Here is a 56,527-nt window from a genome sequence, read left to right as displayed (position 1 = left end):
CACCTGCGTATGGTTTGATACCAGGTGTTTTGTCACCGTTTCATTCCCGCACGCCGTTACGGTTTCATACCGGGGCTCCTGGTAGTTAATGGGAGTGTAAAACACATAAATAACACTGTGGCACCACCAGCTAGACCCCGGCCCGTGGACCGTGGCATCAATCTCAGTTCGCGGCGGAACGAGACTTGACGTGCTGGATGCAGCATTCGCCGGAATAGCGGCACCGGCCGCAAGAACCGCGCCTGCAACCCCGGCCACCAGGGTTCGTTTGAGTGACTTTTTCATAGCGTATCGCCTCATTTCTTTCTTAATCCTGACAGTTTTGGGTATTTTTTATCCACGATTCATCAAGGTATGTGCACCACCTCCTCGCATTTAATAATGCAGAAAACCTTAAAAAATAGATATGTAAGATACTTCCTCATGATCACTTATCCGTGAATTCATGAGGTATTTTTAATGTAATTCCAGAACATTCGTCAAAACAACCTTTTTTAGATTTTTGTCAGCCTACTCTCATTCAATTCTGAGGAATTTCCCCGGATTTATTAATAAAACCCCTTCACTCCCATAATGTATTTAAAAATTTACAACAGCATTCACGAATTTATTATTAAAGCGGATACTAAAGAATAAGATTTTTTATTTATTGCTGCACCGATCAAGTCCATGCCAACCAAAAGCCCATCTGCCAGCGCCCCACCCTCCCTGCCCCACGGCATCAGGAGGCAAGAGTCAGAACAAAAGGATGTAAGATCACCCTTCACGCTAAGGGTGATGTAAAACACTTATAGAACGCGTGAGGATTTGCGCACTCATGGCGTCTTCATATCAGCGCCGTAGGCTTGAGAGACGACAGGCAATAACAGCCCCGTCGAATCACGCAATATGTGACAGGAAAGGCAGCTGAAATCCCGGCTGCTGCTGAACTTTCAGGCGGAACCTCACCGATTTGCGCACTTAAGACCCCATATCATCATCCGTTCAGGCGCGCCCGCGCTATGACGGATACTCACAAAGGAAGAACCATTATGCTTGGACTCATCGGAATGATCATTGCCGGCGCTATCATCGGCGCTCTGGCCCGCCTCATCATGCGAGGTCACCAGAACATCTCGGCACTGTGGACCGTTATCTTGGGTGCTGTTGGCGCATTTGTTGGCGGAGGGATCGCGAGCTTCTTCGGCGTTGCAGATACCGCTGGTATCGACTGGATCCGCTGGATCCTCTCCATTATTGCCGCCATTGTCGCAATCTCCATATACCTAAGCGTAACCGGCAAAAAGAACTAGTAACCCATATTTTTGCGTCGCTTCAGCATCGCAGAAATAAAGCTAAGCGGGTTATGCAGAAACTATTCCCAGCTTCCGCATAGCCCGCTTTGGCACGTCTGAGAACTACCCGCACGATAGGCAGCTGAGCCGAGCAAACATGGGCAACAGTCGTTTTTGTACACGCTCATCAAAGCAAAGTGTTATATATCACCATTTTGATTCGTGAGGAATTCAGCGCCTCAAGCGTCTTTATAGTAGCGTCACCATCGACCGCAAGAACGGATAAAGGGCGTGGGTAGCGCCCGAACTCCCCCAGCCGTCGATGCGTGCCGCAAATATCAAACATCATAATCCGCGCAGCGGAAAACACATGAAATGAGGCTCCCATGAGCGATAACTCCATTCCCCAAACCGGTCAGCAGCGCGAGCGCGAAAACAACAAGGAAACCCAGCAGGATAAGACTCCTCGCGGTCCCCTACAGACTTCGCATGGTGTAACCACCATTGAAGAGAACGTTGTTGCCAAAATCGCTGGCATGGCAACCCGCGAAGTTCCTGGTGTGTACGATATGGGCAATGCCGTACGCCGCGCCTTCAGCGCCGTGACCGACCGCATCCCCAACGCCCAGACCAATGTTGCTGGCGGTATTAGCGTCCAGAAGGGCGAGACCCAGGCAGCCGTAGATGTTACCGTCGTGGTCGAATATGGAGTCTCCATTGTGGAAGTCGCCAATGCTATCCGCCGCAACATTATCGAACAGATTGAGGGGACCACGGGTCTAGAGGTAGTAGAGGTTAATATCGACGTCACCGACGTTCACCTGCCCGACGACGATTCCACTTCCGCTGACTCTGCCGATCTCAAGTAATCTACTCCGACGCCCCCGATCTGAGGATCTTTTATGAAGACAACACACCTGGCCCTTTTGGTGGGCCTATTCCTGGGAACAATTCTTGCTTTCGGTTCCTTCGCCGACTTCATCCTGGTGGCGCTGTGCGGCCTGGTTGGAACGGTGGTGGGTCTTTACCTGGAGGGCCGGGTCGATGTCCAAAGCATCCTTAATCGATGGAGGAAGTAATGACGGAGACCAATACACAGCCCGCTGCTGTCAGTGCCGAGGGCTCTCTGTCTGAGGTCCCTCGGCAGGAGCAGCGCGGCGTCACCGTCATTCCCGCCCAGGTTGTTGCGCAGATCGCGGCTCAAGCTGCCTACGAGAGTGCAAATGTGGGCTCGAATGCTGGGGGGCTGCTCGGGATCGGGGCACGTCGAAATTTCCATTCACGCCCCGAGGCAAAGTGTGATCTCTACGGTCAGGTTGCTGTCCTTCACTTAGATCTCGGCCTGACCTTCCCCACAGCACTGGTTTCAACCCTGCAACAGCTGCGTGAGCATGTGAGCCAGCGCGTCGAGCACTTCACCGGGCTGAGGGTTGAGAAGATCAACATTGAGATCTCCTGGCTCAATCCGAACAACCAGGTAAGGAGGGCTCTGCGATGAAAACCCCCGTACAAAATCTCATCCGGCGCCCGTCGCGGAGTTTGCCCGTCATTATCCTGGCGTTACTACTCCTCATCGTAGGAGGGCTGGGAATCTGGGCGCTGGGAAACCGGCTCCTGAACGGGGCGTGGCCGAATGGAACGTCCTCAGTAGTCAACGGGCTCGGCTCCACGATCATCGGGTCGCCAGCGGTACTCGCGGCAGCCTGCTTTGTGATCGTATGCAGTCTGTTCATGATTCTCCTGGCTCTGTGGCCGGGGGCACCTGAACGCACTGAAGTTCTTGCAGATAACATACCCGGTCAGACAGCTATTTCACGCCGTGACCTAGCAAAGCTGGTACAAGCCCATGTCGAGCGGGTCGATGGTGTTCACAGCGCTAGGGTTCGAGTCCGTCGAACTCGCGTGAATGTGACCGTGTTCAGCGTTCTGGATGACCTCGAACCTGTGCGTCAGGCCGCACAGAAGGCAGCTGAGCAGGCTATACAGACCTTGAAACCCGTCGGAACCGCACACAGCCGAGTGCGTATCCAGCACACGAGCTGAAAGAGAGAAAACCATGCGTTCGGTATCTGGAATTCTCAATAGGACAGTCCTTGCGGTAAGCGGTTTGCTCATCGCGGCGATAGCCCTCTGGGTTATGGCTTCCGGCATGGGTGTGGGCCAGTCATGGCCCGCGCTTAGCTCGGTTCTCGCCAAAGCTGATACCCGGGTCGATACCTGGGTCGGACCCCAGGCACACTGGCTGTTGCCAGCCGCCGTTATTGGGTCGGTTCTTCTTCTCGCGATTGGCTTAGTCCTACTCATTAAGCAGGTGCCCCGTAAGGCTGCCGCGTCCCCCTTGCGCCTGACAGGCTCCGATGGCACACTTCTGGCCACACTCAGTCCCGATGTCATAGCCCAAGCGCTGTCTGAGCGAGCCGAAGACGTTCCTGGCGTTCAGCGGTGCTCAGTATGGGTCACCGGTTCACCCAGCAACCTGTGGGTGCAGGCAACCGTCACCGTAGCAAAGAACAGCGAGGTTGCATGGACCGTGAGCGAGCTCAGGAACCGACTTGACCACGACGTTAGTTCCTCTCTGGGAAAGCACGCTCGTCAGATCGACGTACTACTGCACCTAGAACAAGCCACCAAACCCCAGAGTGCAGCCCACACTGTGGCAGGACAACACTCATTAGAGAGCGGCGGTTCTGATAACCATGACCGATGAACAGCGCAGCAATGCAGGGCAGTCCACCGGTCCGCCCACCAAGCATGTTCCTCATCCAAACGCTGCGTCTCAGGGCAAAGACAGGTACCTGGTGCTGCGAGCCCAGGACGGCGACATTGACGCCTTCGGAAAGCTCGTCGAACGTTATCAGGGACGCCTGTTTCGCACCGCCTACATGATCGTGCGTAACCGCCACGATAGTGAGGACATCGTCCAAGAGACCCTTGTCCAGGCGTGGCGGAGTCTTCATCTGCTTCGGGATCCTGATGCCTTCCGAAGCTGGCTCATGCGCATCTGCACTAATAAGGCCACCAGTACTATTCGTCAACTTCAGCGCCGAGCCACTGACCCTTACGATTCAGAGGGTCTTGAGGGCGCGAGCGTCCTCCCTAACACAACGTCGACAGCGACCGACGATCCGGCACAGTCCAGTGAGGTCAACGCCCAGATAGAAGCATTAGCCAAGCTGTTGGCATCCGCTCCTGAAGAGCTGCGTATCGTCTGGGTGCTTCGAGAGGTTGATGACATGTCCTACGAGGAGATATCCCAAACCCTGAACCTAACCGAATCCACAGTCCGGGGGAGGCTGGCACGCGCCCGTTCCCTCGTCATGCGCCATATGAAGGAGTGGGAATGAGTTCCACCACCCGCATCCCACACGCAGAACCGCGGCACGCACAGTCGGCTCAGTCTTATGAGCTTGACGAAGCCTCCACACGGGAGTACCTGCGGCTAATCGCTTCACTCCACAAGACCTGGGACACATTAGAATCACAGTCGAGCGCATCGGTGATGCCTCAGCGCCATATAATGGATGCGGTAATCGCCGAAACACGCCACGGTGCCCAGGTAGAGATGCCGCCGACCGACTTAGGTCCATATAGTATGTCCGAATTCTCCCTACGCGCCCTAGTGCGACGCAGTGTAGACTCCGTACCCGGAGCTCGCGCACTCAAGTCTTCCTTCAAACATGCCCCAGCCCCCGAAGGTCAGCGAGAGCTGGGAATACCGGACACGATCTTCTGCCGTATCTCTGCACACGTTACAACCAGTAGCCTCCCCCAACTTGCTCAACAGGTTCGTGATGCGGTGCGTCGGGCGTGTTATGAGAACCTAGAATTGTCCCCAACCGTCAATATCCACATTGAGGATCTGCACGATGACGATTAACCTCTCAGCAGCCGAATTGACTCATGTAGTCACTGCCGTTCCCGGAGTGCGCGGCATTGAACCGGGGATCGGCTCCACGCTGAAAGCCATCGGCAGCCGTATGAGCGGCGACCCTGCGACCGCCCGATTCGGAATCATCATCGAATCGGGCGCGCAGAAGGTCATTATCGAGATTGGAATCGACGACTCTCGTACGGTCAAAGAAATTGTCCGCGATGTTCAAGAGGCGGTTCTGCGCTCACTATCGCAAGCAAATCGAGAGAGTGGCGTTTCGGGGTCAGACTCCAAAACCCAGCTTCAGGTGAGGGTGCGAATACAGTCCCTTCTCTGAACACTGCGTATCGCAGAACCGTCTCCGCTTCAGGGAGCACACATACCGCTAAGGGTATAGTCCGTTCGCGCATAGATGCCGTGGGGGGTCACCAGTCGATGCCTCAACGCTATGCGTAAGCTAGAAGACCGTGAAAACACTTGTCCTCAACACCTGAATTCTGCGTAAACCCCGGAAAAAAATTAAGCTTTAATCCACACGTCCGAGGCGGCGCGGCGGCCAAAGATGAACGCCCGCACGCCCTGGTACCACAGGATGTATGCTGCCCAGAGCCCCAGGTACCCCACCGTGGCGCTCAGCAGACCACCGGAAACCGCCCAGTGGATCCCGAAAATAACGGGTGCATAAACAACCAGCATCACAAATGAGCCAATTGCCAGGTATTTCACATCCTGAGCACCCATGAGGATACCATCAAGAACGAATACATATGCGGCTATTGGCTGCCCCACACCAATCACGAGGGTAGCCCAGGCGAAGAGGGTGGCGACGGGCGCATCCTGCGTGAAAATCCAGTTCCCGAAGAAACCGATCACAGGTGCAACAACGCCGGTAACAACCCCGTATACCAGGCTCATACGCACCAGTCGATTCTTGAGCTCACGCACTTTCGCACGCCCGGATTCAGCCGTCAGATCGCGTTCCCCAAGCTCCTTGCCCAACAGCGCCTGCGCCGCAATTGCAAGGGAATCCAGGGCGAAGAGCAACAGGTTGAACACACTCATACCCAGCTGATACGCCGCCGTCTGCTCGTCGCCCAGGCGAGCCACCACAAATACGGTAGACAGCAGCGCCAGGCGCATCGAGAGGGTGCGCAGCATTAGCCAGGACCCGAGGGATAGCACGCCGCGCATCCCCGCAATATCGGGTCGCCAAGTCACACCCTGCGGGCGCATCTTAAGATGAATAAATATACCAAGAGCAAGTGCCATACCCCACTGCGTGAGCGATGTGCCTGTCGCCGAACCGGCCACGCCCCAACCGACCGGGTATATCAGCACCCAGTTCAGCGCCACATTCACCACGGTGCCCACGCCCGCAACTTTGAGCGGGGTCACGGTGTCTTGCAGCCCGCGCAGGGTGCCCATGAGTGCCAAAATCATCATCATGGGCGGAATACCCCACAGCGAATGGTGCAGGTAGTCGCGCGCATAGCCGATGGTTGCGTCGTTGGCGCCCATGCCGCGCAGCGCAGGATCGGCAAAGATATAACCCACTCCCATAATGAGCAGGCCGAGCCCAAGCGCAACCCACACGCCGTCCACGCCGATGCGGTAGGCATGCGCCAGCCGATGCGCCCCGAACGCGCGCGCAACCGCCGGGGTCACCGAGTACGCAAGGAAGTTCATGAGCCCCACCACGGTTGTGATGAGGGTTGCCGCAATGCTCATACCCGCCAGGGTTTCGGTGCCCAGCTGCCCCACGAGTGCGGAATCGGCAAGCACGAACAGCGGCTCGGCAATCAGCGCGCCGAAGGCGGGTACGGCGAGCGCCAGAATACGCCTGTTGAGCGATTTTTCGGGTTGAGTTTTCCCGGAGTCCGCGTCGCCTTCCCCTAGGTGAAGGGGGATGCTGCCGGTACGCGGGGTCGCATCCAGCAGGTTTTGGGGTTCGTGTGTGTTGGCAGTGCCGTCGGATGTGTTCGCGGCGCCTGATGCGTTGGGTTCTGAGGCCTTGTTGCTCATAGGTACAGCCTACTCCCGCAAGTATGGCACGTCAGCGATGCGTTTATCTGTCTCACGCTATGACCGCTTCTTATTCCACGAGCAGGTGGTTTTTGGTTCGAGCAGGTAGGAAAATCTTACCTGTTCGGCCAAATCCTACCTGCTCGCGGGTCTTAACGACGCCCGCGGGTTGAGAGAAGCGGAACTGGGTTAGCCTTTTCGCCCCCGCAGTTCGTCTAGGGCACGGCGTTCTTTCTTGGTGGGTCGTCCGGTTCCGCGTTCGCGTTTGGCGACCGGCGGCATCGACAGGTGCGCGGGGCGCGGCCCCGAGAGGTCTTCGTAACAGGTGACGGCAATCGGCGCGCCCACCCGTTTGGTGATGAGTTTTTCGACCTTAAACACGCGCTCCCAGCCGGGGTAGCGCACCCGCACGATGTCGCCCCGTTTGAGTTTTTGCGAGGGTTTTGCGGATGCGTCGTTCACGCGCACGTGCCCGCCTTTGCATTCGTCGGCTGCGAGCGCGCGGGTTTTGAAGATGCGCACCGACCACAGCCAGACGTCGATGCGGGCGCTGGTGATCTCTTCGCTCATACTTCCCATTCTAGGAATCTCCCCCATGCAGCGCGAGCAGATAGTATTTTCAAAATACTATCTGCTCGCGGATTTACTCGCAGGCGGTGTCGCTATGTGTTTGCCGTTTTCCAGGGAATCTCCACGTTGTCCGGCACGTCCGCATTCTGCTCGGTCTTCGCCTCGGTTTTCGCGCGAACGCTCGCGGTATCATCCTCTGCGCTCATGCGAGTTGCGCGGCGTTCCTTCCACGCCCATCCGATCGCCCCGGCGAGAAGACCAAACCCTGCCCAGCCCAACAGCACAGCCCATTGCAGGGAGTTTGAGGCATCCGGGAAGTAGGCGATATTCCGCAGCAGCGTGTTGGATGCGCCCGGCACCATCAACTGCCCGAGGGCACCCCAGGGTGCGGGGATAAACTGCCACGGCATGCTTGCCCCGGAGAGCGGGTTACCCACGAACATGGAGAGCACAGCGCCAAGGCCGATACCGGCGGCATCAACAAACAGCGCGGAAATCCCGATCATAAAGGAGGCCGTCGCGAAGACGGTCACGCCGAAAGTCGCCCAAAGCGCCCCGAAATCGCCGGGAACGAACCCGAACCAGGTGCCCAAAATAAGGGTCATGAAGAGCCCGCCGATAATCCCGTAGAGCCCTGCGGTCACGAAGCGGCGCAAGGTTCCTTTGATGAGGGAGATGCTGAGGATCCCACCGAGCATACCACCCATCACAAGCGGGAACGCGGCAACCGCCAGGCCCATACCGTTGGGATCACCCTCGCCGAGCGGCACGACTGCGGTGGTTTTGACCTGTGCCTGCTGCAGTTTTTCCTGTTCGGTTTTCAGTTGTTCGAGCTGCTGGGTGGCGATGGCACCTTGTTCACCGCCCGCCTGTACGGCCTGCTGCAGCGCCTGAGTTTTGGCTGCGGTGGCTTTCTGCTGTACCTGAGCGTTCATCTGCTGGGCTACGCCGGTGAGCATCTGGTTTGCGGATGCGTTTGCGGCGGGCGCAGTCATGACCTCGGGTGCCGCGCCTTCGGTGAAGACGATCGCCCCATAGGTTTCACGTTCTTTAATCTGCCGTTCGGCGTCTTCGCGGGAGGACGCCTGTTTAAACTCGAAGGTTTCCACGCCCCGGTCTTTAAGCCCTTGCTCGAATTGGCTGACGGCTGCTTCCGGTCCCGCGATGGAGACGGGCAGGTTTTTCGCCTCCATGGCTTTAGTGGGCCAGGTGAAGGCAAGAATCACGATGCTGACAATGACGGATGTCAGCGTGGCGATGGCGATAACCTTGCGCCAGGATGAGGGCGTGATCGCCTCGGTTGTGCGTGCCATGAAACTCTCCAAACAAAATATATGTTTTGTTTATCAACACGTAAGACTCTACCCTGCATAAAGACCAGATGCAAACACAATAATCATTTTGCTTATAATGTCACAACAGAGAATATTCATTCTATTTTTATCTAGCGCAAACTCCTCGGAAAGGTATAGTCTTAAGGCATGCCACGTCTGACCGAAGCCACTAAACAGGCACGTCGACGCCAAATTATCGACGCCGCCTTCACGTGTTTTACCGCCAAGGGGTACACCCATACCTCCATGACGGACATCATCAGAGAATCCGGACTTTCTTCGGGTTCCATTTACTCGCACTTCAGCGGCAAAGGCGACATTCTTTACGCCACTGTTCAACAGCGTATCGATATGATCGCCGCAGCTTACGGGGAACTCAAAGACCCCTCCCCGCGCGACATTATGCGCATGATCTTCGCCACCTCAACCGTCGAAGCGAACTTCACCTCGATGCTGCGCATCCGTCTGGAATCGTTTACCGTTCCCGAGGTGCAAGAATCCACCAACACGCTTTTTACCACCCTGCACGATATCGTTGCCCAATCGCTCATCCCCTGGGGCCAGCGGTATCTTGCGGCAGAGAATAAACGCAAACCTTCTGCCGACGAACTTCAAGCCTTCGTCAACGACACAGCGGATGCGCTCATCCTCACTTTCCAGGGGTTCATGGTGCGCTCAACCCTGTCACCTTCGACCAACCGTGAGCACCTCTTCCAGATTGCACTGAGCCTGCTGCCCGAATAGCTTCCCGCGAGCACCAGTAAGAGAATACAAAAAAGCTAGGGGCGCATCCCGTATAACATACAGGATGCGCCCCTCAACTCACGCGCGACTCCCACGGCGGACCGCACGCACGGTTTTATAGCTTACGGAATCTCATAGACCTCAACGTTATCGAGGCGCGGGCGAGTATCGTAGCTGCCGTTCCAGGTCACCTTAACGCCGTAACGTTCCAGCGTGGGGATCACGGTGTCAAGCATCAGCGCGAGTGATAGTTCCTCATGTTTGCGGGTGACGGCCGCGCGCTGCTCATCGCTGAGTTTCTTCCACGCCTCTTCATCGGAGGGGTACGCCTCAAACGAGCCGAAGCCAATGTAAGTGCTCCCGCTTTCCGCCAGATTCTCGGCATCCTGCTGGTGATAGTAGATATAGCCCTTCCATCGGTCAGAGCCCTCGCGCTCCTCCCAGATGTCGGCACTGGCGCAGGTTCCGCAGCACGCAAACTTACCGCGCGCAAGCACGCCGTGCGCCTCCAAATCAGCGAAAGCCGCAGCCAAGTTGCCAGAATCGCCCGTAACGCCCAAACGCTCGGCGAGCGCACGACGTTCCTTCACGACTTTCTGCGCGTATTGTTCAATATCGTGGTAGAAGTCGCCTTTGACCTGCGATTCGCCTAGAAATTCTTCAAGGCAGTCGTTGAGGTAATCCGCATATTCGCTGGCATCCTCGCCGGTGAGGAGCAGGAGCATAATTGCATCTTCAAAGTCTTCTCGTGCTTCTTCGGGCAATTCCCAGGAGGTGGGAACGGGTGGAGTGAGTTGCCATTTAAACCATGCGTCCCGAACTTCGGGGCTCACAGGCGTTACAGCTTTTTTATCGGTGAATGAAGTTGTCATGCCCCTAGAGTAGCACCTAGATCAGCATCGCCTTAACCCCGTCCGAATTGCTACGGAAACCTGTACCTGACGTCGAACGGCTCTTGTGCACTGACCAGCTTCTTCTTGGCGAACCCGCGGCGGCTTATCCACACAATTTTCTCGGGTGGATAAGCCGCCCGGGCAGCCTGGTTCAAAGGCTTATGCCCAAGACTCACGGGCGAGTGCGCGGGTGAGCACAAGCGGACCACCGGTTGCGTTGCCGTGGTAGCGGCCGAAATGCACGTAGGGGCCGCGGTAGGCGGCATCGTGAATCTGCGCGGAATACTGGCCGTTGATCACAAAGTAGAAGTACTTGCCCTTCACCACAATTTTGCCTTCGATGCTCTCGTTGGGCTTGATAGGCTTTTTCAAGTTCATGGTGTGCAGAACCTTACCTTCGCGAGACGCACCCGGTCCGCCGTCAAGACGAATCAGCTGTGCAAGATCGCCCGTCCGGTATTTGCCGTGCTCGTCCCGCACCTTCGCGCCGGGGCGAAGAGCGAGCACATAGCAGCCGTCCTCGGATGCACCCCGGAATTTCCCGGCGATACCGAGCGGACCGTCGTGGCGGCGACCGAACGCCATGTACCCGTAATTCCAGGTGGTGGTGGGCAGTTTCTTATCCCAGTGCATAGCGAATTCGAGGGTGTACTGTTCCCTATCAGTGGCAGCAGCGAGCGGCCCCAGCAGCAAGGATTCGTCGTAATTCTGCTGGTGCACGATTGCCCCGCGGGTGAAGTCGGGGTAATCCTGGGCGTTGGTGATGCTGGAGGGCAGCATGCCGTGCTCCCGACGACCGCTCTCAACGTTGATCGTGGCCTGTTTTTTCCACCCGTACAACCAGGACGGGTCGGGGCTCATAAACCCGCGCACGCCCAGGCTCTTGTAGTGTTCGTAGGCGCTTCGGCGATGCACCTCCCAAACAATCACAGGCTTGCCGAAGCCGACAATGGCGCGCACCTTATCGTCCGCCATAGATCCGTACCCGGGGCCGCGCACGGATTCAAAGTAGGGCACGCCGAGCGCATCCACATTGTTGGAGCCCGCCAGCTGACGGATTCCTTCAAGGCTGTCGTTGGCGTCGAAGTAGCACCAGGTCTGGCAGCCCGCAGCTTTCGCTTGGGTCAGATACTTTGAGTTGGGGTTGAAACCGCCGTGGCCGTCGCGGTACATCTTGATCACTACACGATGCGCCAGCCCGCGTTCTTTGATAGCTTTCAGCAGATGGCCCTGTGCGCGCCAGTCTTTTGCTTCGATGAAGAGGGGAAGGCGCTTGCCGGTGGGGGCGTCGTTGATCGCATCTACGGCCTCTTCAAATGTGGGAATCTGCTCCAGCGGTGTACCTTCACCGAGGGTCTTGCGCATATTGACGTAAACGCCGCGCAGTTTTTGCAGGGTAAGATCACGTACTTTGCGATTAAGCCCGGTAACGCGCATCAGCGATTCATCATGAATGCAGACGGGAATATTATCAGCCGTGGTTCGCAAAGAAATTTCGATAGCATCGGCATTTCTTGCAGTTTGAGTATATGCGTATGCGGTATGTTCGGGATTAATATCGCCCGAACCACGATGTGCTACAAAGAATTCTTTTTGTCTAAGAAAGGTCCAGGCCGCACGTTCCGGGTCAAATTCAATATCTTCGTCGAGGATAGGCTGCTGTTCATCATTGACAGGCTGTTCCTTCTCGCCGGGAAGACTCCCTTGAATTCTCACCTCTGCTGCGGATGCGCCCACCACGGGCATCATAGCGGCGGCAGCGCCAAGCGTGGTGGCGCCAAGAACGGTACGTCGGTTGAGTTTCTGCGAAGAAAGGCTCATGGGTATAAACCCCCAAATACTATATGTTGCTGAGTGAATGAATAGGCGGACACATCAAAAAACATTTTCTTGACGCGTCACATAAATAGCATAACTATTTTTTACCTGTAAATCACTTTTGCTTGAGCGAGAAAATTTATCTTTGTCAAATATTTTCCCACGCCTATTTCTTCGAGACAATATCTTTTGCCCGTTAAAAAGTTTTTGTTAAAAAATATGGTTCCACCGAAAATCGGTGAAACCATATGAGAAAGCCTCCTTCGTGAGGTCTGTGCGTCGGCAACTGCGGCACAAGACCTCACATAAGCGAGGCTGCGTAAAGCCAAAGCATCGTACCAGGCAGAGCGAGAAAACCAGTGCCTTCTGCCCTGTCGAAGCATCACAAGGCTCTACGCGTCTTCTACTTCTTGGTCGCTTCCGCCACGTGATCGCCCGCGTTGACGGTGCGGCGCTCTTCGGAGTCCTTCACAATATTGAATTTGGGGGTGTTGGTAACCATCACCATCGTCTCCTTGGAGGGAATACGATCCTTAATAGCCTCCCAATCAACCTCAATAATGGGGGCACCCGCCTCAACCTTATCGCCCACCTTAGCGTGCGAGGTAAAGCCTTCGCCATTGAGATCTACCGTATCGATACCGATGTGCACCAGCACCTCGCCGCCGTTATCGGTGCGCAGCATAAAGGCATGCATGGTGTCTTGAATCAGGGCGATCGTACCTGCCGCAGGGGCAACAATCAGATTCGACGTAGGATTAACGGCGTAGCCATCCCCCATGACACCCTGCGAAAATACGGGGTCAGAAACTTCAGACAGTGGAAGATACTCCCCCGTCACCGGTGCCACATAAATATCAGCGGTTGCGGTCGATTCCGTCGGTGCCGCTGCTTTTTTCTTCCCGAAGCCAAACATAAGATCTCCTTTGATGTAGTAAACACCCGAAAGATGTCGTTTGTGTAACGACACAGGCAAATACATGTATTTGCCCTTTAGAATACCGTACTCGTCAGGTTTTTGTTACCGTGTACGCCACAGGTCGAGGGATTTTGAAAAAATATTCCCAGCCTGCATAATATGCCGAATTTCCAGAGTATATTTCATGATGCAGCCGCTCAATCAGGCGGCAGACACAGCACCAGAGCGCCGGGGGATTTCGCCGATCGCTCAGTATTTTTGTAAGCCCTCCCTGCATCGGGTAAACACGAGTACACTTAGAGCATATTGAAGGATTGAACCCTAACGACGAGAAAGTGTTCCCGCATGAGTGAGCAAACCGAAGAACTAACCGGCACCATCCTTGAGGTTTTCATTCCGGGCCCGGGCGAGAACCCTGAGGACCCTAACGATATGGAACGAACCCTCTTTTTGGGCGCCGCGCAGGAAGCACTCGATTCGGGGGTCGATATTGAGGTTTACTCAACCGATAGTTACCCTTCAGCATTTGAGGAATGCGAACCCGTCGCTGAGCAGATTGCAATGAGCGGTGCCGACGTTCTGCCGATTATGCTCGTCAATGGCGAGGTCAAGGTCTCGTTTATGTACCCGACCGCCGAGCAGATTACGCGCTTCTCGAAGGCGCACAAAGTCAAAAAACCGAAGGCGAATGCGGCTGCGGCGGCATGCGGCCCGAGCGGTTCCTCAGGCTTTAACCCCATTCCCGATTTGGCGCCCGGTGCTCTGCGCGAACCCGCCGGTTTCGCGGCGACCCTCGCCGGTAAAAAGCCCCAGGTTGTGGGTGGTCCCGATATTGGTAACCGCGTGAACCTCATGGGCGGCGACACCGGTGACGGCATTCCCTCTGAGGGTTCAGTCGCCACCAAATCCGGCGGATGCGGATGTGGTGGCTGCGGGTGCGGCGGCTAAAGCGCGCATTTCCGCACTAGTAGTTCCCGCCCCGAATGTTTATATGAGAGTGCCCCCGGACTCCTTGAAGAAGTTCGGGGGCACTCATGTATTTTCACGGCTGGCAGAGTGCCGGCTACATCAGAGGATCCGGCGGATTCTGAGGCTGTGCATACTGAGATTGTGCGGTTTGCGCTTGTGCTCCCTGAGTCCAAACCGTACTATTCGTCCGGCGGCGGGAATATTCTTGACTCACCATGACGATAAAGACGATGCAGAGAGCTATATCTATAAAATATAGGACCCAGTAGAGGTACGCCAAGCCATTGGCGTACTGGAAGAAGTCGTCCATATGGGTGATCACATCAATTAGCGTTGCTATTTCTAGAGCTTGAAGGATCAGACCAATAATATTGATGCTCAGAATAAATCCCAGCGCTTTAGACCTGAGATAGAAGATACCGGCGAGTATTTGAAGGCCATAATATGCCAGAAATGCACATGTCAACGCTAAGTGCAGAAAATCTTCTGCATCCCAATACTCGAATCCATACTTAGCCATAAACTCCACGTAGTTATATAGACCCCACACAGACGTCCCCAGGCTCACCAGCATGAACGCGATACGTACCCCGTACAGCCAACGGAATGGAAATTTGGGGTCTGCCGTCGTCATGGCTATGGACGCTTCCGTTTGGTCCGCGGCTCCCGGGTGCGCATACTGCCCTGGTACCGTCGAAGCTTGAAAACCGGAAGACTGCGATTCCGCCCAGGGTTTTACCGCATCCTGTGGGTTCTGTTCGACAAAGTTTTCTCTCGATGATTGCTCACTCATAAATTCAAAGCTATCACGCATATCGTTCACATCCCGCTATTTTTCTGCCTCTTCGTCACTGAGACTGTTGTTTGAACTTTCCTTACTATCGAGGTTTGCGATATTTAGGGGTCGGGCAGCAGGTTTAGTTTTCGCCGTCCCTGAACCCATCATTTTCACGAAAACAATGCTCACCCCAAGGTCAAAAAGAACCATAAGACACCCAAAGGGGTTATCGTATGCAACGGTAATCATGGTCATCACGAAAGAGAATACAAGACCATAGTTATTCACCTTTTCAACCCAGGGATAGTCTTTGCGCCGTATAAATTTTGCGCAGGCGCGGGTCTGTACGGCCGTAATATATACTGCATAAGGAATCATCAGAAACCCAAGAATCGCTATATGGGATAATGGCCGTTCAACCGATAACAGATTTACAGAAGTTTCTTCGCGATATGAAGTTGAATACCGCGCCATAGAGTTTATCCACGAATAAGCTATAACTACTATCGGAATATACGCCAGAGCTATACGAAGAACATAGAATATCTTGAGATTCTCAAGCCCTAGGGGTTTTGCCGCAGAGACTTCCACTGAATCGTGCGCCTTCTCTAGCGATTTTACGGGACTTCCTGAACTTGTGGGATTTTCCGGCTTTTCGGCATCATTTTCCGGCTCTCCACTAGGGCGGATCACGAGTTCCTCATCCCCCAGCTGGCCGTAAAGTGCCGTATACGCAGGAAGTTCATTATCTGCCGAGGCACCATCGACCATACCCGACCAAGGAACCTTGCGGCTGCTTTGAGCGGCAGGTGCATCGCGAGCAGAATTATGGGGCGAAAAGTCATGGTCAGTACTCATATTTTCACCCTAGGATTACACCCTGGATATTCTATGAAAACCCCCTGAACATTCTCAATGAATATACTCCTTACATATTTCCTCATACTAAAAAGGCTCTTTACGTCAATAAAGCATTGGAAAACCCGCTCCATTGACATAAGCAGATGCGGCGGCTAGAGCGCGCATTTCCACACGGGTAGCGTTCGTTCCCGAATGTTTATATGAGAGTGCCCCGGACTCCTTGAAGGAGTCCGGGGCACTCATATGTTTTCACAGCTGGCTACCTGCTACATTAAAGGCTCCGGCGGGTTCTGAGGCTGTGCATGCTGAGACTGTGCGGTTTGCGCTTGTGCTCCCTGCGTCTGTGCTGGCACATCAGGGGTTTGCGGCACATAAGTATGTGGAGCCGCCGCGTAAGCAGGCTGAGTCTGAGTCGTCTTCATTCTCTGGCGGCGAGAATATTCGCGAATCACAATGATGATAAAGAATATACACAGAACCAGATTAATAATGTACAGTCCCCAGTCTAAGTATGTTGAAGCTTTGGCATATTCAAAGAAAATATCTAAGCGCAGAAGATTCTCAATCAGTTTAGGCAGCGAGGGCAACTGGACGATTAAACCGAGGATATTCACGCCCAGAATATAGCCAAGGCCTTTGGACCGCAGGTATAGTATTGCCGCGATAATCTGCATGATTTCATAGACCGGATATCCAATAACCTGCGGTGCTTCGATAATTTCTGTGAGGGCGAGCGACACATAACCATCAAGAATCGTGGTAACAAGTTTGTAGAGAATCCGCACGCTGAGCCATAAACTCACCGCCGTGACTACGATGCGCACCCCATACAGCCAACGGAACGGGAATTTGGGGTATGCCGTCGTCACGGCTATGGACGCCTCCGTTTGGTTCGCAGCTCCCGGATGCGCATACTGTCTCGGTACCGTCGAAGCCTGATCGTCGGAAGGCTGCGACGCTGCCCAGGGTTTTACCGCATCCTGCGGATTCTGTTCGACAAAGTTCTCTCTCGATGATTGCTCACTCATAAATATAAAACTATCATGCACACCGTTCACGACGGCGACTATTTTCGCCGGATTCGCCCGGCAGACCTCTCACACACATACTAAAAAGGCTCTTTATTCCAATAAAGCGGTGGAAAACCCGCTTTATTGGAATAAAGAGCCTTCTGATGCCGGGGCAAACCGGCTAAGCATTACCTACTTGTTCAGCGAGGTGCCTGCCGAGCCGAGCTGCTGGCAAGCCTCAACCACGCGAGCTGCCATGCCCTCTTCAGCCTTAGCGCCCCACACGCGGGGGTCGTATGCCTTCTTGTTGCCGACCTCGCCGTCAACCTTGAGCACGCCGTCGTAGTTGGTGAACATGTGACCGGCGACCGGGCGGGTGAAAGCGTACTGGGTATCGGTATCAATGTTCATCTTGATCACACCGTAGGAAACCGCATCCGCAATCTCCTGAGCGGTCGAACCGGAACCACCGTGGAACACGAGCGAGAACGGCTTCTCCTTACCGTACTTAGCGCCGATCTCGTCCTGAATCTGCTTGAGCAGTTCGGGGCGCAGGTGCACGTTACCGGGCTTGTACACGCCGTGCACGTTACCGAAGGTCAGCGCCGCAATGTAGCGACCCTTCTCGCCCAGACCCAGAGCCTCAACGGTCTTCACCGCGTCATCAACGGTGGTGTACAGGGTGTCGTCAATAGCGCCTTCAACGCCGTCTTCCTCGCCGCCAACGGCACCAATCTCAACCTCAAGCACAATCTTTGCCTTGTTGGTGCGCTCCAGAAGCTCAGCCGCAATTTTGAGGTTCTCGTCAAGATCAATAGCGGAACCATCCCACATATGGGAGTTAAAGATGGGGTCTTCGCCGCGCGCCACAGCCTTTTCAGACTCGGCGAGCAGGGGAAGAACAAAGCCATCCAGCTTGTCCTTGGGGCAGTGGTCAGTGTGCAGCGCGATGTTCACGTCGTACTGTTTGGCGATCTCACGAGCGTATGCCGCGAATGCCAGGGAACCAGCGACCATATCTTTCTTCGATGCTCCCGACCAGTACGCTGCGCCACCAGTGGATGCCTGAACAATACCGTCAGAACCAGCCTCAGCGAAACCGCGAAGGGCGGCGTTGAGGGTCTGCGAGGAGGTGACGTTTACTGCCGGGTAGGCGAAGCCTTTTGCTTTCGCATTCTCCAGCATCTCTGCGTAGACTTCGGGGGTTGCAATAGCCATGCTGACTCCTTGACTAGGGTGCGGGAAAACGTAAATTCCCGTGGTTTTGTTGGCGCGTCTGAACGCCATCTACAGAGACTATTTTACCAAGGGGGTTAGGGTTTTCTGTAGACTGAAAGCGCCGGTTTTTCGGCTTATTTCGGGCTTTGATGAGGCATTTTAGCCCGTATTTGAGAGTCATTGTCATCATAATGAGGGGAACGCCGAATGGGTGAAAATAACCCTAAGAACGCACGGCTGGCACGCCTGCAAGAACGCCGCGCGGCGATTCAAGCCCGCATGGATGCGCACGTCATTGGAGGTGGACCCGTCGCCACATCCCTCGCTCTCATTGAGCGGATGCGCGCCGAAGGTGCCACCGACCTTGAGATAGATACCGCTCTCGCCAAGAAGAAGCTCCCCTCCGTCATCGAGGTGGGGCGCAAATCCGCGCTTCATGTGCCCGGCTGGTGGCTGCTGACCCGCCGCAAGAAGCGCCTCGACCGAAAGATTCACGCACTGGGCGGCAGCTAAACCCACGAAAAGCGAGCGCCGTCTCCTCGCATCCTGTACACCCTGCCTGTATAAATACACACATATTTTTCTGTGAGCCAGGGATAATTTTATGTTCCCTGCTATAGCAAGGAATAAACTGTATTTATTAAATTTCAATAACAATTCTCGGAATATTCCCGGCATCACAGTAGTACGTGCATTATGCATTGACGCGCATATTATCGGGGTGTGCTCCCCGTAACATTCTTATACTTGGTCTGCTATAGTCTTAAAAAACTCCATGCGGCTTCCGGAATTTACTATATATCCGCGTGGAACAACACCGTATTGTGGCGCTCTAAGAAGGTACACCATCGTTCCCACTGGGCGCTGCAGGTCATAAGGAAAAATATGAGTCTCGATTCACCTAAAAAACCTATGACGCGACCAGACCACGAAGACGCCTTCGCTCATGAGCAGGAAGGTCTGCACAAGGGGCTAGGCGCTCGACAACTTCAAATGATTGCGATCGGTTCCGCTATCGGTACCGGTCTATTCTTGGGGACAGGCGGGCGCCTCGAAAAGGCCGGCCCTATGCTTGCGATCATTTTCGCCGTCTGCGGGTTCTTCGGCTACCTGATCCTGCGCGCACTGGGCGAGCTGATCCTGCACCGCCCCTCCTCTGGTTCGTTCGTCTCATACACCCGCGAATTCTACGGCGAAAAGGCGGCGTTCGTCTCCGGCTGGCTGTACTGGCTCAACTGGGCTATGACGGCGGTAGCGGATGCGACCGCAATTGCTATCTATATTGCCTGGTTTGGGCGATATAACCAATTCTTTGCCGACCTGCCGCAATGGCTCACCGCCTTCATCGTGGTGATTGTGACCGTGGCCCTGAACCTGGTCTCGGTTAAACTCTTCGGCGAGCTGGAGTTCTGGTTTGCGCTCATCAAGATTCTGGCGCTGCTGACCTTCATGGCGGTTGGTATTTGGTACCTCATCTTCGGACAGCCTATCAAAGGCGTGCAGCCCGGTATTCCGCTGATTATGTCACATGAGGGGCTCTTCCCGCAGGGTATTCTTCCGGCGTTAATCGTCGTGCAGGGCGTTGTGTTCGCATACGCCGGTATCGAGCTGGTGGGCACCACCTCCGGCGAAACAAAGGACGTCAAGAAGATTATTCCGCGCGCTATCAACGCTGTGGTGTGGCGCATTGCTATCTTCTACGTGGGCGCCGTAGTGCTGCTGTGCCTGCTCATGCCGTACACCGTCTACAGCGATGACGAGTCGCCCTTCGTGACCTTCTTCGACAATATTGGCGTGACTGCGAGCGCCCCGATCATGCAGCTGGTCGTGATTACCGCCGCCGCATCGTCGCTGAACGCGGGCCTGTATTCGACCGGTCGTATTCTGCATTCGATGGGTGTTGCCGGGTCTGCGCCGAAGTTCGCAACTAAGGTTTCTAAGTCCGGCGTTCCGGTGGCGGGTATTCTGCTGACCGGCGTGGTGGGGCTTTTCGGTGTGGTTCTGAATTTCATTGTTCCCGAACAGGCGTTTGAGGTCGTGCTCAATATTGCGGCCTTCGGTACGATGGCATCCTGGGTTGCTATTTCGCTCTCGCACCAGAAGTTCCTCAAGCTGGCCAAGGAAGGAAAGTACACACGCCCCGAGTACCGTGCTCCCGGCGGGCGCTTTGCCGACTGGTCGGTTCTGACCTTCATGGCTATTGTTATTGTGCTGATGGCACTCGACTACCCCGTGGGCACATGGACTCTCATCTCGCTTCTTTTCGTGATTCCGCTGCTCATTATTGGTTGGTTTGTGGTGCGCGATCGCGTGAATGAGGTTGCGCGTGTTCGTGAGGGCTTCACGGGCGCTGTTCCGGTGATTGCGGCTCCTCCGATGGCGCGTAAGCTTTCGAATGAGGGCGTGTACAAGAATTACTTCACGGAACTTGCCGAACACGACGATGATTCGGATGAGGATCGGAAGTAGCTTTTTACACACATTATTTTCCGGATATTGCACACACTACGCTGACATAATGCCATGCATATTGTCAGCGTATTCCGGGGAATATTATATACATCACAGTAATAATCTATACATTTGACCGCTGATATACTGGTTCAGTATTTCATGTCAGCCTCTCACGACTAAGGAGATTTATCGTGACCGACCACAGGGTTGAATTTGTTGATGTTGCATCCATGGCGCAGTGGATTCAGCGTGACGGCGTTGGGAATATTATTGCCGGTATGGTGAATTTCTTGGAAGAAGATTTCAAGAAATGGCAGAGCTTCGATAAGATTCCGCGCGTAGCATCCCACACCCCCTTCGGCGTGATTGAGTTAATGCCGACCTCAGATAACATCATCTATTCCTTCAAGTATGTGAACGGGCACCCCTCGAACCCTGCACGTGGATACCAGACCGTGACCGCGTTCGGTCTGCTGGCTGATGTGGATAACGGATACCCTGTTTTCCTCGCGGAGATGACCCTGCTGACCGCCCTTCGTACCGCCGCTGTTTCTGCCATGGTGGCTAAACATCTGGCACGCAAGGATTCGCGGAAGATAGCGATGATCGGCGCCGGTTCACAGTCCGAGTTCCAAGCCCTTGGGATGCGCGCCGTCCTCGGCATCGAAGACCTTGTGGTGTACGATGTTGATCCCGCTGCTATCGAGAAGTTCCGCCGTAATCTAGAGCCGCTGGGGTTCAGGATTCATGCCGCATCCAGCGTGGACGAGGCCGTTGCAGACGCCGATATTATTACCACCTGCACCGCCGATAAACAGCAGGCAAAGGTGCTTCTAAATTCGCAGGTGAAGCCCGGCGTGCATCTGAATGCTATTGGAGGCGACTGCCCCGGCAAAACCGAGCTGGAAAGCGAGATTTTGGATCGTTCGACAGTGTTCGTGGAGTTCCCGCCGCAGACCCGCATCGAAGGTGAAATTCAGCAGAAGGACCCGGACTTCCCTGTGGTGGAGTTCTGGAAGGTGCTGACTGGCGAAGAGCCCGGGCGCGTCTCGGATGAACAGATTACTCTCTTCGATTCGGTGGGCTTTGCGATCGCCGACTTCTCGGCACTGCGCTATGCACGCGAGGCAACCCGGGGCACCGATCTGCAGCAGTTCATTGACCTGGTGGCGAACCCGGACGATCCGAAGGATCTTTTCTCGCTCGTGAACGTGAACGTTCCGGTAGGCTAGAGTCCACTCCCCTACACAACACCGCGAGCAGGTGGTTTTTGGTCCGAGCAGGTAGGATTTTACTACCTTTTCGGCAAAATCCTACCTGCTCGCGGTGTATTTGCTTTAAGGTGTCTGCCCGAAAACATGGCGGCGTACCCAGGCGTGCATCGCGATCCCGGCGGCGGTTGCCGCGTTCATCGAGCGGGTTGAACCGAATTGTTCGATCGAGAGCGTATCGCGTGCGGCGGCGTGAATTTCCTCCGACAACCCTGGGCCTTCCTGCCCAAAGACCAGCACGCAGTTTTTCGGCAGATCATAGGTTTCAAGCTGCACCGAGTCTGGAAAAATATCGATGCCGATAATGTCCAGCCCCTCGCCCTGCGCCCACGCCACAAAGTCCTCAATCGTGGGATGATGCCGTACATGCTGGTACCGGTCGGTCACCATCGCACCGCGCCGGTTCCAGCGTTTCTTACCGATAATATGCACTTCCTTCGCCAAAAAGGCGTTCGCGGTGCGCACCACGGTACCGATATTCAGATCGTGCTGCCAATTCTCGATCGCGACGTGAAAATCATGGCGGCGCGTATCAAGGTCGGCGATAATCGCCTCCATGCTCCAGTAACGGTACTTATCCACCACATTGCGGCGGTCGCCCTCACGCAGAAGCTGTTCATCCCAATGGTCGCCCTCAGGCCACTCGCCCTCCCAGGGGCCGACTCCAACCTCAAACCGAGGCGTTCCAAAAGCCTCGCTTTCGGGGTACTCCTGCGGTGTATTCTGCGGTTCTGCAGACTCGTTCACGCGGGGTTCCTGCCCGAAATCTGAGGGGTTAAGGGGGGTCTGATGGCTTGGGGAACTCATGGTTTCTTTCTGATGGCGCGTACATATAGTGCCGGATGCGCGGCGAAGGAATCTGGGGGCGGGCGGTGCGGCAATGCCCGCACGCCGCTAACTACCGGCACGCGCGGGCACCTATAAAGCCCCTAGTCGAGCCCTAAATCATCCTTGGAGTAGGCGTAGAAGCAGGGGACCCCGGCAACCTCTTCGATATGTTCTTTCGCCCCGGTTGCACGGTCTACGATGACGGCGACGGCGACGACCTCGGCGCCCGCTGCGCGCAGCGCATCCACGGCGGTTAACGCAGACCCTCCAGTGGTGGAAGTATCTTCAACGGCGACCACGCGGCGACCCTCAACGCTAGGCCCCTCAACCTGGCGACCCATGCCGTAGGACTTTTGCGCCTTACGCACCACAAACGAATCGATAGCGCGGTCCTGATCGCCCGCCGCGCGCATAATTGCGGAGCCAACGGGGTCGGCACCCATCGTTAGACCACCGGCGGCCTCAAACTCGATGCCGTTGCGATCGAGCAGATCGAGCATCACCTGACCGACCAGGCGCGACGCTTCGTGATGCAGGGTAATACGGCGCAAGTCGACGTAGTAGTCGGCTTCTTTCCCGGAGGCAAGAGTCACTTTACCGCGCACCACGGCAAGCTCGGAGATGAGCTGGCGCAGACGTTCGCGGGCTTCTTCAATAGGCAGGGTTTCGGAAAGTTTAGTCATATTTCAAGTTTAGCGGGTTACCCCGGGCACGGGCTGGCGGTGGGTGTAGGGCTATGCCTTAGGTGCCTTTAGGGGTGCGTCCCGGCTCTCTGCCGCGTAAAAAAGGCTCTTTATTCACATAAAGAGCCTTTTTAGCACCTACTGCCTAAATATGCAGGTTAGTTCTGGTACGGCGCCTGGGGCTGAACGGGCTGCGCCTGTACGACTGTGGGCTGAGCCATCGGATTCTGTGCCAGACGGTACGCCTTGGAATCACGCATAAACCTGTTGGTCCCGGGCATCCACAAGAAAACAATCAGGGCAACGTTAGCGATAAACAACACCACGTAGATCACAATGAGCGTAGAAAGGGAAGACGTAAAACCGGGCGCGAGCGATGACCTCTCTTCATTCATGCCGCTCAAAGCCGCCGATGTGATAAACGTGTGCAAAACAATACCGGCAAGGGCCAAAACAGCAATAACGGTCATGACGATACGCGACCAGTTGTATCCTCGGTAGATGAAAACACCAAACAGGATGTACAGAATAATGCTGAGGAACAGCGGAAGAGAAATAAAGGACACAAACGATTCTAGAGTATTGTAGTTTCTGAGTGACTGCCCGCCATTCATCGCAGCCACAGTCTGCAAAGAGCTCATGGCAGACCTCATGGTACCGAACTCAACGAGGCGTAAGAGCGCGCACGCCAGACTGACTATAAAAGCGGTCATAGCCAACGCCGTAATTTTGGGGCGAGTGGCTGGTATTGAAGCTGCAGCGGCGTAAGCTGTCGGTGCGGGCTGCATCATAGGCTGCTGAGAAGAAGTTTGCTGAACAGACGGGGAATTCTGCGGTTTTTCTTGACCGGACGTAATGTTTTCACTCATCGGTGATGCTCCTTCAAATATTGTGTGCGGAAAGCTGGTTTTGTGAAACCACCTCTAGAGCATAGCCGAAATTATGTGAAATAGGGGTATTCTGCGATGGTTCGTCGGATTTCAGACTGCACCGAACATGCCGCATCAAATAGAGCCTTGATAGTGAATAAAGCATTAAAACCCACTTGATATAAATAAAGAGCCTTTTTACAAGGCGGACGAGGAAGCGAGTGCGCGGATGGCGGCGGCGACCGCATCCGGATGCGGGTCCACCGTCAGATTTGCGAGCGGCAGCAAGGCTTCATGCGAGCCCACCGCGACCGCATACTGAGCACCCTCAAGCAGCCCTACATCGTTCATATCGTTGCCAAACGCGATATAAGGATCGGGTTTTTCGCCCGGACGCGCGCCAAGCGCCTGCGGGAGAGCCGAAACTTTATGCACTCCCCCGGGCGCCAGGTCAATACTCGTGGTGGCATCCTGGTGCTTAGTCACATGCAGGTTTAGGCTCGCGATAGTCTTTTCAAGCTCGGCGTAAAGATGCGGATCATTGATGTCAAGCAGAATTATTTTGACCGGATTCTCCAGGTCTTTCAAGGAAACTAGGCGGTCCGTTCCCTCAGGGTTTAGCCGTTCCACGAGCACATGCGCATCGGGCAAATCAAAGGCGTAAGAATCCAGGGAGTCCACGATATAGTGCAGCCCGTGACGTTCGATAAGATCCCGAATTTTTGCATAACTATGTGCATCTAGGTGTTCCCGCGCACGCAGCTGCCCGTCCCGGTACAGCAGTGAACCGTTCGCGCCGATCAGCGCTAACCCGCTATGCGTGCGCACATCCTCAGAGAGCATGGGCAGAATATCTCGCACCGGTCGGGCGGAGGCAAAAACTGCGCGGTGTCCCGCCTGCAGCAGCGCATAAATTTCGCGCTCAATGGCGGGTTCGATCACCATGCCGTTAAAGCTGGTGGTGCCGTCGATGTCGAAGACAAAATTCATGATACCCCTGAGTTTTCTCGGTCGGTCGCGGCGACGCTCTGCTTACTCACACCCTTTTCGACGATGCGCCCCACACTCGGTGGAAGCGCCGCACGCAGTTTCGTCAACATTTCTTCGTACTCGGCGTTCGGGTCTGAATCGGCGACAATCGCGCCGCCGGCGGCGAGGGTTATAAGCCCGTTATCGTGTGCAACCAAGGTGCGTATGACAATAGAGAGATTGGCGCCGCCATCCGCCGAGAAGAACCCGAGAGCACCCGAGTATACGCCGCGGGGGCGCGCCTCCAGATCCTCAATAATATTCATTGTTGAGGGCTTAGGCGCGCCGGTCATAGATCCGCCAGGGAAGCAGGCCGCGCTGGCATGCACTGCGGAAATTTCGGGTTTAAGGCGCGCAGTGACGGTTGAAACAAGCTGATGCACCGTTGCATAACTTTCCACACCCATGAGTACAGGAACCTGAACGCTCGCGGGGTCACTCACCGTCGAGAGGTCGTTGCGCAAAAGATCGACGATCATCAGATTCTCGGCGCGGGTTTTCGCATCGTGCTGCAGCCAGTGAGCCGCAGCGGCGTCTTCCTGAGGATTCGCGCCGCGCGGGCACGTCCCTTTAATCGGCTTTGTTTCGGCGTTTCCGTGCGTATCGACCATCAGAAAACGCTCGGGAGACGATGAAAGCACCGAGAAATTGCCACACCGCAAATAAGCGGCATAGGGCGCGGGATTGTGCTTGCGCTGAGTGCGGTAGAGCTCAAAAAGCTGATCTGGCGTGAGAGGATGTTCTACCCGCGCGGTGCTTTCGGCGCTCAGGCAGACCTCATAACTATTCCCCTCATAAATATGCCATTGTGCACGTTCAATATCTGCGCAATAGCTTTCGCGCTCAGGGGCTTCAAAGCGCAGATGCTCCACATGCTGGATCAACGGTTTATCGCCACTAGGCGCGTTATTGCTCAATATCTCGTCGCACAAAGAATCTTCCCGCGCCACTTTGCGCAAACGCGGCTCAATTCCTTCAAGCCAGGGTTCGTCGCCCACCAGCCACGCGCGGCGGGTTTCATGTTCATAGGCCAGGTACCGCACGGCGGGCATCCAGAGAGAATCCGGGGTTTGCGCCGTGTGCCGGGGCGTGTATCCGATGCGCCCGGGGTGCAGGGCGGCGCGCGCCTCGTACCCGAAATAGCCCACGTAACCACCGCGCAAGCCTTCGGGCAACTCGGCAATATTGTCGGGCTCAGGCACGCTGGCAAGCGCAGTATCGAGAGCATCCCAAGGTGTCGGGTTTGTTGCCTCACATGCGTTTTCGATGCGCAACACAGCCGCCCAACGCGGGACGACACCCACATACGAGACACGAGACATGGGCGATTCTTCTCGTGCAGAATCAAGCCAATAGGCGTACCGAGCACCCGCAGCAATCACGGGGTATGCGGCCTCGGGCGTTATCTCAAAGTCGAGGGCGCGCACGTGCAGCGTTGGGTATTGATCGGGCTGAAGAATCACGTTTCCTATTGTAGAGTGCGTTGCCGCCGGTCTTGAGCGGCGTGGCTTCGACCCGAATACAAAGGATGCGACACCGGCAGCCATTTCGGGGGCTGGGGCGCCGCATCCTTATATGTCGTTTTGGCTATATACACTAATCAGATGGGGTATATTCCAAAGTTTTAGGGTGTAGCGTCATTAGTGAACGACGGCAGGTTCCTGCCCGTTTTCGCTTTCCATGGGCAGCTTTGCGGTGAACCAAGCACTTGTTCCGCCAGCAATATTTTTCGCCTGGTATCCGTTCTGGCGCAGGTATTCAGCCGCACGGTTTGAACGCCCGCCACCGTGGCAGATCACATAGAATTCTTCATCTTTACTGGGTAGCTCTGCGAGTCGCTCGGTCAGCGTTCCTAGGGTAATGTGCTGGGCACCAGCAACGTGGCCGCCTTCCCACTCGTAGTCTTCGCGCACATCAATAATCTTGGCACCGGCAGGAACATCGGCAGGGGTTACCTGGGGTACGTTATTCATGGGATTCTCCTCTATAGTCTCGTGAGATACATTATCAACTCTACAAAATTTTGAGGTCATAAGGCACGCGCGCGTGCACGCAATACACCCCAGCCCCACCATTAGACATGAGATTTCATGCAGAGTAAATACGGAATTTATGCCTAATTTCTGCACAAACATCTGTATACATATGCATTTTACAGGTATACACTGAGGAAATATAACCTAGAACACTTCCGGTTTGTGTATTCTTGGGAGGCTTTATGGTAGCCACGCAACCAGCGGCGCAGAAGCCGCGAACATTCTTTGGGCACCCACCGATGCTCGCCAATCTTTTCACCGTGGAAATGTGGGAACGGTTCTCATTCTACGGTATGCAGGTTCTTGCCCTCTATTACCTGTACTACTCTATTGAAGATGGCGGATTAGGGATACCAAAAGAGGCAGCAACCGGCGCTATGGGAGCGTATGGTGCAACCGTTTACCTCATGGCGATCCTCGGCGGTATTTTGGGCGACCGCGTCCTAGGCCCCGAACGCACCCTCTTTTATTCCGCTATCGGTATTATGGCGGGGCACATTGTCCTTGCGGTCATGCCCGGCGCAGCTGGCGTGATCACCGGTCTGCTTCTGGTCGCAATCGGTTCGGGCTGTCTCAAAAGCAGCGCCTCGGTTCTGGTCGGTTCGCTCTACAGCAAAGACGACCCCAAACGCGAAGCGGGGTTCACGCTTTTCTATATTGGCATCAACATCGGCGCGCTTTTAGGCCCGGCACTGACCGGCTGGGGATGGGGTTGGCTAGGCTTTCACTTCGGCTTCGGAATTGCGGCTATCGGCATGGCGGCCGGACTCCTCCAGTATGCGCTCACTCGCAAGAACCTGCCCGAGTCGGTGCACGAGGTAACCGTTCCGTTCACCCCACGTCAGAACAGTATTTTAGCCGGTATTCTGGCGGGTGTAGCTCTCATAACGTTCCTGTTGGTCATGATGGGCTGGATGACTACAGGCAACCTCGCCACGTGGGTGGTAAGCGCGGTCGGCATCGGGGCCATAGCTCTTTTCATACAGCTGCTCACCGCAAAGAACGTGACCAGCAACGAACGCTCGCGGGTGTGGGCGTTCATTCCCCTCTGGATTGCCAACGCTATTTTCTGGGCACTTTACCAGCAGCAGTTTACGGTCATTCCCATCTATTCTGAGGAACGGCTCGACTGGCATATTCTGGGTATGGATCTTCCTCCGACCCTCGTCAATTCCCTTGCCCCTATTTTCGTGATTCTTCTGGGGTCGGGGTTCGCCGCCATGTGGACGAAATTGGGCGATCGGCAGCCGCGCACAACCACCAAGTTCTCGCTCGCGCTCGTGATTATCGGCCCAGCATACTGGGTTTTCCTCACGCAGGTGGGCGTCTCTCACGTGGCGGTCTACTGGATGGTTATCATCATGTTCATCTTCACTGTTGCCGAGCTTACGATTTCGCCCACGGGTATGGCGCTGACCACCAGGCTCGCGCCCGAAGCCTATAAGGTGAACATGATGGCGCTTTACTGGACCTCGCTGGCGATGGGTACCGCATTCGCGGGCTGGTGCGCACAGTTCTACAGCCAAGACACTGAGGTTTCCTACTTTATTTGGGTGGGTGCCGTCTCGGTTATTGCTGGTATCGTCCTCTTCCTCTGCCGTGCACCCATCCAGAGGCTTATGCGCGATGTGAAGTAGCGGGTCTGCTCCGACCTCTTATAAACGAACACGTGCCTTGGTGTGAATAAAATGTTGGTTTTATGTTTATTCACATCAAGGTACTTTTTATGTCGGCGACACACGCCCAGTTTGAGGGTTTTCCTACGATATTTCATACAGCATCTCTCATTATTTCTGTTTAACTCTGGAAAATCTTTCGTATACCTATACATTAATATGGGTATATACTAGGGAGAATATAATCCAGAACACTCAGATTACAGTTTGGTCCTTAGGAGAAATATATGTCAGCCATAACGCCCGCCCCGGAAGTGAAGCCTTCCACCGGCGGCTCTTTCTTTGGGCATCCAAAGATGCTTGCAAACCTCTTCACCGTAGAAATGTGGGAAAGATTTTCGTTCTACGGCATGCAGGTTCTCATGCTCTATTACCTGTACTACGGCATTACCGAAGGCGGTTTGGGTTTAGATAAATCGGCGGCAACCGGCGTTATTGGCGCATACGGCGCGATTGTGTACCTCATGGCGATTCTTGGCGGCATCTTTGGTGACCGCATTCTAGGTCCCGAGCGTGCTCTGTTCTACTCCGCCATCGGTATTATGGCGGGTCATATAGCTCTCGCATTCGTACCGGGAGTTCCCGGTGTGGTAATTGGTCTGCTCCTCGTTGCTATTGGTTCGGGCGGGCTCAAGAGTAACGCCTCGGTTCTGGTCGGTTCGCTCTACACCAAAGAAGACACCAAACGCGATGCCGGATTTACCATTTTCTACATCGGCGTAAATATTGGTGCGCTCTTGGGCCCAGCACTGACCGGATGGGGATGGGAAGCTTTCAAGGGCACAACGTTTGGGTTCCACATTGGCTTCGGACTTGCGGCGCTCGGCATGGCGGCCGGACTCATTCAGTATGCGCTCACCCGCAAGAACCTGCCCAAATCGGTGCACGAAGTCACCCTGCCGTTTACCGCACGCCAAAAAGGTATTTTTGCTGGGGTTCTCGCGATTTTTGCCGCGTTAGTAGCGATAATGGTGATGCTGGGGATCATGACCCCGACCAACCTCAAAGACTGGGTTCTGGCCGCTATTACCGTTGGGGCCATCGGGCTTTTCATCCAACTGCTCACCGCCAAGAACGTAACCAGCGACGAACGCTCGCGGGTATGGGCCTTCATTCCCCTCTGGATTGCCAACGCCGTGTTTTGGGGCCTATACCAACAGCAATTCACCGTCATGGCCGTCTACTCGGATGAACGGTTGAACTGGAATATCTTAGGCATACAATTCCCGCCAACCCTGGTGAACTCCATTAATCCCATCTTCATTATTATTCTGGGCGTAGGATTCGCCACGATGTGGACGAAACTGGGCGAAAAACAGCCTTTCACAACCACCAAGTTCTCGATCGCTCTCGTGGTGATCGGCCTTGCGTTTTGGATCTTCCTCGCCCAGGCGGGTGTGCAGAGCGTAAATGTCGGCTGGATTGTACTGATCCTCTTCGTCTGCACTATTGCCGAACTTACAATCTCGCCCGTGGGCACCTCACTCACAACCAAGCTCGCGCCCGAAGCCTATAAGGTGAACATGATGGCGCTTTACTGGACGTCCGTTGCGATGGGAACTGTACTTTCCGGATGGTTTGCCCAGTTCTACAGTTTCGAGACCGAAGTTCCGTACTTCAGCTGGATGGGCGTGCTCTCCATCGTGACCGGCATCGCGCTGTTCCTATGGCGCAGACCTGTGCAAAAGCTCATGCGTGGGGTGAAGTAGTGAGGCCTATTTTCAAATATATATATCACATTCAACAACACGTCTACTTAATAGAATAGTTTTCTAAAGAAATTTCATACGTTGATATTTTAGAAAGGGTTGCTTTTGTCTCTCCGAATACCAGGAGACAAAAGCAACCCTAATTACATCCCTGTAAACCAGTAAAAACTCTACATATTTCAGAAAGCGATACACAACCCACATCAAATTATGTAAACAAGAATCGTCTTTCCGTTATACAACCGGTACTCTTACATAAACGATTTCAAAAATACCTAAACATTAAGAGTTGTATACTGTTGATTAGGAAATGTTCTACTTTAGAGAGAGCATGTGCGTGGACCATACAGCCAATTTGCAAGAGCACAACCAAGCTGTGCAGCCTTCGACCCATCCTTCAGGGGTTCTGCTGAATCGTACTTGGCATGTGCTGGCGCACCACCAAAAAGACTCAAAGCCATAGCCAGAGCCGTTGCGCCAGTCCCAACCTTGGCAAACTTACTCATTTCGAATCAGCTCCTTTGTGAATTTAATATACTAGAATTGCGCCACCTAGAAAATAAAGATGACACTACCACGCTAAATAATTCTAAAATCAATGTCAAGACTAAAGCATGTTTCCTACACTCATAGGTTTACATATTCACCAACACTATAAGCTAGACATTTGATATTTTTTAAAATTCATCGAAACACAAACTGCTGCAATATTAAAATATATACACTGCAAACTCTAGACACCCATGCTCGAACTAAAGTATTTAAACAAACAGTTATAGAATATTTTCTATTTCTGATTATAATTAAAATTAGATAAAGGTACTCTGAACTAGCTGCACCGCCCGGCACGCGCCGCGAATGCGTCGCCAAAATTTGGGGAAGTACGGGCAGTTAATGAGAATTTGGAGCTCTATTTTCTCGTTAGGGCAAGCTACTGTACGCTATTCAGCCAGCAGGGGCATAAGGGCAGAATAAGCCCCTCGTCAGCAGATCCGACAAAACACGTATTTTCACTAGTCAGATAGTAAATAGAGGCATTCTATGCTACCAAAAGTCAGGTTTTGCTCGCTGCGCATCATGTCCTGTGACTTCTGAAACCACCCTGAACATTAGACGCCGTATAAATATTCCCGTCACCGCTGCAACATGACGTTTTGTGTCTCCGCATTACTTCATGTGACGGGTGAAAGGTTCTTAAATCTTCGTTTTAGGACTCATAGCGAAAAACATTATGCGCCGCGCCCGCGACCGGTTTAGGGTATATGCCAGACCCGCCATACAGGCAGGTAAAAGACAACGTTCTATCTAAGGAGAAAACAGACATGGCACTGTACCTGATCGAGCTAACCCCCGCGACAGCTTCCAAGGACGAGGCAACTGCGCTCATCGAAACCGTTTCCAACTCCCTGAGCGAGGGCGCGGAGCTCATCGAAACTCAGGTTTCCGCCGATCACAAGCTGATCTTCGCCATCATTGAGTCTGAAAACACCGCATTCGCGCCCGCCCTCACTGCGGCTATTGGCGAGCGTGCATCCGTAGTTGGTCCCGACGAGGTTCGCCTAGTGGGCGCAGAACTCGACGACATCAAGAAGCTCAAGAAAGATGCAGACTACCTGGTCGAGTGGGATATTCCCGCCGAAATCACTATGGAGCAGTACCTGACTCGCAAGAAGGCGAACGCGCCCAAGTACGCCGAGGTGCCCGAGGTTTCCTTCCTGCGCACCTACGTGCGTGAGGATACCGCTAAGTGCCTGTGCTTCTATGACGCGCCCGATGAGGATGCGGTACTTCGCGCCCGCAAAGCCGTGAGCACCCCCATCGACCGTCTCTTCAAGCTACACGCATAAGCACATCTGCACATTGCATCTAGGAGCTCTACCATGTCTGAATTCACTCTTGAACCTCTTGAGGATTATCCTCAGCGCGAGCGCGTGCTTGCGCTTGCCGCCAAACACGCAGATGCCGTCGATGCCGGTGAGCGTTCCCCGTTTGAGAATCTGCGCGAGATTGCGAAGGATGGTCTGCTGACTCTGGGGCGCACCGGGTCTTTGCTTCCGCAGGTTTCGGTTGCTTTTGACCTTGCTTCGCAGGATGCGACAACCGGGTTCTCGCTGTGGGCGCATCGTTCTACGATTGCGTTCTTTGATGCGGTGAACCGTGAGCTGCCCGAGGGCTTGGCTGAGGCCACGACGAGCGGTACGAGTGCGATGGCGGCGGCGTATAAGGAGGCTTCGGGGCTTGCACCGATCAAGGTTTTGGGCACTTTGGTAGAGGGCGGTGTGAAGCTCAACGGCACGATTTCGTGGGCTTCTAACCTGTACCCGGGCGGCGTGATTGTGCTGCCGGTAGCTGTGCAGAATGCGCAGGAGGGGCATCCGAACCGGTATATTGTGACGGTTCGCCAGGATGTTCCTGGGCTGAAGGTTGTGTATCACCGTAACCTGCTGGCGCTCAACGGAACCGAGTCTGGCACGATCATTTTTGAGGATGTTTTTGTGCCGACCGAGGATATTCTGACCGATAATTTTGAGGGTTTCCTTAACGATGTGACCGCGCCGTTCTTACTGGTGCAGTCCGCATTCTGCTTGGGTCTTGCCGCCGGTGCGCTGGTGGAGGCTTCGAAGCATCTTGAGGCTTCGCAGGGTATTTTCAGTTCTGAGTTCCCTCTGATTGTGGGCGAGTACGAGAGCTTGCGCGATGAGCTGGTGCGTTTGGCGCGTGAGCCGCAGTGTGCCGAGCGTCGCGATTTGTTGAGCCTGCGTCTGGGTGTTTCGCATCTGGCGACGATTGCTACGCATTTTGAGCTGCAGGTTGTTGGAGGCGCCGGTTACGTTGCTTCCTCGCCGACCGCGCGGCGTTTGCGTGAGGCTTCGTTCCTGCCGGTGCAGTCGCCGACCGAGGGGCATCTACGTTTCGAACTCTCAAAGTACGACCACTTAGAGGATTTGCAGGCGGCGCTGTAGCGGCCCCCTCCCCTGCTAAATAGGCTCTTGGTGTGAATAAAGCGGTGAAAATCCGTTTATTCGCATCAAGAGCCTTTTTACAATGCGCGTGCAGGAGCCAACAGGTGTAGAATTACTGGGAATTTTGTCCTCACTTTCACCTGGAGATCGCATCCCATGAGCACACAGAAATCCGGTTTTGGCTGGCGTCTGCACGGCGACGGCAGAAGCATTAAACCCGGCTCGGTCGTGGCACCGAGCGAACGCCTCGCTTGGCCTATTACGATCGGCATCGGCGCCCAGCATGTGGTGGCGATGTTCGGCGCAACCTTCCTCGTGCCGCTGCTGACTGGGTTCCCACCCGCAACCACGCTGTTCTTCTCGGGCCTGGGCACCGTTTTGTTCCTGCTCATCACACGCGGGCGTGTGCCTTCTTATCTAGGCTCTTCCTTTGCGTTTATCGCACCTCTGGCGGCGGCGACAAATCAGCACGGCCCGGCGGGTGCGCTCGGCGGCATCGTCATGGCGGGTCTGTCGCTCTTCCTAGTGGGCGTTATTGTGCAGTTTGCGGGCACCGGCTGGCTGACGAAGCTCATGCCGCCCGTGGTGACCGGCGCGATCGTGGCGCTCATCGGCTTCAACCTGGCACCGAGTGCGAAAGCAAACTTCATGAAGGCGCCCATCACCGCGCTCGTAACCCTTATCTCGATTATCCTGATTTCGGTGCTGTTCAAGGGTATTATTGGTCGCCTCTCGATTCTACTGGGCGTGATTATCGGGTATGTGACTGCGGTTGTGCGCGGCGAGGTGGACTTTTCGACCATCGAAAAGACCGTGCAGCAGCAGGGCATTATCGGTCTGCCGCATTTTCAGAACCCCGAGTTCCACTGGGAACTTGCCGGGCTGTTTATTCCCGTGATTCTGGTGCTGGTTGCCGAGAATATTGGGCATGTGAAGTCGGTGGCGCTCATGACGGGCGAGAACCTGGATGCGTACTCGGGTCGCGCGCTCATGGCAGACGGTTTAGCGACCACCGTCGCCGGTTTTGGCGGCGGCTCCGGTACAACCACCTACGCCGAGAATATCGGTGTTATGGCGGCGACCAAGGTGTATTCGACGGCGGCGTACTGGGTGGCCGCGATTTTCGCGATCGCTCTCTCGCTTTTCCCGGCGTTTGGCGCGGCGATTGCGACCGTTCCAGCGGGTGTTCTTGGAGGTGCCGCAACCGTGCTCTACGGCATGATCGGGATGCTCGGCGTGCGCATTTGGAGCGAGAACCGTGTGGATTTCTCAAACCAGATTAACCTGACGACCGCCGCTGTTGCGCTGATTGTGGGCATCGCGGATTACACTTGGGAGTTCTCGGGCTTGTCGTTCGCGGGTATTGCACTCGGCACGGCGGCGACCTTGATTGTGTTCCACCTAATGACATTCATCGCCAAACGTACCAAGGCGGCGGGCGACCCGCTGGAACCCTTCACTGATAGGGACCACGACGAGCTGGGGCACTAGACCGGCAAAAGTTTCCTTCCGAGGACGCCAAAATGCCTTGGTGCACATAACACGCTATGTGCGCCAAGGCATTTTTAGATGTCATATGAGTATGAAGATACAGCCCGTACTCATTACTCGAATTCGAACTCTTCCTCTTCAACACTCACGATCTCAGGGAAGAAGGGTATAGCGCGCGCTACGCTGAGTGCTGTCTCTTCGCCGCCAATGCTGCCAAACTCCCGGTTTTCGCCGCTAGTTCCAAAAAGGTATAGAGCACTTCCACTGCTGAACCTCGAACGTGCAATAATCCCCTCTAACCCTGCTTCCCGAACCGCTTCTGCCCACTGTTGAGTAACAGAATAGCCCTCAGCGTGAAACAACGCAGAAGAAATATCCCCGGGCGCAAAGCCACCAAATGCTTGACGAAAATCAGCAACCTTAAATACGCGTGGGAGCTGAACACGAGCCACATAAACGCCGTCGAACCTGTTCATGGGAAGCGCTATAAGACCAATAAGTCGAGGACCTAAGCGTTCTCGAAGTGCAGCCTCAGGAGTACTTGCAAGATTAAGCGTCCCGTTGGGCATATTAAGATCGAATCTGCCCCGTTTGGGAGAAAAATATCGACAATCTCGTTTAGTATCGCCTACATACTTTTGATACGACCGGTACCATGTGCCAGGTTCTTCACCCCCGTACCCTACTGAAATTGCAGGAATCCCAGAGAGATCTAAGGGGCGGTTCGGTGGGAGTAGGGTTGATTCATGACGTTCTGTTGGCATCAGTAGTTTGCCCTCCGGTCAGCAGCATCCTGAACTGCACATGCCAGCACAAATTTGAAGTTCTCTTCGGAATCCTTCATGTACTCAGCTGCGGGGCGGCCATCAAAGAAATTCGACGGCATAGCGAGCCAAAAAGCAACTTCCCACTCAGTCAGTTTTCCGTCTAATAGGGTTTTAATAACCTGCCGAACCTGCGGATCCACTGCCCCGTCTTTGAACTGAAAAACCGGATATCCGTTACGTCCCGCCTTGTTTTTGAGGCGCAGAATATTGTTCTTGCGCACCCTATCGTTGAGGGCCTGCAGACTGATGCCGCCAAGGTATTCGCGGGTGCTGCGGCTATCCTTCACCTTGCCAATATACTTCCCAGATCCCCGCGCGCCCTTGCGCACCTCAACCGTATGCGAGAGCGCGTTCGAGAGCTCCTGCATAGACTCGGCAGTGGGAGTGATTTCACCCCGATCGATCTGTTCACGGATGCGCCGCTCAGTATCGTGCAGAACACCTGTGATGAACTCTTCGGTCGCTAAACTCTTAGGCATGATGCACTCCTTCCCTTGTACACACCACCCTATCAGCTTTATATGGCTTTATAAAGCTGATAGGTGCAAGAATTCTTGCACTCGGCAATGTTAGAGTGGGAAAGATGAAGACGAAATCGAACTACCTCATGGTCTTTCTGATTATCACCTTCGGCGTGGACGTGCTAGATCGGCACATGAAAATCGAATATATAACGGTTCCAATAATCCTCATCATCATGCTGATCGTTTTTGTTCAAATTATTTACTATTCCTTCTTTAAAAGGATTGACGCGGAAGATAATCAGCAAAACCGCTAGATGCGACGGGTCAACTCTTGGGCATTGATAAATGCGCAACAGCACTATAAATTCAGTTAATCAACTACTTCACTCATAGTTACCAGCCCATTTCGCTTTTGGGGATGCGCACCGACTTAGGGAGTTTTTCGCTGGCACGCAGGCGGCCGACATCCGTGAGGTACGGATCGGTGGCGGTGACGACCGCATCCAGCATGCCGAGCACCCGCAGCACACGGAAAAGCACGTCAGTACGCACCGATTCGCCCTGCTCAATGCGCCGCAGGGTCACGGTCGTAATGTCTGCACGTTCCGCAACCATCTGGGCGGTCAGACCCATCAGTTTGCGTTGGATGCGCAGCTGCTCGCCTATCGTCCGCGCGGCCCGGCGCACTTTGGTGGGAATATACGCCATAATCTCCATACCCTCATATAGAAAGAATTATTTCTAGTATAAGCGATAATAGAAAGAATTATTTCTATATAGACGACCGTTTTATGCCCAGTACGTACTTTCGACGGCTCCCTCATCCAAAAAACACGCCTCTCATCCAAAAATTTTTGGATGAGAGGCAAAAATTTAGATGAGGATTTGGATGAGACCGCACGGCATGCAGTCGCGCAGAGGCTACATCGCTCGGTACTGTACCTCGCCGCGCCCCTGAAGCATCGCCTCAATCACCTGTGCCACGCCGTCTTCCCCGAAGGGCGGGCAGGTGCGCCCCACCTTTTTAATCAACGCAGGCTCGCCGGATGCCATCGCATATCCGCGACCCGCCCAGCACAGCATTTCGGCATCGTTAGGCATATCGCCGAAGGCCATCACCTCATGCGCCTCAATACCGTGTCTTGCGGCAAATTGGGCGAGAGTGCGCCCCTTATTCACGGTCTTCGAGCCCATCTCGATCAGTGGCTCGCCCACAACCCCGCGCGTGACCGACACCAGCTCACCCACGGTCTGCGCTACACGCACATGCAGAATATCGGGGTCCATACCGGGCACCCGAACCAGGTATTTAATGATCGGAGTGTCGCCAAGCGCCACGAATGCCTCCGCTATAGAGGATTCAACCACGCGAGCGCCCTCAAGCACGTCTCCCCCGTCGTGCGGCCCCTGAATGTAGACGGTATCTACGGTTTCGAGAGTGTAGGTGACCTCGGGGAATATCGGTTCAAGCCGAGTGTGGGCACGCTCGATCACAGCGGGTTCGGCACCGTTAACCGTCTCTACTTCGTTGGCGCCCAGATGATACACCACGGCACCGTTCGAGCAAATGGCGTAGGAATCAAAATCGGTTTGTTCCCGCAGCGGGGTAAGCCAACGGCTCGGGCGCCCGGTTACGAACACGATGTCGATGCCCGCCGCACGCGCCGCCTCTAGGGCGTGCAGGGTGCGGGGGCGAAAACGAAAATCAGGCCCGATGAGCGTGCCGTCCAGATCGCTGGCGATGAGCTTAATCATGCGAGAATAAGCACCTAAGCCGCCGGTTCTGCGTAGGTGACGGTTAAGAAGGCGCGCGCGATGCCGTGGAAGAAGAGGTTGAAATTCACGACGGCAGGTGAGGTGTTCTCGTCTACCTCAAGTTCGGGTACGTCCACGGCAGTCACGCAGAATATGTAGCGGTGCGGCCCGTGCCCTGCTGGAGGTGCAGCACCCACGAATCCGGGGGTTCCGGCGTCGTTGCGATGCGCTATCGCCCCGGCGGGAAGCGCTGCGCCACCCTGACCGCCGACGATAGCGCCCGCGTTGGTCTCAAGCGCGGTGACCGATGCGGGGATGTTTGATACGGTCCAGTGCCAGAATCCGCTGGGGGTGGGCGCATCCGGGTCGTAGCAAGTGACAACGAAGGACTTGGTCTCTTCGGGGAATCCCGACCAGCTCAGCTGCGGAGACTGATCCTGCCCGCCAGGCACGCCGAAGAGAGCCGAGAGCATGGCGGTGGGCGCGGCGGCGCCGTTTTCAAGGTCGGTGGAGGTCAGGTTGAAGAGCGGCAGGTCGGGCAGCCCAGCGTAAGGTTCACGCGGCAGGGGTGCGGTGCCGAGGTTGTTAGTCACGGTAGTCCTCCTCGTTTGGTCGGGTGGCTGACTTAGCCGTTGAGCACGGCGTTAAGTTCTTCGCGGGTGGGCGGGTTCGCGCCGGAACGCGAGACGGTAATTCCCGCCGCCGTTGCGGAGAATCGTAGCAGATTTTGAATATCTTCGCGGGTGAGTGCGGCAAGTTTGCTGCGTGCTTGGGCACCGCTGATGCCTCTGTCGAGGAGCGCGGCGATCAGCGCCGCCATGAGCGAATCGCCCGCTCCTACAGTATCTGCAACCTCCACGCGATAGGCCGGTTCTTCAATCCCGTTGGGGTATGCACGGGTGTAGGCGATCGGCCCGCCTTCACCGCGGGTTATCACCATCAGCTCTACGCCGAGGTCGAGCCAGGCATGCGCGGTTTCTGCAAGGGAACGGTCAGGATATAGCCATGTCAAATCTTCGTCACTTGCCTTCACCACCGACGCGAGCGCAGCAAATTTTTCTGCCCAGCTCTGGGCGAGGGCACGGTCGCTAATAATGGTGGGACGGCAGTTTGGGTCGTAGCTGATGAGAGCGCTTTCGCGTGCCGCCGTGAGCGCTTGAGCAACCACGTGGGCGCCCGGTTCGAGCATCGCCCCGATAGAGCCGGTGTGCAGCGCTTCGCAGCTGGGGGCTAGGGCCAGAATGTCGTCGGCGTAGCTGTCGAGGCTCCAGTCGATATCGAATTCGTAGCGTGCCGCGCCGTCTTCCCCAATATATGCCTGCGCGGTTGAGGTTCGTGCGGCGCGCGGCTCGAAGGGTACCTGCACTTTGGATGCGCTCAGGTGCGCGGTGATGCTGGTGCCGTGTTCGTCGGTTCCGTAGTGGCCGATAAAACGGGTCTTGTGTCCTAGCCGCGCGGCGCCGACGGCAACGTTGAGGGGAGATCCGCCGGGGTAGGCGCGCATGGGGGCGTCGTTGCTGTGGACGACATCTACGAGTGCTTCACCGATGACAGTTAACATGTCTCAATTCTACTCAAGGTTGCCGCGCGGCGGAGTGTGTTTCTGTGTGTTATTCCCGTTGTTTTCGCTTCTTGTGTGAGGACTTGTGTGGGCTTTATTGGCTTCGGGCGTAGCGCATCGTGCAAAGCGTGCTAGATTTCACAGATTCGACGGCGTGAGGGAATAAAACCATTCGCCGCAGCGGTTAGACTTAAAGCAGAGTCGGTTGCGTGCGACCCGATGAATTGGGCATGCGCATCGGCACGAACAACAAATTCCGACGAAGACGTCCATTGAGGAAGAAGGTCAAGAGTGACGACTCCCGAAAACACTCACGAGCAGTGGATTGCCCGCGAAACCCAGGCTGAGGAGATGATTCCCCTCATCGGTAAGCTAAACCGCGAGAACGGTGTAGTTCTTAATATTCACGGTCGTAGCCTGGTCAATAAGTCCGTTATTCAGCTGTTGCGCCTGCATGATGGTGCCGCGAAGGTTGATGGAACCCCGCTGAACCCCGAGCATACGCTAGAGCTGGTTCAGGCGCTTTTTGACCTTAACCTTGGTCCCTGCTCGATCAACATTGCGGCTCTGCATCGCCAGCATGTTGATGCGGGTTCCCCTGACTTCTCCATGTGGCTGCCCGAGCAGGTTGGTGCTTCGGTTGGCAAGAAGGGCGAGACCGTCAAGCAGCAGGATGTGGTGCTCTACGGTTTCGGGCGCATTGGCCGTCTGTTGGCGCGTATTCTGCTGGAGCGTTCCTCATCGCTGGGTGCAAACCTGCGCCTGCGTGCCGTGGTGGTGCGCAAGAATACCGAAAACGACCTTGAGAAGCGGGCTTCTTTGCTGGCACGCGATTCGGTGCACGGTCCGTTCAAGGGAACTATTAAGGTAGACGCTGAGAACAACACCATTATTGCTAACGGTCTGCCGGTACGTTTCATCTACTCGTCAGATCCGACCACTGTGGATTACACCGAGTACGGTATTGAGGATGCGCTTCTGGTCGATAACACCGGCCGCTGGCGCGATGTTCCGGGGCTGACCCAGCACCTTGAGCGCCCCGGTATTTCCCGCGTTCTGCTGACCGCTCCCGGTAAGGGCGATATGAAGAATATTGTCTTCGGCGTGAACGATAGCATCATTACCGACGACGATAAGATTCTTTCGGCGGCATCCTGCACGACCAACGCGATTACCCCCGCGCTGAAGGTCCTTGATGACGTGTATGGTGTGGAACGCGGTCACGTGGAGACCGTGCACGCTTTCACGAATGATCAGAACCTGATCGATAACTTCCACAAGGGTGACCGTCGCGGCCGTTCGGCAGTGCTGAACATGGTGATTACCGAAACCGGCGCGGCGCGTGCCGTTTCTAAGGCACTCCCCCAGTTGGAGGGCAAGCTCACCGGTAACGCTATTCGCGTTCCCACCCCGGACGTTTCGATGGCCATTCTGAACGTGAATCTAGCTAAGCCCGCCGGGTCTAAGGATGAGCTGAACGAGGTCTTCCGTCAGGTTGCCCTCAACGGTGAACTTCGCCGCCAGATTGGTTACTCCGATTCGCATGAGGCCGTCTCCACCGACTTTGTGGGTTCCCGCAACGCGGGTGTGGTGGATGCGCTTGCCACCGTCGTCAGCGACGACTCGGCAATCCTGTACGTCTGGTACGACAACGAGTTCGGTTACTCCTGCCAGGTGGTACGCGTGCTGGAACGCATGGCTGGCGAAGAGGCACCGTCATACCCCACAAAATAGGGTTTGAGTAGTATATATAGCCGAATAGCTATATAACTTGATAAGAATATACGGGTGGTTCCCTGAAAATATATCAGGGAACCACCCGTATATTTTATGTACTGCCCTGCGAACAGAGCCACCTTTAAACCCCTGGTTTCACCACTTCGCGCGCATCGTAATTATGCCTTATTCTCCGTTAATACTTTCCGCAAACTGGCGATAGCATTTAGAGCAGCAGGGAATCCTGCATAGACCGCTATCTGAATCATCAGTTCCACAAGTTCGTCTTGAGTGCCGCCTACATTCAAGAAGCCGTTGATATGAACATGCAGCTGAGGCACGCACGTTCCTAAAGCGCTGCACGCAGCCACAGAGACCAGTTCGCGTTCCCACAGGCTCAGCCCGGGCCGAGAATAAACATCGCCAAATGAGTACTCGACAATGTAACGACCTAAATCTGGTGCAATATCTTGAAGCGATTCAACCACAGCTTCCCCGCCAGCTCCATCTACACGCTCAAGATACGAAGAACCTACCTCGAAACGCTTGGCAGGCTCGGTGCTATGCGTATCTAAGTTCACATCAATACCGCGTTCGGTGAAAACCTTACGAGCAACAGAGACGGCATTTAACGCAGCGGGGAAACCAGCGTATATGGTCACATGGATAAAAGTCTCGATAATCTGCTCAGGAGAACAGCCCACATTGAGGGCACCATTAATGTGGAATTCCAGCTGCGGAGCTGCATTCCCAAGTGCGGCCAGAGCAGATATGGTGATGAGCTGGCGAGACTGATCGGATAAACCTTCCCGATCAAAAACATCTGCATACCCAAACTCCACGACAAACCGTTCTAAGTCAGGCGAAAAAGAAGCTAAGCTATCAAGAATAGATCCGTGAGGGTTCTGTTCTACCCGGGCAAGTACCTCTTTCCCCCGCAGATAACGTTCATTGTTTTCAGCAGCCATAATCTTAACTACCTTTCTGGTGATGACATGATGCGATGGAGAAATCTGCATCCGATTCTATGCGGTCAGCTTTCACGTGATGCCGTCTGCTCAGGCATGCTTATGAGGGCATGCAGGCTTAAACCCTTACGCCCGACCGAAGACCTCGTTGAGGTGGGCAGTATAGTCAGCGAGATACTGTTCGACCTGCGGATTTTTAATCACATCATTGCAAATAAAGGTGGGTAATTGGGTAGTCCCCAAGAACTCATTGGCTTTATGAAAGTGCATATAGAGGGCATCTACCCCGAGTCCCTCGAAGAAGTCGCCCTCCCGGATAAAAGCTTCGCGAGGCGCGTTCCATGTCAGCGACAGCATATGCCGCCGCCCCTGAAGAAGACCGCCCGTGCCGTATCCTTCAGTGGGGTTGGCGCTGCTGCGACCATCATTAGCGTACAGGGTGCCCGCGCCGGTGGTAAACACCTCGTCCATATATTTTTTCACGGTCCACGGCTCATGCATCCACCAACCGGGCATCTGCCAGATGACCGCATCCATCCACTGGAATTTTTCTACTTCCTCGTGAGTATCGTACCCGTCGTCAATCACAGTTTCTCGCACATGATGACCGAGCGCCGATAACGTATCACGAGCGGTTTGATGCAGGGTGTGGTTCAGGCGACCCGCCGAGTGTCCAAATGCTTTACCGCCGTCGATCAAAAGAATATTCACTGTAATTCACTCCTTAAACTCAGCACCACGAGAATGGTTGGCTGTCTCCAACCGCTTGTTCCACAGTACAGGGCTGCTGCGCTGTGAATCAGCCCGTTTCTTGACATGCAACGGACTTCATTCCGGTCTGTTGTCAGTACATGTAACAGATAGGCGGTATTCCCACCCCGGGCAGGGTACAGAATACCGCCGTATCTACGCTATAGCAAGAGACCTTAAAATTACCGCTTACGGTAAATAACCCCGCGGTGGCCTTCTAGGGTGAGGGTGGCTGGTGCCGCGTTGTTTTGCGCATCTACGAGTCCCTGATCCTGCGGCACGCGTACCATCGTGGTGCGGTCGCTCGTATTCAGAGCCGCCCAGCCCTGCGTGAAAGCACGGGTCTGTACGCTGTCCTGAGCCTCAATCTCACCGGATGCAGCACCCAAGTCAAAGGACAGCTCGGGCGCGTTCGGAGTACCGTCATAAGCATCGTGCTGAGTTGCGTTGATACCGGTAAAGCGACCGCCTCCAAAAACCCAGAACCCAGCCAGACCATACAGCAGATTCTCATCCGTGCCGCTAATCGGCGATGTCGAGTACCCGTGCGGGGTGCGCAAAATCGTGACCTTAGGAAGGGACTGCTGGGTATTCACAGCGCCGTAGGCATCGCCCGAGCGGTCCTGCACCGCATTCAGCGTTACCAAGCCTTCGGCGCCGCGCCCAATATGGTTTCCCTGCATGGTGGCGTAGGCGCCGCTGAGGAATTCTTGTGCGCCCCAGCCGAGCCACACTTCCTCGAACCCGCCGCCGTAGGCACTGTGGCTTTCCCATTTGCCCCAGCGCAGGCGCGATTCGGCAATATTAGGCACCAGGATTTTGCCGATCTTATTCAGCTCAATACCGGCGAAGGAGATCAAGAAATCGAGATGCTGCCGAATCGTGGTGATGCTTTCAACGCCCTGAATCGGCAGGTTTAGTCCGTAATAATCATTCTCTACGTCGTTATCAGCCATCACGCCGTCAAAGGGCGAGTTACGCAGTTCTTCCACCACGGAGTGCACCCACTGCCAGCGGTAGTCGGCACTCCACACCGCCATCTGGTAGTGCTGCCAATAGCCCGACCACTCGATCAAAGAGCCGTCTAGGCGGCGGGCGAACAAATCCTTACCGGTTGTGTTCAGAAGATCTTGCGCATATTTATAAGAGACACCCGAAGAGTAAATGGGGCCTGGTTCATAGGCGCGACTGGAAGAAAGGCACTTATAGGCGAGCACCACCATATTAGGTGACTGCTCTTTGAGGTAGCGTGCCGCATCCAGCTCCCAGGGCTGCAGAATAGCTACCGCGTAGTTCTGCGCCGCAAAGGCCAGCTGCTCTTCCGATATAGGGTCTCCGCCGTATCGAATCCAGGCACCAAATTTTCCCGGAGTGCCGGCTCGTAGAGAATTATCGCTCATTCTTCAATCTGCTCCGTAACTCGCTGAGGTATTTTACCTAGCTTACGGTATATCTGGTCATAACGGTCCATAACCAGGCGAAGTTGGAAGAACTTTACAACTCGGTTGTAAGCGTTAACACAGTACCGCTCATAGATGCTGGGTTCCTCCATCATGGTGCGAAGCGCCTGCGTGAAGCCTTCAACATCGCCCGGAATGGTTAGAATACCGCAGTTACCTATTTCACTGCCATCCGAGGTGACCAGCACATCATCAATCAGCTGCGACATACCGCCCACGTCGGTACTCACCAGCGGAATGGATGCCGCCATCGCTTCCAGCGCCACAATGGGCTGACCTTCGTTGTAGCTGGGCATGAGCAGAACATCGAAGCGGTCCAGCATTTCACGCACCTTCACGGTGCCGTGGAAGGTAATGAAGTCACCCATATTGAGCTCTTCTATCGTGCGCACGCACAACTCATAGTATTCGGGCATGTGGTTCTTCGGTCCGAGCACATCCAGGTGGAAGTTGTCGAGCCCGGCATCACGCAGCAGCGCAAGCGACTTCACGAGGTCTGTGAGCCCCTTAATGGGCACCACACGCGCAATAAACACGAACCGCCACATGTGCCCGCGCCCCTCCGCCAGGATGCGCGCCCGGGCAGTCTGACGCCCCACATACGCCGGATACACGCTCTCGATAAGCATACCGTTCGGCAGCACGACCGCGCGGTCTTCTTCACCCTCGTTGTACTGGTCGATGGGCGCGCCGATGCCGCGCGCCTCCTCAATCGCCTTGGGGTACAGATAGGTCACCATATCGGCGCTGGGATAGCAGAAACGTCCCATTTCCAGGAACCAGACGCACCACGCGGTCTCTTCGAGCGTGACGGGACCCAGCTCGGGTTTATCGCGCGGCTCCTTCAGGAAGGCGTAATCCGTGGTGACGGGCTTGGCCATATTGCGTTCCAGCTTGGTGTTGATAGTATCGCGCACATACAGGTTGTGTTCGGTCAGCAGGAAGCTGGTGCCGTAATCGCGCGCACCCGCAGCGCCCAAAAGTGAGGCGTAGCCGGTGGTGTGGGCATGGTACACGCGGGCATAGGGCAGGCGCTCATGCAGCAGGGCGTACACGATAGAGACGAAGTTACGGATCTCCCAGAAGAGTTCGCCGAACGGAACCTGTGCGAGGAAGCCCCAGTTACCGACTGCCTCCATAAACTCGCGGGTGCCGGTGAGGGCGAAGAGTGAGTAGGTGCGGGTGCGGGGGTTAATTCCTTCATCGTAGAACGACCAGAGCGGGTTTACATCGCCGTGTATAAGAGCATCGAAAGCACTCATAAGTCTCGCCACCAGTTTCTTGCGTTGGCGACGATTCATCTTGAGGTTTTTCGGATTACATTCTTGGGCGAATTCTTCCTTATGCTCCTCTAGGCTCAGGTAGATCACCTTCACCCATTTGACGTTTTCGGGCATACCGTACAGGTCTTTAAGTTCCTGTTTACTATCCCAAGAAATATGAATAATCCCAAAGCTGATGCTCGGGTTTTCCACGATAATATCGTGAACCACTGCGGAAACCCCGCCCTTGAGGTAGGGGTAGGTCGATTCCATCACCAGCGCAACATCGACCTCAGGATAATCAGGGTCGGGTGTTCGGGGTCCCGGCGCGGGCAATTGCAGCGGGGCATAGTGGTTACGCATTGCGGTGTTTATCAATGTATATGACCTCTCATCTACCAGGCTAGGGCACGACGCCAGAAGAGTGAGTATTCGGGATTAGCCCAGGCACGACGGTAGAGTATCCACGTGACGAGGGCGAGAACTGCTTCGCCGATAATGATGGGCAGATAACCGCCATCGTTCGGGATGATTGAAAAGGCTACAGTGACGATCAGCAGGTGTACCGCACCGATAATGTGCACAGTCTTAAACATGGTCATGTATTCCAGCTGATAGATGAAGAGCGCCATAGCCAGGAACAACCATGCCACCGTCAGTCCCGCATAGGCGAGCGGGAAGGTGTTCGGTACGAAGATATACATCAGAATGCCCGTAATGACCGAGCAGATAACTGAGACAATCAACGTGTTGCGCACGGAAGCGTGAGAAATACGCACTACAGCGTGCGCCTCCGGCTCAATTTCATTGAAGGGAAGTTTATTGAAGAGGGTCCACAAACGCTGAATCGAGCCGTTCACGCGGTTAGACTCAACCACGAAGAAGTAGTTGTAGGCGATCACGCAGGGAACCAAGCTCATGTAGATGGCGATAACGTCGATCTTGCCGTTCGTCACCAAGAAGAGCACGTATTTATCAGCCCAGAGGATAGAACCGGTCAGCAGGCCGCGAATGACATCGCGGTAGGCGGCGCCTAGGGGAAGGCGGCTGAAATGGAACAGCTGCTTAATTTCACGCCCGATACCACTGAACAGAATGGCCGACCCCACCAGCGGAGGCAGGAACCACACGGTCGGCAAAGTCAGCAGAACAATCGTGTAGCCTACCCATGCGAAGAACCACAGCGGACGGTTTTTTGCCACGTTCGGCACAATAAGCAGCTGCGCATACGCAACGTTCAGCATACTCAAAAAGAGGAAGGATACCAGCGCCACCATATCCCAGTGCAGTACGAGCACCACGGGAATCGCGAAAAGGAACGCGATGGGCAGGCCCACCAGATAGAGGTAGCCCCAGTGGCGACTAAATGCCCTCAGCTCGCTAATATGCTGATATTTCGGGTCGGTATCGAGAGTAGCAAGAAGTTCTTGCGCCTCTTTGGATTTGTGATCCCGTTTGAGAATCGCCGCTTCTTCCTGAACCTCGCGGCGCGCATCCTCAACTTTCAGATGTTCGGATTCGAGGGCGCGGTAAATAGGCATGCATACCGCCTGGCTTAGCCAGGGAACCACGATGGACGCCGCCAGAATAATTTGGATAAGCGGCACCGACCCCACATAGTTCTTGCTAAGAATGGGGGTTACGAACGGGAATGCGACTGTTAGGAGTGCAACGGGAGATACATAGAGAAGAAAATTGTAGAGGAGTCTCCAACTCCAGCGGTTTTTCGGGATGTCTGCATGGTGGGAAGACAAGACGGGAACTTCTTTCAGCGCTATTCTCACCTAATGCCTATATGTATATTGCCCCTGTACCTGTGGTTTAAGGGCAGGGATGGGCTACGCGCAGGAAAAACTGCGCTGAACGACTAGGTGATCGGTTTTCGGGATTTCAACCCCTTGTATTGTATACGTGTAAACTATTTTTGACACGCAGCCCGCAACTGGGATTTATGCCACATACTCCCCGCTTTTTAAGGCAGGGCAAGCCGCATACATGCATCACAAGGTTTCACTACTACTTGAGTATAGCGGTACCGAACCAAGTTTGCGGGGTTTACCGTCAGATGTGCACAAAAATATCTCACGCGCCATGCGCTGAAATACTTAAAAATCCCTGATAAATAGCGGAATATTGGCTAAAAAATATTCTTCATCTTAATCAGCATCACACCGCGACACGACGACAAAAAGCTGTTCCCTGCCCCACCCACACGCGGGCGGAGAGGGAACAGCTTTTGTTATATCTTAAGAAGAGCTTTAGGACGCGCTCGACAGGGTTCGCAGCGCCACCGAGATCACGGCAAGGCGCGGGTGCGATGCGCTGTCGGGCTCAGCATTGCGGACCTCATCAAAGATACGGTCGATATTGCCCACACGGGTCGGGTGGTTCTTAATCCAGGAATCCAACGCCTGCAGAGCACCCTCAGGGTTGCTTGGTGCGTGGCCTGCGTCTTCCTCAGCCACCGACGTTGCAAGCTCTGCGGCAGTCTCGTAGAGGCTGCCGCGCAGGGCCTGGCGAGAGAGGGTCTCCCAACGGTCGTTACGGGGCAGCTCGCTAATGAGACCGAGCAGTTCATCAACCTTGAAGCGGTCGTAGGTTGCGAAGTAAATCGGCGCCAGCTCAACCGCCTTGAAGTCGTTATCGCGTGCAGAACGAATAACATCCAGGAGGGCGTAACCTTCGAAGCCGCGAATCCAGATGACGATGAGTTCTTCGGGAAGACCCCAAGCCTCGCCAGCATCGCGCTTGGAACGAACCCGTGCGCGGGAAACATCCGAGAGGTACGCGGGCAGGTTCTTGCGAAGCTCCACCACATCGCCAAAGCGTTCCAGCAGGGAGCTGATCGGATTGCCCGCAACCACACCGCGCTCGGCGATAAACCAACGCACCACGCGGTCAAGAACGCGCTGATCATCATGCAGCACGGTGTTCCACGCATCCAGGGAGGTATGTGCGGGCAGTTCGCGGTGCAGCTTCGCGGCCTTACCCAGCTCGAAGAGCTCGCGGGCGATGATAAAGGCGCGGGCGACCGCATCCACCCCAACGCTGGTTTCTTCGACCGCACGGTAAGCGAAGGTGATGCCGCCCAGGTTCACCATCTCGTTGGCAACGCGGGTGCAGATAATCTCCTTGCGCAGCGGGTGCGAATTCAGATAATCGCCGAAACGCTCCACCAGAGGTGCCGGGAAGTATTCGCGCAGCAGACCCTCCAGGTAGGGGTCGTCCGCGAAGTCGGTCTCTTCCAGTGCGTGCGTGAGGTAAATCTTCACGTAGGCGGCCAGCACGGAAAGCTCGGGGCGGGTCAGCATCTCGCCGGTGGTGTCAAACCGTGCCTGCAGTTCCTTATCCGTGGGCAGGAACTCGACGGTACGGTTCAGACCGGCGTGCTTTTCGAGATCGCGCATCAGACGCTTGTAGACGTCAATGCCCAACGTGCCGTAGTTGAACTCGCCCTGCAGCAGAACATTCTGCTCAACGTTGGTTTCAAGAACCTTGGCGCCAACTTCGTCCCGCAGGGATTCGATGAACGATGCGCGCTCATCCGGGGCAAGCTCGCCGCGTGCCACCAGTCGGTCCACCAGAATCTTGATGTTCACCTCGCGGTCACTGGTTTCCACACCTGCGGAGTTGTCGATGGCGTCGGTATTGATGATGACTCCGTTGCGTGCAGCCTCCACGCGGCCCAGCTGGGTGAAGCCGAGGTTGCCGCCCTCGCCTACGATCTTGGCGCGCAGCTCGTTGCCGTTCACGCGCAGGGCGTCGTTTGCCTTATCGCCCACCTGCGCGTTCGTTTCGGTGGATGCCTTCACGTAGGTGCCGATACCGCCGTTGTAGAGCAGATCAACCGGAGCCTTCAGGATCGCGGAAAGCAGTTCAGAGGGTGCCAGCTCGGTAACATCGTCCTCAAGACCCAGTACCTCGCGCACCTGCGGGGTGATCTCAATGGACTTCAAACCGCGCGAGTACACGCCGCCGCCCTCAGAAATCAGCTCGCGGCTGTAATCTTGCCACGAAGAACGTGGCAGCTTGTACAGGCGCACGCGCTCCTCGAAGGATACGGCGGGGTCCGGGGTCGGATCCAGGAAAATATCGCGATGATCGAAGGCGGCGACCAGGCGGGTTTTCTCGGAGCGCATCAGACCGTTGCCGAAGACGTCGCCGGACATATCGCCAATACCCACAGCGGTGAATTCTTCGCTCTGGCAGTCGTGACCGAGCTCGGCAAAGTGACGTTTGACGGATTCCCACGCGCCGCGGGCGGTAATGCCCATCGCCTTGTGGTCGTAGCCAACCGAGCCGCCGGATGCGAACGCATCGCCCAGCCAGAACCCATACTCGGCGCTGATCGCGTTTGCAGTATCCGAGAATGCGGCAGTCCCCTTATCGGCGGCAACCACCAGGTAGTAGTCGTCACCGTCGCGGGCGATCACGCCCTCAGGGCGTACTACGGTTTCGGTGCCGTCGGTAGCAACGGAGAGGTTATCGGTCACATCCAGCAGGGAGCGGATAAAGACCTTGTAGGATTCGCGACCCTCGGTAATCCAGGCGTCGCGGTCCACGGCGGGATCGGGCAGCTGCTTGGGATAGAAACCACCCTTGGCACCGGTCGGAATAATAACGGCATTCTTGACCATCTGCGCCTTGACCAGGCCCAACACCTCGGTGCGGAAGTCGTCGCGGCGGTCGGACCAGCGCAGACCGCCACGCGCCACATTGCCGAAGCGCAGGTGCACACCCTCCACACGCGGGGAGTACACGAAAATCTCGAACTTGGGGTGCGGCAGAGGCGCAAAATCGATCTGCTCGGGCGCAATCTTGAACGCAAGCGCTTCTCGACCCAAGTATGCGTTGGTGCGCAGAATAGCTTTGAGAATTTTCAGGAGCGAGCGCAGGTAGCGGTCGGCATCCAGGGTTGGAATCTTGTTGAGTTCTTCGCGAATCTGTTCCAGGATTTCTTCGCGTTGAGCTTCGCGCTGCTCGTCGGTAAGCCCGTTGTTCGGGTCGAAGCTGGTGTGGAAGAACTGGACGTAGAGCTTTGCGATCTGCGGGTACGCCATCAACGTATTTGACATGAACGACGGCGTGTAGCCCAGGCCCAGCTGAATCAGGTAGTGGTTGAAGGCGCGGAATAAGCGAACTTCTTTCCAGGTGAGCCCGTGGGCCAGGATAAGCCGGTCCAGGGTGTCGGAGTCACGTTCTCCCAACAGATAAGCGTTGAGCGCATCCTCGTAAAGCGTTGCGACAGCGTGCGGGTCTACACCTTCGGGGAACTGCACACCAAAGTCGTACAGGTATCCGTAGTCCTGCCCATCTTCGGGCGCGAACTCGTAGGGCCTTTGGTCAACGACGACCAGTCCCATATTCTGCATCACCGGTAGCAGCTCGGTGAGGGTATGCGGTGCTGACAGGTAGGTCTTCAGACGGGTGGTAGCTAAGTCGCCGGTCTCGACTTTGATAGCGGCGGGCCTCTGGGTATCGCCCGAGAGAGATTCAAAAATCACAATATCCTCGATCGCGTTTTCTACTTCGTAGTCGGCGCGGTAGGTTGCTGGCGCGGCTTCCGCCCAGGCGGAGGCGAGCCGGCGTCCTTCTGCACCGGGTTTCCAACCCTCAAGCGCGGCGGCGGTAGCCTCTCCCCAGGAGCGGGTAGCGGCTTGCAGGCGCTTCTCAAGGGCGCTTACATCAACATCCGGCACGACGTTCGGGTCGGCGAGCCGGATGCGGAAAAACACACGCGCCAGCGACGATGCCGAGAGGTAAATCTGGTAGTCGATGGCGGTTAAATCAAATTCTTCGCGGAATACCTGCTGGATGCGGGTGCGCACAGAGGTGTTGTACCGATCGCGCGGCAGATACACCACCGCAGAGATAAACCGTGCGAACTGGTCGGGGCGCAGGAAAAGACGGGTCTTGCGCCGTTCCTCCAGACCCATAATGCCGCGGAAAGTTTCGGTGAGCGTATTCACCGTGGCGTGCATGAGCTCAAGGCGCGGGTAGTCTTCGATGAAGCCGATGAGCATCTTATCGGAGTAAGAGCCGGGGTGGAATCCCAGGCGACGGCGCACCATGGCGATACGTTCGCGAATGAGCGGGGTTTCTATGGCTGGCAGAGAGTATGCCTGGCGGGTAAACAGCCCCAGAATCACGTATTCGCCAACCACGCGCCCACTCGCGTTGAAGCGGCGCACCCCAATGTAGTCGAGGTAGTCGGTGCTCTGAATGGTGGAGCGGGTGTTCGCCTTCGTAATGTAGAGTGGGCGCGGCCTGAGCGCGCGGGCGAGGGTGTCGTTTTCCAGCCGGATGCGGTGCTGCCCTTCGGTGGACCGCAGGATACCCAACGCCGAGTGAGGGCGGTCTGCCAGTTCGAGTACCCCCGAGGAGCCGTCGAGCAGGCGCTCTTTGATACCCATGAAGAGGAAGTTACCGCGGGCGAGCCAGCGCAAAAAGTCCTGTGCGATTTCAATACGTGAGGAAGGTTCGTTACCGCCGGGATGCGCGGTGAAAGATTCTTCGCCTTCGCCGAGGGTTATGCCGCGCAGCGCATCCAGGGATTCGGCGATGGTATTCACGCGCTCGGCCATGGCTTCGGCATCAGTTTCGCAGGCTTTAATATCGTCGAGGATTTTCAGGGCGGTAGCGCGCAGGCGTTCGCTGTCTTCGTCGTTGAGCTTGCGGGTGAGGCGAATCGCGATCCAAGACTCGATCATGGGATGCGCCGTGAGCTTGCCGTCCTTCGCTGAGAGCACGGGCAACCCGTAGGTTGCCGTATCGCCACTGGCAAGGTTACTGGCGCGACCGGCGCCGCGTGCCGAGAGAAGTTTTCCGTTGGGGTCGCGATCCACGATGAAGATGGGGTGGAAGAGCGAGTAGACGCCGCCGAAGTCTGAGGCGATTTCGGCGGTGAGGGAACTGACGAGGTATCCCATATCGTCGGTGACGACGAGCAGCGTGGTGGAGTATTCGTCGTTATGCACGGTGACCGCAGGGGTTTTGGGTTCGCGCGTCTCAGCGAGCGCACGGTGCGCTCGCGCTAACTCTTCTAGTTCTTCCGTTGAGAAGACTTCTCGGTCTTCAACGGGGCTGTTCTGGTAATACTGTTCAATCCACGCATCATCGCCAGACCAGCGTTTCATAGCGTTGTCATTCACTGACAAGGTATGCCTCCGAAGTTTGTATCACTTCTCTGTGACGTTCTGTCTGTGTTTTATACGGCGTTGTGTGTAATCTCTTCCTAGCTTATACCCTGTACACCGGTGCAGGCTTCCATTTTAGGGAAATCCGGCAGGAAAATATTTTTATTGCGGAGATAAATCACATATGCTTCCGCTCTGAGCAATATTTGAAGCTTTTCGCGTTGTTTTTGAGGCATTAAACCCGTATTCGTAGCATTTGCGTGCATTCCGGCGCCTGTCGTGTTTTTAACCGGAAAGCTGCATGCGTTGAGGGGCTTTATTACGAGCGCGTGGCATGAACACAGTTCCGGGAGCGATGGTTTACCTTTGAGAGTGCATCCTTCAAAGCCTTAACCATCGCCCCCGGAATTTTTATCTATCTTCCCGTCTGGTTTTATTCCCCGTATGGTTCATGCCTGAAGACGAACTTTCCGATGGTTTTACCGGCACGAAGCCGTTCTAAAGCCTGGGCGCCGTCGCGAATATCGACTTCCTCCTGAATAGGCACCGTCACCTCGCCGGATGCAACCAACGCCAAAGCGCGGCGCAGATAGGCAGTAGAAATATCGGGGTAGGCATTGGAGAGCAGCCCGATGTTGAAGCCCATCATGCTGATACCGTCGAACCAGAAGGTATTGGTGCCCACCGTCTGATCCCCGTCTTGAGCGGCGTTGCCCACCACGATCAGTCGCCCCTCAAAACGCAGAAGTTTAAGGAGTTCGGGGCGGTCGCGTCCAGAAACCGGGTCGATAATCACGTCGAATTGCCGCCCGCTCTTATCCGCAAGTTCATCGCGCAGCCATACCTCGTCGTAGCCGAGGTCGAGGGCGAGTCGGCGTTTTTCTTCGGTGCTGACAATGCCGACCACCTTTCCGGCGCCCATGAGCTTGGCGACCTGCCCGAATTGCGTGCCCAGACCGCCCATAGCGGCCTGCACCAGCACATGTTCGCCGGGCTGCAGACGCGCTGTGCGTTCGAGCGCCGCAAGGGCGGTAGGGGTATTAGCAGGAACGACCGCCGCCAATGCCGGGTTCATGCCCGCAGGCAGGGGTGCCACAAGGTTTGCCTGCGCCAGGCAGATTTGACCGAAGCCGCCTCCTGAACCTAGCAGGGTCAGCGGAGCCGCAACCTTGTCTCCCACGCGCAGACCGGTTACTCCTTCACCGAGGGCATGGATGCGCCCCGCGGCTTCGATACCCGGTGCCCAAGGAAGCGGCAGCTCCGCCATGCCTTCGGCGAGAAGCGCATCGACATACCCGACTCCCGCGTATTCTGCGCGAATGGTAACCTGCCCGGGGCCTGGGGTGGGTTCGGGCACGTCCTGGTACTGCAGCCCGTCGATGCCGGTGTACTGCGTGATATTGAGGGCTTTCATGAGATTATCCTTTCTATAGCAGATGCCTTAATAGTAACAGCTATCTGTTATAGAAGATACAAAAACGCATCTCTCACACAAAGAATGGGTGCTGACAGCAATACACTCGAATATACTCGCCCGTAAAGCGGGAGCATTTTCTTCATACGGGAGCGGCTTAAGCCGCTCCCGTATGAAGAAAATGCTCCCGAAATTTCTACGCACCCGAATACCCGAAATAGCGCTGCTTCTAGCGGCAGCGAGCCCTCGCTCAAATTACGCCTGCGCCACGGTAAGCGGATGCGCATCCAAGTAAATCACCAAAAGCTCTTCGGTCACGTCAAGTTCATAGGCAAGCGCGGGCAGATTATCCGGGTAAAAGGCGGCGGCGCGGCGCAGATCCCCCGGGTCGATCAGATTTTCTGCGGCCAGCAGGTCGCAGCTGCGTTCGCGGCGGGCGCTATAGGATGCATCCCAGGCGTCGTGCTCGTCTCCGCGCACGGCGTGCACGAGTTCGTGGGCGAGCACGGAGCGTTCTTGCCGGGTGCGCATTCCTTCGCGCAGGGTAATAGTGCGGCTGGCGTGGTCGTAGCGGCCGAGCATTCCGTGCCCGGGCGCTCCCCAGATAATATCGACCCCGAGCGTGTGTGCGTGAGTGTAGGGATCGTAGCTAGGCACCAAAGAATCCCTCCTCACTGTCGTAGATTTCGCCGCGCTTTGCAGCTAGGGCGTAGTCCTCTGCCGTGTATTTGCGCTCCCCTTCGCTGAGTGAACCGCTCGCGGCACTCGCGACTGCTCGCCCAGTTTGCGCGGATGCGGCGGCAGGTGCCTCCACGGGGGTGGCGGGAGGCACTGTGGCACGCACCGACTGTTCCCGAGTTTGCACCGCCGTCATGCGGCGCAGCACCTCGCCCATTAAGTCTTCGTTGGAAACATCGCGAATAGACCCGCCCACCCGCAAAGATTTGGCGCGTGTGGTGGTGATAAGCCCGCTTTCAACCATGAGGTCGAGCAGGTCAAGCCCGAAACGGTCGGCTATCTTGACGAGGGTTTCTACATCCATCACTCCAGCACCCGAGAATCGCCGCTGAATAGCGTTGGGGTTCATACCGAGTTCGGCGGCGAGCGCCCGCTGGGAGAGTCCTGTCTTGTATTTGATGTAGTCACCGATAGCCATGCCACCAGTCTAGCAGACTGATTTATTTTTCGGGTCATAAATATTACAAAGTCATGCATTCTGCCCGAAATTCCAGGGTTTTCACTGTATTTTGCATTAATAATTCAATCAAAACGCATGACTTTCTCTTTCGTTTCGGGTATGCTGTCACAAGGTCCCACAGCATACCCCTCTAAATAGAACCTGCCGCCCGCCGCCGCATCTCAACCAGCAGAAAGGACGAACTATGACACGCACACAAAAACCGCGCCAGCAAAAACAACGAGCAGTTCAGCGGTTCAACTGGTTTAAGCATCTCAACGCGATCATTCCTGCGGTAGCCACTCTTCTGCAGGTGTACGGCCTGCTCAGCCAAGAGCAGGCGAGCGCCTGGGCTGCGCTGGCACTAACCATTATCAGGTTGTGGTTAAACTGGCACACAGAACGGACCTCGCACGCAGCTGAGGGCACCTCACATTCCGCGTCACAACGCAGGTAATACGTGCATCCTCCAAAACCGGCAAAAAACGCCCCGGTATTCTGCCGCTGTTAGAGAAGATGCACAACAGGAAGGCATCTAAAATCTGTCCGAGATTTTAGATCCTGAGCTTTCTCAGGCTAGAAGTTCCCGCAGATTCCCCGCCTCTACAGGGGAGCCTGCGGGAGCTTTATCCGTCTTAAACATGCTTCCGATAGGTAAACTCTTATACTCGCGGTAGCATGAGTAGCAGACTACCCTACGAAGACGGAGATCCTATGCGTACCCCTCGTACCAGCATCATCATGCCG

Annotated in this window: 55 protein-coding genes (1 of these 55 cut by a window edge); 22 read left to right on the top strand and 33 right to left on the bottom strand. The window is 55.3% G+C overall.

The genetic code is table 11. From position 1 onward, the window contains the following. Window positions 1–285, bottom strand: partial view of a hypothetical protein gene (locus HMPREF2958_RS02400; RefSeq protein WP_070450651.1) — the 5' portion only. The gene continues 54 nt to the left of window position 1, outside the view; 285 of the gene's 339 nt are visible here — the first part of the coding sequence; its start codon is at window positions 283–285; the stop codon falls past the left edge of the window. A gap of 746 nt (window positions 286–1,031) precedes the next feature. Here HMPREF2958_RS02400 and HMPREF2958_RS02395 point away from each other — a divergent pair. From HMPREF2958_RS02395 to HMPREF2958_RS02355, 9 genes are all read left to right on the top strand, one after another. Next, window positions 1,032–1,292, top strand: a complete 261-nt coding sequence (locus HMPREF2958_RS02395; RefSeq protein WP_037231409.1) for a GlsB/YeaQ/YmgE family stress response membrane protein — start codon at window positions 1,032–1,034, stop codon at window positions 1,290–1,292. 368 nt (window positions 1,293–1,660) lie between these two features. Then, window positions 1,661–2,143: an Asp23/Gls24 family envelope stress response protein gene (locus HMPREF2958_RS02385; protein ID WP_004005822.1), complete on the top strand. Its 483-nt coding sequence runs from the start codon at window positions 1,661–1,663 to the stop codon at window positions 2,141–2,143. 33 nt (window positions 2,144–2,176) lie between these two features. Further along, the gene (locus HMPREF2958_RS10945) at window positions 2,177–2,353 is read left to right on the top strand and encodes a hypothetical protein (protein ID WP_004005823.1); all 177 of its coding nucleotides are present in this window, start codon (window positions 2,177–2,179) and stop codon (window positions 2,351–2,353) included. After that, on the top strand, window positions 2,353–2,772 hold the full coding sequence (locus tag HMPREF2958_RS02380; protein ID WP_070696227.1) for an Asp23/Gls24 family envelope stress response protein: 420 nt from the start codon (window positions 2,353–2,355) through the stop codon (window positions 2,770–2,772). Before HMPREF2958_RS10945 ends, HMPREF2958_RS02380 begins: the two co-directional genes overlap by 1 nt. Next, a complete protein-coding gene (locus HMPREF2958_RS02375; RefSeq protein ID WP_070696224.1) occupies window positions 2,769–3,317 on the top strand; it encodes a DUF6286 domain-containing protein in 549 nt (182 codons plus the stop codon). Before HMPREF2958_RS02380 ends, HMPREF2958_RS02375 begins: the two co-directional genes overlap by 4 nt. 13 nt (window positions 3,318–3,330) lie before the next feature. After that, window positions 3,331–3,981, top strand: a complete 651-nt coding sequence (locus tag HMPREF2958_RS02370; RefSeq protein WP_070696221.1) for a hypothetical protein — start codon at window positions 3,331–3,333, stop codon at window positions 3,979–3,981. Continuing rightward, complete coding sequence (locus HMPREF2958_RS02365; protein ID WP_070696218.1) at window positions 3,971–4,618, top strand: RNA polymerase sigma factor; 648 nt, start codon at window positions 3,971–3,973, stop codon at window positions 4,616–4,618. The genes HMPREF2958_RS02370 and HMPREF2958_RS02365 overlap by 11 nt, the downstream gene beginning before the upstream one ends. Continuing rightward, the gene (locus HMPREF2958_RS02360) at window positions 4,615–5,151 is read left to right on the top strand and encodes an Asp23/Gls24 family envelope stress response protein (RefSeq protein ID WP_070696215.1); all 537 of its coding nucleotides are present in this window, start codon (window positions 4,615–4,617) and stop codon (window positions 5,149–5,151) included. Before HMPREF2958_RS02365 ends, HMPREF2958_RS02360 begins: the two co-directional genes overlap by 4 nt. Then, window positions 5,141–5,482, top strand: a complete 342-nt coding sequence (locus HMPREF2958_RS02355) for a transcriptional regulator (RefSeq protein WP_070696212.1) — start codon at window positions 5,141–5,143, stop codon at window positions 5,480–5,482. The genes HMPREF2958_RS02360 and HMPREF2958_RS02355 overlap by 11 nt, the downstream gene beginning before the upstream one ends. 182 nt (window positions 5,483–5,664) lie before the next feature. Here HMPREF2958_RS02355 and HMPREF2958_RS02350 read toward each other — a convergent pair whose 3' ends face one another. The 3 genes from HMPREF2958_RS02350 to HMPREF2958_RS02340 all read right to left on the bottom strand — a co-directional run bounded on the left by HMPREF2958_RS02350 (window position 5,665) and on the right by HMPREF2958_RS02340 (window position 9,050). Further along, window positions 5,665–7,167 carry an MATE family efflux transporter gene (locus HMPREF2958_RS02350; RefSeq protein WP_070696208.1) on the bottom strand — a complete coding sequence of 501 codons (1,503 nt, stop codon included), beginning with the start codon at window positions 7,165–7,167 and terminating at the stop codon, window positions 5,665–5,667. Between the two features lie 189 nt (window positions 7,168–7,356). After that, window positions 7,357–7,746, bottom strand: coding sequence for an RNA-binding S4 domain-containing protein (locus HMPREF2958_RS02345; protein WP_006888382.1), 390 nt, complete (start codon window positions 7,744–7,746; stop codon window positions 7,357–7,359). Window positions 7,747–7,829: 83 nt separating this feature from the next. Beyond that, window positions 7,830–9,050 carry an ABC transporter permease gene (locus tag HMPREF2958_RS02340; protein WP_070696205.1) on the bottom strand — a complete coding sequence of 407 codons (1,221 nt, stop codon included), beginning with the start codon at window positions 9,048–9,050 and terminating at the stop codon, window positions 7,830–7,832. 168 nt (window positions 9,051–9,218) lie between these two features. Here HMPREF2958_RS02340 and HMPREF2958_RS02335 point away from each other — a divergent pair, with 168 nt between their 5' ends. Next, window positions 9,219–9,815, top strand: coding sequence for a TetR/AcrR family transcriptional regulator (locus tag HMPREF2958_RS02335; protein WP_070696201.1), 597 nt, complete (start codon window positions 9,219–9,221; stop codon window positions 9,813–9,815). Between the two features lie 122 nt (window positions 9,816–9,937). On the opposite strand, the gene HMPREF2958_RS02330 is transcribed toward HMPREF2958_RS02335, so the two are convergent. From HMPREF2958_RS02330 to HMPREF2958_RS02320, 3 genes are all read right to left on the bottom strand, one after another. Further along, complete coding sequence (locus HMPREF2958_RS02330; protein WP_070521540.1) at window positions 9,938–10,687, bottom strand: DUF6891 domain-containing protein; 750 nt, start codon at window positions 10,685–10,687, stop codon at window positions 9,938–9,940. Window positions 10,688–10,867: 180 nt separating this feature from the next. Continuing rightward, window positions 10,868–12,529: a glycerophosphodiester phosphodiesterase gene (locus tag HMPREF2958_RS02325; RefSeq protein WP_070696198.1), complete on the bottom strand. Its 1,662-nt coding sequence runs from the start codon at window positions 12,527–12,529 to the stop codon at window positions 10,868–10,870. Between the two features lie 400 nt (window positions 12,530–12,929). Further along, the gene (locus HMPREF2958_RS02320) at window positions 12,930–13,442 is read right to left on the bottom strand and encodes a PTS sugar transporter subunit IIA (RefSeq protein ID WP_070555215.1); all 513 of its coding nucleotides are present in this window, start codon (window positions 13,440–13,442) and stop codon (window positions 12,930–12,932) included. A gap of 348 nt (window positions 13,443–13,790) precedes the next feature. Between HMPREF2958_RS02320 and HMPREF2958_RS02315 the strand changes: the two genes are divergently transcribed. Then, window positions 13,791–14,393, top strand: coding sequence for an arsenic metallochaperone ArsD family protein (locus HMPREF2958_RS02315; protein ID WP_070696196.1), 603 nt, complete (start codon window positions 13,791–13,793; stop codon window positions 14,391–14,393). Window positions 14,394–14,508: 115 nt separating this feature from the next. Here HMPREF2958_RS02315 and HMPREF2958_RS02310 read toward each other — a convergent pair whose 3' ends face one another. The 4 genes from HMPREF2958_RS02310 to fbaA all read right to left on the bottom strand — a co-directional run bounded on the left by HMPREF2958_RS02310 (window position 14,509) and on the right by fbaA (window position 18,281). Further along, a complete protein-coding gene (locus HMPREF2958_RS02310; RefSeq protein ID WP_246827994.1) occupies window positions 14,509–15,207 on the bottom strand; it encodes an alkaline shock response membrane anchor protein AmaP in 699 nt (232 codons plus the stop codon). A 36-nt stretch (window positions 15,208–15,243) separates the two neighbouring features. Then, entirely contained in the window at window positions 15,244–16,050 is an 807-nt protein-coding gene (locus tag HMPREF2958_RS02305) for a hypothetical protein (RefSeq protein WP_246827993.1), read from the bottom strand. A 269-nt stretch (window positions 16,051–16,319) separates the two neighbouring features. Then, complete coding sequence (locus HMPREF2958_RS02300) at window positions 16,320–17,081, bottom strand: hypothetical protein (protein WP_070696818.1); 762 nt, start codon at window positions 17,079–17,081, stop codon at window positions 16,320–16,322. Window positions 17,082–17,255: 174 nt separating this feature from the next. Further along, on the bottom strand, window positions 17,256–18,281 hold the full coding sequence (gene fbaA, locus HMPREF2958_RS02295) for a class II fructose-bisphosphate aldolase (protein ID WP_048755365.1): 1,026 nt from the start codon (window positions 18,279–18,281) through the stop codon (window positions 17,256–17,258). Window positions 18,282–18,488: 207 nt separating this feature from the next. Between fbaA and HMPREF2958_RS02290 the strand changes: the two genes are divergently transcribed. From HMPREF2958_RS02290 to HMPREF2958_RS02280, 3 genes are all read left to right on the top strand, one after another. Beyond that, window positions 18,489–18,794 carry a hypothetical protein gene (locus HMPREF2958_RS02290; protein WP_070696192.1) on the top strand — a complete coding sequence of 102 codons (306 nt, stop codon included), beginning with the start codon at window positions 18,489–18,491 and terminating at the stop codon, window positions 18,792–18,794. A 372-nt stretch (window positions 18,795–19,166) separates the two neighbouring features. Next, window positions 19,167–20,750, top strand: coding sequence for an amino acid permease (locus HMPREF2958_RS02285; RefSeq protein WP_070696190.1), 1,584 nt, complete (start codon window positions 19,167–19,169; stop codon window positions 20,748–20,750). Between the two features lie 176 nt (window positions 20,751–20,926). Next, window positions 20,927–21,967 carry an ornithine cyclodeaminase gene (locus tag HMPREF2958_RS02280; protein ID WP_004005844.1) on the top strand — a complete coding sequence of 347 codons (1,041 nt, stop codon included), beginning with the start codon at window positions 20,927–20,929 and terminating at the stop codon, window positions 21,965–21,967. A 105-nt stretch (window positions 21,968–22,072) separates the two neighbouring features. Here the strand turns inward: HMPREF2958_RS02280 and HMPREF2958_RS02275 are convergent, their stop codons facing one another. From HMPREF2958_RS02275 to HMPREF2958_RS02250, 6 genes are all read right to left on the bottom strand, one after another. Further along, window positions 22,073–22,813 (bottom strand): TrmH family RNA methyltransferase, encoded by a 741-nt coding sequence (locus HMPREF2958_RS02275; protein ID WP_070696188.1) that lies wholly within the window; start codon window positions 22,811–22,813, stop codon window positions 22,073–22,075. A gap of 122 nt (window positions 22,814–22,935) precedes the next feature. After that, complete coding sequence (gene pyrE / locus HMPREF2958_RS02270; protein ID WP_070696186.1) at window positions 22,936–23,517, bottom strand: orotate phosphoribosyltransferase; 582 nt, start codon at window positions 23,515–23,517, stop codon at window positions 22,936–22,938. Window positions 23,518–23,675: 158 nt separating this feature from the next. Then, the gene (locus HMPREF2958_RS02265) at window positions 23,676–24,386 is read right to left on the bottom strand and encodes a C4-dicarboxylate ABC transporter permease (RefSeq protein ID WP_070696184.1); all 711 of its coding nucleotides are present in this window, start codon (window positions 24,384–24,386) and stop codon (window positions 23,676–23,678) included. 198 nt (window positions 24,387–24,584) lie between these two features. After that, window positions 24,585–25,376 carry an HAD-IIB family hydrolase gene (locus HMPREF2958_RS02260; RefSeq protein WP_070696182.1) on the bottom strand — a complete coding sequence of 264 codons (792 nt, stop codon included), beginning with the start codon at window positions 25,374–25,376 and terminating at the stop codon, window positions 24,585–24,587. Next, window positions 25,373–26,878: an anthranilate synthase component I family protein gene (locus HMPREF2958_RS02255; RefSeq protein WP_070696180.1), complete on the bottom strand. Its 1,506-nt coding sequence runs from the start codon at window positions 26,876–26,878 to the stop codon at window positions 25,373–25,375. The genes HMPREF2958_RS02260 and HMPREF2958_RS02255 overlap by 4 nt, the downstream gene beginning before the upstream one ends. Window positions 26,879–27,055: 177 nt before the next feature. Continuing rightward, complete coding sequence (locus HMPREF2958_RS02250; RefSeq protein WP_004005850.1) at window positions 27,056–27,388, bottom strand: rhodanese-like domain-containing protein; 333 nt, start codon at window positions 27,386–27,388, stop codon at window positions 27,056–27,058. A 245-nt stretch (window positions 27,389–27,633) separates the two neighbouring features. Between HMPREF2958_RS02250 and HMPREF2958_RS02245 the strand changes: the two genes are divergently transcribed. Both HMPREF2958_RS02245 and HMPREF2958_RS02240 read left to right on the top strand, forming a co-directional pair. Beyond that, window positions 27,634–29,088: a peptide MFS transporter gene (locus HMPREF2958_RS02245; RefSeq protein WP_070696178.1), complete on the top strand. Its 1,455-nt coding sequence runs from the start codon at window positions 27,634–27,636 to the stop codon at window positions 29,086–29,088. A gap of 266 nt (window positions 29,089–29,354) precedes the next feature. Continuing rightward, window positions 29,355–30,836, top strand: a complete 1,482-nt coding sequence (locus HMPREF2958_RS02240; protein ID WP_070696176.1) for a peptide MFS transporter — start codon at window positions 29,355–29,357, stop codon at window positions 30,834–30,836. Between the two features lie 320 nt (window positions 30,837–31,156). On the opposite strand, the gene HMPREF2958_RS02235 is transcribed toward HMPREF2958_RS02240, so the two are convergent. Then, window positions 31,157–31,342 (bottom strand): hypothetical protein, encoded by a 186-nt coding sequence (locus tag HMPREF2958_RS02235; RefSeq protein WP_070521488.1) that lies wholly within the window; start codon window positions 31,340–31,342, stop codon window positions 31,157–31,159. Between the two features lie 816 nt (window positions 31,343–32,158). Between HMPREF2958_RS02235 and HMPREF2958_RS02230 the strand changes: the two genes are divergently transcribed. The 3 genes from HMPREF2958_RS02230 (at window position 32,159) to HMPREF2958_RS02220 (ending at window position 35,290) form a co-directional block, all read left to right on the top strand. Further along, entirely contained in the window at window positions 32,159–32,683 is a 525-nt protein-coding gene (locus HMPREF2958_RS02230; protein ID WP_004005853.1) for a DUF4242 domain-containing protein, read from the top strand. 33 nt (window positions 32,684–32,716) lie between these two features. Beyond that, on the top strand, window positions 32,717–33,799 hold the full coding sequence (locus HMPREF2958_RS02225; RefSeq protein ID WP_070696174.1) for an acyl-CoA dehydrogenase family protein: 1,083 nt from the start codon (window positions 32,717–32,719) through the stop codon (window positions 33,797–33,799). A 156-nt stretch (window positions 33,800–33,955) separates the two neighbouring features. Further along, on the top strand, window positions 33,956–35,290 hold the full coding sequence (locus tag HMPREF2958_RS02220; protein WP_070696172.1) for a uracil-xanthine permease family protein: 1,335 nt from the start codon (window positions 33,956–33,958) through the stop codon (window positions 35,288–35,290). A 113-nt stretch (window positions 35,291–35,403) separates the two neighbouring features. Here the strand turns inward: HMPREF2958_RS02220 and HMPREF2958_RS02215 are convergent, their stop codons facing one another. After that, on the bottom strand, window positions 35,404–36,054 hold the full coding sequence (locus HMPREF2958_RS02215; protein ID WP_041321631.1) for an RES family NAD+ phosphorylase: 651 nt from the start codon (window positions 36,052–36,054) through the stop codon (window positions 35,404–35,406). Next, complete coding sequence (locus HMPREF2958_RS02210; RefSeq protein ID WP_013398075.1) at window positions 36,054–36,596, bottom strand: hypothetical protein; 543 nt, start codon at window positions 36,594–36,596, stop codon at window positions 36,054–36,056. The genes HMPREF2958_RS02215 and HMPREF2958_RS02210 overlap by 1 nt, the downstream gene beginning before the upstream one ends. A 104-nt stretch (window positions 36,597–36,700) precedes the next feature. Between HMPREF2958_RS02210 and HMPREF2958_RS02205 the strand changes: the two genes are divergently transcribed. Continuing rightward, a complete protein-coding gene (locus tag HMPREF2958_RS02205; protein WP_048778058.1) occupies window positions 36,701–36,895 on the top strand; it encodes a hypothetical protein in 195 nt (64 codons plus the stop codon). Between the two features lie 79 nt (window positions 36,896–36,974). Here HMPREF2958_RS02205 and HMPREF2958_RS02200 read toward each other — a convergent pair whose 3' ends face one another. The 4 genes from HMPREF2958_RS02200 to HMPREF2958_RS02185 all read right to left on the bottom strand — a co-directional run bounded on the left by HMPREF2958_RS02200 (window position 36,975) and on the right by HMPREF2958_RS02185 (window position 39,897). After that, window positions 36,975–37,289 carry a helix-turn-helix domain-containing protein gene (locus tag HMPREF2958_RS02200; protein WP_004005858.1) on the bottom strand — a complete coding sequence of 105 codons (315 nt, stop codon included), beginning with the start codon at window positions 37,287–37,289 and terminating at the stop codon, window positions 36,975–36,977. 213 nt (window positions 37,290–37,502) lie between these two features. Beyond that, window positions 37,503–38,336: an HAD-IIB family hydrolase gene (locus HMPREF2958_RS02195; protein WP_070696171.1), complete on the bottom strand. Its 834-nt coding sequence runs from the start codon at window positions 38,334–38,336 to the stop codon at window positions 37,503–37,505. A gap of 14 nt (window positions 38,337–38,350) precedes the next feature. After that, window positions 38,351–38,929, bottom strand: coding sequence for a YbhB/YbcL family Raf kinase inhibitor-like protein (locus HMPREF2958_RS02190; protein ID WP_080972601.1), 579 nt, complete (start codon window positions 38,927–38,929; stop codon window positions 38,351–38,353). Window positions 38,930–38,961: 32 nt separating this feature from the next. Beyond that, window positions 38,962–39,897 (bottom strand): carbohydrate kinase family protein, encoded by a 936-nt coding sequence (locus HMPREF2958_RS02185; RefSeq protein ID WP_070696169.1) that lies wholly within the window; start codon window positions 39,895–39,897, stop codon window positions 38,962–38,964. 291 nt (window positions 39,898–40,188) lie between these two features. Between HMPREF2958_RS02185 and HMPREF2958_RS02180 the strand changes: the two genes are divergently transcribed. Next, complete coding sequence (locus HMPREF2958_RS02180) at window positions 40,189–41,631, top strand: glyceraldehyde-3-phosphate dehydrogenase (protein ID WP_070696168.1); 1,443 nt, start codon at window positions 40,189–40,191, stop codon at window positions 41,629–41,631. Window positions 41,632–41,792: 161 nt separating this feature from the next. On the opposite strand, the gene HMPREF2958_RS02175 is transcribed toward HMPREF2958_RS02180, so the two are convergent. The 9 genes from HMPREF2958_RS02175 to HMPREF2958_RS02135 form a co-directional block, all read right to left on the bottom strand. Next, on the bottom strand, window positions 41,793–42,581 hold the full coding sequence (locus HMPREF2958_RS02175) for a carboxymuconolactone decarboxylase family protein (RefSeq protein WP_070696166.1): 789 nt from the start codon (window positions 42,579–42,581) through the stop codon (window positions 41,793–41,795). Window positions 42,582–42,707: 126 nt separating this feature from the next. Next, entirely contained in the window at window positions 42,708–43,292 is a 585-nt protein-coding gene (locus HMPREF2958_RS02170) for an NAD(P)H-dependent oxidoreductase (RefSeq protein ID WP_070696163.1), read from the bottom strand. Window positions 43,293–43,513: 221 nt separating this feature from the next. Next, window positions 43,514–44,731: a putative glycoside hydrolase gene (locus HMPREF2958_RS02165; protein ID WP_070696161.1), complete on the bottom strand. Its 1,218-nt coding sequence runs from the start codon at window positions 44,729–44,731 to the stop codon at window positions 43,514–43,516. Continuing rightward, window positions 44,728–46,416 (bottom strand): GT4 family glycosyltransferase PelF, encoded by a 1,689-nt coding sequence (pelF, locus tag HMPREF2958_RS02160; RefSeq protein WP_048755385.1) that lies wholly within the window; start codon window positions 46,414–46,416, stop codon window positions 44,728–44,730. Before pelF ends, HMPREF2958_RS02165 begins: the two co-directional genes overlap by 4 nt. A 32-nt stretch (window positions 46,417–46,448) precedes the next feature. Next, the gene (locus HMPREF2958_RS02155) at window positions 46,449–47,807 is read right to left on the bottom strand and encodes a hypothetical protein (protein WP_246827992.1); all 1,359 of its coding nucleotides are present in this window, start codon (window positions 47,805–47,807) and stop codon (window positions 46,449–46,451) included. A gap of 504 nt (window positions 47,808–48,311) precedes the next feature. After that, the gene (locus HMPREF2958_RS02150; RefSeq protein ID WP_246827991.1) at window positions 48,312–53,189 is read right to left on the bottom strand and encodes an NAD-glutamate dehydrogenase; all 4,878 of its coding nucleotides are present in this window, start codon (window positions 53,187–53,189) and stop codon (window positions 48,312–48,314) included. Between the two features lie 433 nt (window positions 53,190–53,622). Continuing rightward, on the bottom strand, window positions 53,623–54,603 hold the full coding sequence (locus HMPREF2958_RS02145; RefSeq protein WP_070696155.1) for a quinone oxidoreductase family protein: 981 nt from the start codon (window positions 54,601–54,603) through the stop codon (window positions 53,623–53,625). Window positions 54,604–54,858: 255 nt separating this feature from the next. After that, window positions 54,859–55,260, bottom strand: coding sequence for an ImmA/IrrE family metallo-endopeptidase (locus HMPREF2958_RS02140; RefSeq protein WP_070696153.1), 402 nt, complete (start codon window positions 55,258–55,260; stop codon window positions 54,859–54,861). After that, entirely contained in the window at window positions 55,253–55,759 is a 507-nt protein-coding gene (locus HMPREF2958_RS02135) for a helix-turn-helix domain-containing protein (protein WP_070696151.1), read from the bottom strand. The genes HMPREF2958_RS02140 and HMPREF2958_RS02135 overlap by 8 nt, the downstream gene beginning before the upstream one ends. A gap of 226 nt (window positions 55,760–55,985) precedes the next feature. Here HMPREF2958_RS02135 and HMPREF2958_RS02130 point away from each other — a divergent pair, with 226 nt between their 5' ends. Then, window positions 55,986–56,237: a hypothetical protein gene (locus HMPREF2958_RS02130; RefSeq protein ID WP_070696149.1), complete on the top strand. Its 252-nt coding sequence runs from the start codon at window positions 55,986–55,988 to the stop codon at window positions 56,235–56,237. Window positions 56,238–56,527 lie beyond the last annotated feature (290 nt).

Origin of the sequence: Rothia sp. HMSC036D11 (genome assembly GCF_001814205.1) — a bacterium.
GTDB classification, from domain to species: domain Bacteria; phylum Actinomycetota; class Actinomycetes; order Actinomycetales; family Micrococcaceae; genus Rothia; species Rothia dentocariosa.
Note: the sequence above shows the minus strand (reverse complement) of the source record. Positions and strands in the feature narration are given on the sequence as shown.

Bases quoted from the DNA above. Each gene is read 5' to 3' on its own strand.
- HMPREF2958_RS02345 (WP_006888382.1), bottom strand. From the start codon at position 7,746: ATGGGAAGTATGAGCGAAGAGATCACCAGCGCCCGCATCGACGTCTGG.
- HMPREF2958_RS02165 (WP_070696161.1), bottom strand. From the start codon at position 44,731: ATGAGCGATAATTCTCTACGAGCCGGCACTCCGGGAAAATTTGGTGCC.
- HMPREF2958_RS02145 (WP_070696155.1), bottom strand. From the start codon at position 54,603: ATGAAAGCCCTCAATATCACGCAGTACACCGGCATCGACGGGCTGCAG.
- HMPREF2958_RS02265 (WP_070696184.1), bottom strand. From the start codon at position 24,386: ATGAGTGAAAACATTACGTCCGGTCAAGAAAAACCGCAGAATTCCCCG.
- HMPREF2958_RS02250 (WP_004005850.1), bottom strand. From the start codon at position 27,388: ATGAATAACGTACCCCAGGTAACCCCTGCCGATGTTCCTGCCGGTGCC.
- HMPREF2958_RS02385 (WP_004005822.1), top strand. From the start codon at position 1,661: ATGAGCGATAACTCCATTCCCCAAACCGGTCAGCAGCGCGAGCGCGAA.
- HMPREF2958_RS02200 (WP_004005858.1), bottom strand. From the start codon at position 37,289: ATGGCGTATATTCCCACCAAAGTGCGCCGGGCCGCGCGGACGATAGGC.
- HMPREF2958_RS02320 (WP_070555215.1), bottom strand. From the start codon at position 13,442: ATGTTTGGCTTCGGGAAGAAAAAAGCAGCGGCACCGACGGAATCGACC.
- HMPREF2958_RS02275 (WP_070696188.1), bottom strand. From the start codon at position 22,813: ATGAGTTCCCCAAGCCATCAGACCCCCCTTAACCCCTCAGATTTCGGG.
- HMPREF2958_RS02240 (WP_070696176.1), top strand. From the start codon at position 29,355: ATGTCAGCCATAACGCCCGCCCCGGAAGTGAAGCCTTCCACCGGCGGC.
- HMPREF2958_RS10945 (WP_004005823.1), top strand. From the start codon at position 2,177: ATGAAGACAACACACCTGGCCCTTTTGGTGGGCCTATTCCTGGGAACA.
- HMPREF2958_RS02205 (WP_048778058.1), top strand. From the start codon at position 36,701: ATGAAGACGAAATCGAACTACCTCATGGTCTTTCTGATTATCACCTTC.
- HMPREF2958_RS02215 (WP_041321631.1), bottom strand. From the start codon at position 36,054: ATGCCAACAGAACGTCATGAATCAACCCTACTCCCACCGAACCGCCCC.
- HMPREF2958_RS02220 (WP_070696172.1), top strand. From the start codon at position 33,956: ATGAGCACACAGAAATCCGGTTTTGGCTGGCGTCTGCACGGCGACGGC.
- HMPREF2958_RS02235 (WP_070521488.1), bottom strand. From the start codon at position 31,342: ATGAGTAAGTTTGCCAAGGTTGGGACTGGCGCAACGGCTCTGGCTATG.
- HMPREF2958_RS02185 (WP_070696169.1), bottom strand. From the start codon at position 39,897: ATGTTAACTGTCATCGGTGAAGCACTCGTAGATGTCGTCCACAGCAAC.
- HMPREF2958_RS02130 (WP_070696149.1), top strand. From the start codon at position 55,986: ATGACACGCACACAAAAACCGCGCCAGCAAAAACAACGAGCAGTTCAG.
- HMPREF2958_RS02340 (WP_070696205.1), bottom strand. From the start codon at position 9,050: ATGGCACGCACAACCGAGGCGATCACGCCCTCATCCTGGCGCAAGGTT.
- HMPREF2958_RS02395 (WP_037231409.1), top strand. From the start codon at position 1,032: ATGCTTGGACTCATCGGAATGATCATTGCCGGCGCTATCATCGGCGCT.
- HMPREF2958_RS02360 (WP_070696215.1), top strand. From the start codon at position 4,615: ATGAGTTCCACCACCCGCATCCCACACGCAGAACCGCGGCACGCACAG.
- HMPREF2958_RS02300 (WP_070696818.1), bottom strand. From the start codon at position 17,081: ATGAGTGAGCAATCATCGAGAGAGAACTTTGTCGAACAGAATCCGCAG.
- HMPREF2958_RS02195 (WP_070696171.1), bottom strand. From the start codon at position 38,336: ATGATTAAGCTCATCGCCAGCGATCTGGACGGCACGCTCATCGGGCCT.
- HMPREF2958_RS02310 (WP_246827994.1), bottom strand. From the start codon at position 15,207: ATGAGTGAGCAATCATCGAGAGAAAACTTTGTCGAACAGAACCCACAG.
- HMPREF2958_RS02285 (WP_070696190.1), top strand. From the start codon at position 19,167: ATGAGTCTCGATTCACCTAAAAAACCTATGACGCGACCAGACCACGAA.
- pyrE (WP_070696186.1), bottom strand. From the start codon at position 23,517: ATGACTAAACTTTCCGAAACCCTGCCTATTGAAGAAGCCCGCGAACGT.
- HMPREF2958_RS02245 (WP_070696178.1), top strand. From the start codon at position 27,634: ATGGTAGCCACGCAACCAGCGGCGCAGAAGCCGCGAACATTCTTTGGG.
- HMPREF2958_RS02175 (WP_070696166.1), bottom strand. From the start codon at position 42,581: ATGGCTGCTGAAAACAATGAACGTTATCTGCGGGGGAAAGAGGTACTT.
- HMPREF2958_RS02330 (WP_070521540.1), bottom strand. From the start codon at position 10,687: ATGACAACTTCATTCACCGATAAAAAAGCTGTAACGCCTGTGAGCCCC.
- HMPREF2958_RS02230 (WP_004005853.1), top strand. From the start codon at position 32,159: ATGGCACTGTACCTGATCGAGCTAACCCCCGCGACAGCTTCCAAGGAC.
- HMPREF2958_RS02365 (WP_070696218.1), top strand. From the start codon at position 3,971: ATGACCGATGAACAGCGCAGCAATGCAGGGCAGTCCACCGGTCCGCCC.
- fbaA (WP_048755365.1), bottom strand. From the start codon at position 18,281: ATGGCTATTGCAACCCCCGAAGTCTACGCAGAGATGCTGGAGAATGCG.
- HMPREF2958_RS02335 (WP_070696201.1), top strand. From the start codon at position 9,219: ATGCCACGTCTGACCGAAGCCACTAAACAGGCACGTCGACGCCAAATT.
- HMPREF2958_RS02315 (WP_070696196.1), top strand. From the start codon at position 13,791: ATGAGTGAGCAAACCGAAGAACTAACCGGCACCATCCTTGAGGTTTTC.
- HMPREF2958_RS02210 (WP_013398075.1), bottom strand. From the start codon at position 36,596: ATGCCTAAGAGTTTAGCGACCGAAGAGTTCATCACAGGTGTTCTGCAC.
- HMPREF2958_RS02225 (WP_070696174.1), top strand. From the start codon at position 32,717: ATGTCTGAATTCACTCTTGAACCTCTTGAGGATTATCCTCAGCGCGAG.
- HMPREF2958_RS02380 (WP_070696227.1), top strand. From the start codon at position 2,353: ATGACGGAGACCAATACACAGCCCGCTGCTGTCAGTGCCGAGGGCTCT.
- HMPREF2958_RS02350 (WP_070696208.1), bottom strand. From the start codon at position 7,167: ATGAGCAACAAGGCCTCAGAACCCAACGCATCAGGCGCCGCGAACACA.
- HMPREF2958_RS02305 (WP_246827993.1), bottom strand. From the start codon at position 16,050: ATGAGTACTGACCATGACTTTTCGCCCCATAATTCTGCTCGCGATGCA.
- HMPREF2958_RS02375 (WP_070696224.1), top strand. From the start codon at position 2,769: ATGAAAACCCCCGTACAAAATCTCATCCGGCGCCCGTCGCGGAGTTTG.
- HMPREF2958_RS02135 (WP_070696151.1), bottom strand. From the start codon at position 55,759: ATGGCTATCGGTGACTACATCAAATACAAGACAGGACTCTCCCAGCGG.
- pelF (WP_048755385.1), bottom strand. From the start codon at position 46,416: ATGCGTAACCACTATGCCCCGCTGCAATTGCCCGCGCCGGGACCCCGA.
- HMPREF2958_RS02370 (WP_070696221.1), top strand. From the start codon at position 3,331: ATGCGTTCGGTATCTGGAATTCTCAATAGGACAGTCCTTGCGGTAAGC.
- HMPREF2958_RS02260 (WP_070696182.1), bottom strand. From the start codon at position 25,376: ATGAATTTTGTCTTCGACATCGACGGCACCACCAGCTTTAACGGCATG.
- HMPREF2958_RS02150 (WP_246827991.1), bottom strand. From the start codon at position 53,189: ATGAAACGCTGGTCTGGCGATGATGCGTGGATTGAACAGTATTACCAG.
- HMPREF2958_RS02290 (WP_070696192.1), top strand. From the start codon at position 18,489: ATGGGTGAAAATAACCCTAAGAACGCACGGCTGGCACGCCTGCAAGAA.
- HMPREF2958_RS02355 (WP_070696212.1), top strand. From the start codon at position 5,141: ATGACGATTAACCTCTCAGCAGCCGAATTGACTCATGTAGTCACTGCC.
- HMPREF2958_RS02325 (WP_070696198.1), bottom strand. From the start codon at position 12,529: ATGAGCCTTTCTTCGCAGAAACTCAACCGACGTACCGTTCTTGGCGCC.